Below are 57671 nucleotides of genomic sequence, written 5' to 3' on the forward strand. Positions count from 1 at the left end.
CGCCCGCGGTTCCAGCCACAATGCTGCCTTGCGCCAGCTGGCCAACCGGCTCGTGGGCATCCTGCATGGCTGCCTCAAAACCGGCACCGTCTACGCCGAGACGACCGCCTGGGCGCATCACATCAACTCGGCTGCGGCTTGACATTCAAGCTCCTGGGATGTCTTTCAGGACCAGAAGGCGACCTCCGGGTTCGCTGGAGTCGGTCCGTCGAGCAACGGTTCCGGACATCCCTTCAGGTGCAGGTCGAAGAACGCACCCACATACGCGCGCGTGAGCTCCATCGACCGGACCCCGCTGATCGTCCCAGGCGGGGAAATGCCGAGTTGATCAGTGAGGGCGAAGATGTCGGTGAAGCTGACGTGGCCGGCATCGGCGACGGTCAGCCACCGCTTCCAGCCGGTCAGGTGTGACCACGTCTCCGGCCAGGTCCAGTCCGGGCCGGTGGGTGTGTGCTGGGCTTCGCGCCCGACCATGAGGAAGGGGCGATTCAGCCCGGACGCCGGTGCCGGCGACCAAAAACCGCCGTCGAGGTTGACCCCGGCCCGGACCCGCTGGTCGGCGAGCAGGACCTGCAGGGCTGCGTTGCCTCCGGCCGAGTGCCCGGCCATGCCGATGTGCTCGGGATCGATCAGCCACGCGTTCGGCCAGGCCGGTGCCGGGCCGGTCAGCTGGTCGACCAGAAAAGAGACGTCGGCGACGCGCACCCGCGAGTTGACGACCGGGTCCGTGGTGCTGTCGCAGGCTACGACGCAGGTGGTGACGTGCCCGTCGGGGAACGCCGTTCCGTAGGCCTCGTAGTTGTGGCCGATGTCGGCGACCACGTACCCCCTGCTGGCCAGGTCCTCGGCGAGCCCGGTGAGCGTCGAGCGGGGCAGGCCGAGCCCCGGCGACAGGATGACCAACGGGAATCCGTGCAGGCTGGGGACCGGAGGTGCGCTCTCCCGGGAGGTGGTTCTCGTCGCGGCGAGCGCCTCGGGCGGGAAGCCGGTGATGCCCTTGGCGGTCAGCAGGATCGACGCTTCCGTGGTGGTGAGGTACTGCCGCGGGGTACCGAGGGGAAGCAGCGCCGGGTAGAACATCGACACCATCAGCTCTCGTGGCCCGGACGCCGGCACCCACGGGTCGAGGCGTGTCCTGTCGACCAGGTGGAGTTCGGCGGCGCCGACCGCGTAGTGACCGGTCGGCACGGGCAATGTCAGCCGTGGCGTCGGCGGCGAGGCTATGGCTGGGCCTGTCACCGTTACGGCGGCCACCGTGATCATGACGGCGGCGAGAACCGCCTTTCGCAGCTTTTTCACGCTGATTCCTTCCCGGACGTGATGATGAATCCCGCCGTCCAGCGGGTCGTGCACGGCTCACAGCGTCGGTCACCACATCGTCGTCGGGCATCGGCCGCCGGGCACGGTCCGCCGCCGGGATTCTCTGCCCCGGGTCGGACATCGGTCTCTGCCTTGCGGCAGATCCGCGGGCATCCGAGTCGGACTACGCTCGGCCGGCTATGAGGATGCCGTCACGATTGACCGCGCTGCTGGCGAACGCCTGGCGTGTCCGGCACTCGGCGGTCGCTCTCGACGTCGGGCTGGGGTTCGCCGTGGCGACGTCGACCGCGATCGTCGCGCTCAAGAGCGCCGGCCATCCCGAAGGGGCGTTGTGGTGGATCGCGACTGTGGCAGCGGTGGCGGTGCTGTTCGTCCGGCATCGCCTACCCGTGTTGACCTTCACCGTCGGGACACTGGCCGCGCTGGGTCATCTGGCGTCCGGTTCCGGTCCGATGCCGGTGGACGTCGTCGCCCTGGCCGGCCTGTTCTCCGTCGCGGCCGTGCGGTCACGGCGGCTGTCGCTCGCCTTGCTGGCCGCGGGTTTGGTGGCGGCCGGTGGCTGGGCGGTCTACGCGTCCGACGTGAACGCTACCGTGCAGGTCCCCGCCCACGTGCGCGCGTCCGACGGCGAGGTCGAGATCGTCCCGCCGCGCGGTTACCCCGAACCTCCGGTCCCGCCGGAACCGCCCCCAGCCGACGACGTGGTCGCCGGCACCGCGACGCTCACCTTCGGGGCACAGGTGCCGACCTGGGGCGGGTTCCCGCTCATCGCGCTGGCCTTGGTACTCGCCTGGCTGGCCGGGCGCAGCGCGCACGAGCGCCAGGGCCGCCTGGCCGGGTTGGTTCGGCGCGCAGAAGAACTGGAACGCGAGCGCGACACCCAGGCCGCACTCGCCGTGGCGGCCGAACGCGGCAGGATCAGCCGGGAACTGCACGACGTGGTTGCCCATGCACTTTCGGTCGTAGTGCTGCAGGCGCAGGGCGGGGAAGCTGAGCTGACCCACCGGCCCGAACGCACCCGCGAAGCGCTGGGCGCGATCGTGGAGACCGGGCGTACCGCGTTGCGGGAGACCCGGCGGTTGCTCGGCGCCCTCGGGCACGAGGCGCCGGATTGGGCGCCCCGGCCCGGCGCGGAACAGCTCCCGGGTCTCGTGGCCCAGGTCCGGGCCGCGGGCACCCGGGTCCGGCTGCACGTCGAAGGCCGACCGCGCCCTCTTCCGCCCACGGTGGATCTCGCGGCGTACCGCATCGCCCAGGAAGCGCTGACCAATGTCATGAAACACGCCGGCCAGGACGCGTCCGCCGCTATCGTGGTGCGCTACACGCCCGACGCCCTGCAGATCGAGGTGACCGATGACGGCTCCACGACCGATCGGCCCGACAACGACCAGTTCCACACCGGACACGGGCTGCGCGGCATGCGGGAACGGGTGACCGTGCTGGACGGGACGTTCGAAGCAGGCCCGCGCCCGGAGGGCGGGTTCGCGGTCGAGGCGAGCCTGCCCCTGCTTGAAGCGCGTACATGACCATCCGGGTCGTCCTCGCCGACGATCAGGCCCTCGTCCGCACCGGTTTGCGCATGATCCTCGAGAACACTCCGGACATCGAGGTGATCGGTGAGGCCGCTACCGGGTCGGCCGCGGTGGACCTGGTGAACCGCACTGGCCCGGACGTCGTGCTGATGGACATCCGGATGCCCGAAATGGACGGTGTCGAGGCGACCTCGGCGATCATCTCCGGACACGGCACCGAGGGCCCGCGCATCCTCATGCTCACCACGTTCGACCTCGACGAATACGTCTACGCCGCCCTGCGTGCCGGGGCCAGCGGATTCCTCCTCAAGGACTCCCTGGCCACTGACCTCATCTCGGCCGTGCGCGCCGTCGCCGCGGGCGAAGCCACCCTCGCACCGACCGTCACACGCAGGCTCATCGAACGGGTCGTCGGCGGACAGCCCGGCGTCCCCACACCACAACACCCGAAGCTCGAACTGCTCACCAACCGCGAACGAGAAGTGCTGCACCACCTCGGTCGTGGGCTGTCCAACGCCGAGATCGCCGGGCTGCTGTACCTCTCCCCCGGCACCGTGAAAACGCACGTCGGTCACATCCTGACCAAGCTCGACCTGCGCGACCGGATCCAAGCGGTCGTCTTCGCCCACGAAGCCGGGATTGCCGCCGACTGACAGCCTCCTTATCGCCGGATCATCCCCATGGCGCGGGGAGCAGGGCTTGACCTGGGACTATACGGGCGTAAGTGTTGATTTTGCTTTAGTTTCTCCACGCCGAGAGGTGCGCATCCAATGTCAGGTCGGCGATCAACCGGGCGTAGCCAGGCGTGATCGCGTCCCGCGAATTCGCGGTTACCCACGCCACCATCGATCTTTCCGCGGTTCCGCAGGCGAGCCTCTGGCGAGCACCGAGCAGAGCCCCATCACCGTGCCGACAATCCGCGTCAGTGAGGTGGTCGAGAATTACGCCCGACGGCTGATACGACAGCCAGCGCCTGCAGTAGGACCGGTCCCACCTCCGCCCAGCCGATCCGCAACAACGGACCGACCGCATCGAACAACGCCCTCCCCACATCACCGGCGATCAACGGCTCCGCGACGTTCAACGCCCTCTTAACCAGCGGGTTCGGGGTTCGAGTCCCTGATGGCGCACAGTCGGAAAGCAAAGCCCACCAACAGTTTCCCTGCATTTTCAGGGTCGCTGTCGGTGGGCTTTGGTGATCTGTGGGTCCGCGCTGGGGCCGTTGTGCGTCCGGCCCAAAGTCCCGCCGGCGCGAATGAGGCGCGGACCGTGGCCGACGGCTCGACGTCGCCTTTGCCGAGTGGACATAGCGCCTGACCTGCAGTCCTTCCACGGTTCAATTGATCATGAATTACATCAACGCACTCCTGGTGGACGAGTGACCCAAGAGTGATCTGCGGCGAACAGCGTCGTAGCGCTGGTCCAAGGTGTTTCCACCGGTGGCGAGTACGGCAACGCCATGACGTTCATCGCGGAGTACGCTCCGGATCGTCGACGAGGATTCTTCGGCAGCTGGCTGGAGTTCGGCACGCTGACCGGTTACGCGTTCGGCGCCACGATCGCGACGGTGCTCTCTGCTGTACTGCCCGAGAGCGAGCTGCTGAGCTGGGGCTGGCGGATCCCGTTCATGGTCGCGCTGCCACTTGGCGCCGTCGGGCTCTACCTGCGGATGCGCCTGGAGGAGTCGCCCGCGTTCTCCCAGTTGGCAGCGAAGGACAAGCAGCGCCAGCCTGCCTCGCTCGCCGGGGAATTGCGAGTCGTCTTCATGCGGTACTGGCCGGTCATGCTGCTGTGCGGCGGTTTCGTCCTCACTTGGAACGTGACCAACTACATGCTGACCAGTTACGTTCCGACGTACCTGACCGAGACTCTGCCGGGTCAGGGCAAGGGCGTGAGTGAAACCGCCTCGCAAGTGCTGCAGATCGCCGTGCTGGTGCTGTTGATGGTGGTCATCACGTTCATCGGGCGTCTTTCGGACAGGGTCGGCCGGCGTCCGGTCGTCATGGTGGGCTGCGGCGCGCTGGTCGTCTTGTCGCTTCCAGAAGTGCTGCTGATGCGAGCAGGGAACGATGTCGCGACGTTCGCCGGTCTGTTGCTGATGGGGCTGACGCTGGTCTTGTTCTCGGCTGTCCTGCCCTCGACGCTGCCCGCTTTGTTTCCCACAGCGATCCGGGCTGGTGGCCTGTCGATCGCGTTCAACATCTCGGTGTCGCTCTTCGGCGGCACCACCGCGACCGTGATGAGCGCCTTGGTGGCCGCAACCGGCGACCTGAACTGGCCGGCCTACTACCTGATGATCGCCGGCGTGATCGGCGCTGTCTGCATCTACCTGGTTCGCGAGCCTGCGGGGCGGCCGTTGCCTGGTTCCGCGCCGACGGTGTCGGCCCGGCGCGAGGCTGGTGAGCCGACCGAAACTCGCGGTCGCGGTCGAGACCGGTAGCGGCCCTCTGGGTCGGCGTTTGCCGGCTCGCCGCTACCGACGACACCGCCAGTCCAGCGCTGCATCTTCCGGCCTACCGGTCGAGCCGGACCTCGACGGAGAGGCTCCTGGTCCAGCCCTACGGTGAATGAAGGCGCAAGTCTCACCCGCGTGCGGTGTTTATGCCGCCCGCGGCGGGGTACGCGAGCCCTCGTCCTCGCATTAAGGAGGCGAGCATGTCATCGCGCCCGCAGAGTAGGACTGGAACGAAGGCCAGCTCGGAAAAGACCGGGCAGGCCGCACAACCGAATGATTCCGCAGCGCAGCCGAAGGACGGAGCGGACCATCCGTCCCAGAGGACGGTAACGCTGGGCGGGCTGAAGTTGCCCGTGCCGGCCGTGGGGCCGAAGCGCGCCCTGTGGTGGGGCGGCCTGGCAGCGCTGGCCGTGGTCGGGGCCCTTGAGTGGCCCGTTGCGGTGGTGGTGGGCGCCGGCACTTACGTCGCGGAGCAGTTCGCTCGCGAGGACGCCCGCAACGACCTCGCGGGCCAGGGTTAGCCGGGAGAGACAGGCTATGTCGCCAACGACGCACAAACCGGCGACCGGACAACCCTGGGCGACCAGTCACCGCAACGGAACGCTACGTGACTTCGGGGAAGCACTCGAGGAAGCGTGACCGGCCCGCCGCATGATTGAGGTAGCGACCAGCAGTAACACCTGGTCGAGGCTTCCCGCGCCACAGGCATTGGCTGCTGCCACCAGCACTGGCTCGGCGTGGCGGAGCACGGGGGCCAGCACATCCAGCACGGGCGCGAGGCGCACGTGGTATTCGCGGCACGCGGAACGGGCACGGTCCTGGCGGACGCCGAGTTCGGACATGGTCGCGCTCCCGGTGTCGACAGGGTCCATTTCACAGACAGTGACAAGCGATGTGGGATGCCGTTGCTCGGGGGACCTCATCCGTCCGCTGCGCCGGCCGACGGTGGTCGTGTACTCCAGCGTCGTGCCGACTTCCGCAGTGGTCAAGGAAACCGTGAGTGAACTATGGGCGTGCTGCCGGGGGCGCACTGTGCCTGTCGGGGAGGACGAGAGATGAGCGAAGACCGACCGTCCTTGGTGGTGCTCGCGGCTCGGCTGCCCTTCATCGGACTCGGTCTGGCATTGACGGCACCGGCCCGAGTGGCGCGCAGCGCCGGCGCAGCCGCCAGTGTGGCTGCCGAGGCGGCCACCCTCGGAGCCGATACGGTGGCTACCGGGGCGCGGGCGGGTGTCGGCGCGGCGACGTGTGCCGCGCGCGTGCTGCGGAAGGCCTTCCTCGGCGGCGCAGCGGGAACCGAGTCGGTGTGGCGTGACGGGCAGACGATCCACCTGCCCCTGCATTTTGAGCAGTCGCCGACTTCGGCCGACGATGCGGACCGGTTCGATCGGCTGGTGCGCAAGGTGGTCGGCATGGTGCTCGCTCATCCCGAGGTCATCGCCGCGTACTGGGATGGCGGTTTGTCCCGGATGGTGGTGACGATGGTGGAAGGTGCGGTCACCGATCGCGTCGCGGCGGCTGTGACGGCTTACGCGCAGCGTCACGGGCTTTCCACCGGCTCCCAGGACGAAGCGATCGCTCACCCCGGCGATCTTCGGGAGGTTCGGACCCAAGCCGCCGCGCTCGCGATCAGCGGCGCCGGGCTGGCGACGGTGGCGGTCACCACGCCCCTGCGGCTACGCCCGCCACAAGTGGTGGCGGCCGCGATGACGGTGCTGCGGGAGGATCCGCGCGCTCGGGAGTTCCTGCGAGCTCGTCTCGGCCGGTCTACCGCCGATCTGGTGATCACTGCTGCCCACGCCGTGATGCACGGCTTGGGGCAGTCGCCCACGGACCTCGCCCTCGAGGTGCTGTTGCGCACGGGGCAACTGGCGGACGCGGTGGCGCAGGTGGCTGCGTTCGGACACTCCCACACGCGGCTGTGTGTGCTCGACCGGGAAAGTCCGGCGGCACTGCCGGCTCGCCGGGCGGTTCTGTCGGATCCGGTCACCGGCTACGCCATGACCGCCTCGACAGGCGGCCTCGTCAGCGCGGCGGCCACTCTGCTCTTCAGCCGCAATGTCGGGCAGGCCAGCTCAGCGGTACTGGCGAGCTCTCCCAAACCTGCGCGCTACGGCTGGACTGCCTACGCCTCAGTTCTCGGTCTCACCCTCGCCCGGGAGGGGGTGCTCGTACGCGCTCCCGACCGGCTCCGGCTGCTGCAGGTCGCCGACACTCTGGTTGTGCACGCCAGCGCGCTGTGCAGCGACCAGCACGCAGTGCTCGAGGCCAATCCCACTCACGACGACTGGGCGGAAGGGCGGCTGTGGCAGGCCGCTATACGGGCGGTGGCCGGCGAGGACAGTCCCATCCGGCTGAGGCCGGTGCCCGACGATCCCACTGCCGGGACCGGCTTGATGATTGCCTCGGCCGACGGAGCCGACGTGGGAACGGTGCTCGTCGGCTACGCGCCCGACCCGCTGGCGGAGAGCGTACTGGACGCCGCCAGGCAAGCCGGCCTGCGAATCGTGCTCGTCCAGGGTGACGTCCCCGGCGTCGACGCCACCCTGGCCGACGAGGTGATTACCGATCACGCGATGGTCGAAACCGTCACCGGCTGCCAGGAGGACGGCCACGTCGTCCTGACGGTGGCCCGCATCCCGGCGAGGTCGGGTTCGCTCCCCGCGAAGGAGGTGCTGGATGGTTTGTTGCGAGGCGATCTCGCGATCGCGGTGGCGGGAGGGCGCGACCCCGTGGTCTGGGCTGCCGACCTCCTGTCGGTCAGCGGCCTGGCCGGCGCGTGGCGTGTGGTGCAGGCCATCCGCGGCGCACGTGCTGCCGGTGAACGGGCGACGACCTGCGCCGAGGCTGCCGCGGCCCTGTCCGGTCTGGTGGTGGCCACGGATGGGCAGCAGCAATGGCGGCGCCTGCTGTCGCCGCTGGCACGCTTGAGCCCGCTCGACCTCGCCACGGGAGTCGCGCTGGCTGCAGGATGGCACGCCGCGGCCACAATGGCGGCGGCGCCGGCGCCGGCGCCACATCCGCGAGTGCCCTGGCATGCGTTGGCTCCGGAGGAAGTAATGCGCCGGCTGGGCGCACAACCGCGACGTGACCGAACGAACCGGATCGGTCTGCCGGAGCGTGCCCGGCACCTGGCCGCGGCGGCCGCCCAGCTGCCCGGAACCGCGCCGGTGACTGTCACGCTGCGACTGGTCAGCGCGGTGCAGGGCGAGTTGACCGATCCGCTGACCCCGATTCTCGCCGTCGGCGCCGCCGCGTCGGCGATCCTCGGTTCCACCGCCGACGCCCTGCTGGTGCTGGGCGCGATGGGGGTGAACGCCGTTGTCGGCGGGGTGCAAGGCCTTCGGGCCGAGCAAGCGTTGGCCGGGCTGGCGGCCACCCAGACGCAACGGGCCCGTCGGCTGGTCACCGAGGACGCGCAGCCGGAAGTAGTGGACGCAGCCGACCTGCAACCCGGTGACCTGGTGGACCTCCAGGTGGGTGACGTCGTGCCGGCCGACGCCCGGCTGGTGCAGCTGGACGACCTCGAAGTCGACGAGTCCGTGCTCACCGGGGAATCCCTGCCGGTGACGAAACAGGTAGCGGCGACGCCGGCGACGGACATCGCGGACCGACGTTGCATGGTTTTCGAAGGAACCACCGTGGTCGCCGGCTCGGCCCGGGCGGTCGTCGTGGACACCGGTGAGCGCACCGAAGCCGGCCGCGCCGTGGCATTGGCTGCCCGCACGGCGCCGGCGACCGGGGTCCAGGCGCGTTTGCGGCAGTTGACCAGCATGGCGTTGCCACTGACCTTGGTCGGCGGCGCCGCCGTCACCGGGCTGTCGTTGCTGCGCGGCCGGACGGTGCGGGAGGCGATCAGCGGGGGTGTCGCGGTGGCCGTCGCCGCCGTGCCCGAAGGACTGCCGCTGGTCGCTACCGTCGCGCAGATGGCCGCGGCACGCCGGCTCAGCCGCCGAGGGGTGCTGGTCCGCTCCGCCCGCACGCTCGAAGCGCTCGGCCGGATCGACACCGTGTGTTTCGACAAAACCGGCACGCTGACCACGAACGAACTGCACGTGGTGAAGGTCGCCACCGCAACCGGTGAGATCCACCCGCTACGGCCGGCGACCCCATCCGCCGCCGCGCTCGAGGTGTTGCGTGCCGGTGCGCGGGCCTGCCCAGCTGAAGACGGCAGCGCCCGAAGCAACCACGCGCACGCGACCGACGCCGCGGTACTCGCAGCGGCACCGCCCGACCAGCACTGGCAGCAGATCGCCGGTCTGCCGTTCGAGGCCAGCCGCGGCTACGCGGCGGCGGCCGGCCTGGCCGGCGAGGTCGGTCTGCTGGAGGTCAAGGGGGCGCCAGAAGTCGTGCTGCCCTTCTGCAAGAACGCCTCTGCCGAGGTCCGCTCGCTCGCCGAATCGCTGGCTGCCTCCGGTCTCAGGGTGCTCGCGGTCACTCGCCGCGGCGTGCATCCGGACCGGCTGCGGGAGGCCATCGGCGAGCCTCTGGCCGACCTGGAGTTCGTCGGCTGGCTCGCATTGGCGGACACCCCACGCCCCAGCGCCGCCGCGATGGTGGCAGGGCTTCGTGAGGCGGGCGTGGCACCGGTGGTGCTGACCGGCGATCATCCCCGCACCGCCCTGGCCATCGCCGCCGAACTGGGCTGGCCCGTGGACACCAAGGTTGTCACCGGGCAGGAGCTGGCCGCGCTGGACCGGGCCGGCCGGGCGAGTCTGCTGCGCGAGGCCGGTGTGGTGGCACGCGTCGCCCCCGAACAGAAGCTGCAAGTGGTCGAAGCGTTGCGGGCCGCAGGCCGGGTCGTGGCGATGGTCGGCGACGGCGCAAACGACGCTGCGGCCATCCGGGCCGCCGACGCGGGCATCGCTCTGGCCGCGCGGGGGTCGGCGGCGGCGCGTAATGCAGCGGACATCGTGTTGATCGATGGCGACCTGCGCGTGCTGGTCGACACAGTCGAGGAAGGACGGGCCCTGTGGCGCAGCGTCGCGGACGCCATCAGCATCCTGATCGGCGGCAATGCCGGCGAGGTCGGTTTCTCCGTGCTGGGCACGCTGCTGTCCGGGACGTCCCCGTTGTCCACACGACAGCTGCTACTGGTCAATTTGCTGACCGACATGTTTCCGGCGATGGCCATCGCAGTCACTCCCAGCACCACATACGAGGCGGACGGGGACGCCGTCGGCACCGGTACGCTCGGCGCGCCACTGACCCGGCAGATCCGCAACCGCGGCATAGTCACAGGTCTGGGGGCGACCACTGCCTGGCTGGTCGGCAGGCTCACGCCGGGCTCCGCGCGCCGCACGAGCACCATGTCGTTGTGTGGACTGGTCGGGGCGCAACTGGTGCAGACACTGGTCGGCCGCTCACACAGCCCGCTCGTCCTCGCCACCGGCCTCGGATCAGCTGCGGCGTTGTTCGCCGTCGTGCAGACCCCAGGGGTGAGCCACTTCTTCGGATGTACCCCCCTGGGGCCACTGGCTTGGGCGGGAGTGGGAGGTGCCATCGTGATGGCCGCGGTGGCACCTCCGGTGCTGCCCTCGTTGGAGTCGATCGCGTCCCGGATCGGGGCCGGACTACCGAAGGTCCGCGTCACTCGATGAGCGCGAGCATCGGCCCATCCCCGGCCTGTTAGCGACCGACCAACCTCACCCGAGGGCGGCCGGCAAGGTGCTCGGGTGCCGGACAACAGCCGCCGCCCACGGTGTCGCCCGGTCAGGTCGCACGCTTGCGCCGAGCACACCCCTGGGTTCGAGGTCGGCCATGCAGCATGATCGTCGGCGCGGCCAGCCGGGTTCCACGGCAGCGGCTGCCCCCGTCACAGGTGAACGCCGTGCGTCCGAGGACTTCGACGCCGCGCTCGGTGTGCGTCGACTCCATCGAAAGCCTCCTTCGGCGAATGCCCCGGTCGTGACCGCGCGCACGAGCACGGCGCGCCTGCAAACCGAACGGTATCGGCTACCGCGAGCGGCGGTGGAGCGGGCGCGGTCCGGACCGAGCAGTACCCGGGCGTGTTGCGGTGGCCGGGGACCGACCGGCATCGGGTTCGCAGCACCTGCCCGGCACCTGACCGAGGTGCCTCGATCCCCCGCTGGCCGAATGGTGACGCCGCCGCTGAACCCACCTGGCAGACGGCGGCACGGCAGGGGCCCGGGCACGAGGTCGGTGGCGTGACGGTGTGCACGCAGCCTCGCGGTATCCAGTCACCCCGTTCGCGGCAGCTGGTCAAAACCTGGACATCAGCCAGTGGCCGCCGACGAGCCGGCGGGCGATCTCACCTCCACCCGGCGCCCGGAGACGGCTTCGATACCACCCGTCCACCTCCGCGGCGCAGCGCACCCGAACCTGAGACGAGCCAGCGGCGCGCAGCACCGTCCAGCCGTGGAAGGTTGGTTCGGCCGGGTTTCTCTCAGCCGATGCCGAGCACGGACTTCGCGGTGGTCCAGTTGCGCAGCATCGCCGTCTGCGCGGCGGACAAGGTGACCTGGTGGGCGCACACGGCCTTCTTCACCGCGTTCTCCACCGAGTCCTTGCTGGAGGAGTTCGGGCTGCCCGAGTGCGGCTCCGGCCACAGGTTGCGCGGATCCTTCGGAGCGCCGCCGAGCTCCAGCGGGAGGAAGTGGTCTTCCTCGTAGTCGGACATGTTCGTGTCGGTGTAGCCGTAGTCGTTCAGCGCCCTGCTTGCCCTCGTCCCGTATCGGCGCAGGGAGCGGTGGGCGTGGTTCGCACTCTGGTTCTATCCGGCATTCTGGCTCGCGCACCTGCTCGGCGGGCTTCCGCCCGGAAAGGACCACGTCCACCGGATCGTTCTCATCGCACTCTCGCTGGCTCTCGTTGTTCCGAGCCGCCAGTTCTTCCCAGGCGAGACGCCAGACTGAACGACACGAACGCTCAGCATGCCGAAGACCTCGGTCCAGGCCGGCCGGTCGTCTGAACTCCCTGTGCACGCACGAGTTCAGCGGGTGTGACGCACCGCCGGAGGCGTTACAGCGCCGGTACCCGTATTACGACCCGATCTCGACGCTGCCCGACGCCGGCCATGCCCGGTGGAGTGACGCCGCTCCCGATCTAAGGGGCTCTGAAGGCGCTAGCGAGCGGGAGCCAAGCTCGTACCGCCGCCACTGCCTCCGCGATGTGCTCCTCCACGATCGTGAAGTGGTTGCCCGGGACGTCCGTCACCGTGTCCGCGTGGGCCCAGGCCGAGCGCCAGTCCACCGCTTCCTGGGCCGCCACGATCGGCTCCGAGGCCCGGACCAGCAGCGTCGGGCACGGGAGGGGGCCCAGCTCCCAGCCCTCCATCAGGTCGAAGCACCAGGCCATCGCCGACAGGCCCGCGCTCGTCACCTCCGTGTACTGCTGGTTGCGCTTGTACAGCCCCCGCATGAGCCCGCCGCCGGCACTCGAGACGAACTCGCTGTCCACCGCGTACGGGTCCAGCAGCGCGACGCCCGCCGGGGGTGTGCCGCGGCGGCACAGCTCCGTCGCGATCGCGTGCACCAGCAGGCCGCCCGTCGACACGCCCAGCACCACCGCCGGTTCGCCGCCGGTGTACGCCGAGATCGCGTCGGCCTCCGCCGCCACCAGCGCCTCGCGGTCGGCCGGGAGCGCCTCACCGTCGGTGAAGCCCGGGATCGGCACCGCCGAGACGTCGTGCCGGCCGCGGCAGGACGCGGCGAACAGGGAGTACTGCTGGACTCCCGCCATCGCCACCAGCGCCGGGACGCAGATCAGGTGCGGACCCGGCTCGGCCACCGCGTCGCGACGGGCCAGGCGCAGCGGGCGGATCGGGCGGGTCAGCTCCTCCGACGTGCGGAACTTCGGGCGCAATGTCGCCGCCGCGCGCAGGAACGCGATCGCGTCCGCCTGCTGACCGGCCTTCAGCGCCTCGGTGAACAGGCCCGCGATCGTCTCCGGCGCCTGCACCGACACGGTCGTCGCGACCTCGTCCGGTGACGCCGGTCCCGCCGCCAGCTCCGCGGCGAGGTGCGCGGCCAGCTCCTCCGGCGTCGGGTGGTCGAACACCACGCCGACCTGCAGGATCAGGTCCGTCGCCGTCTGCAGGCGGTTGCGCAGGTCCATCGCCGTCAATGAGTCGAAGCCCAGTTCCGGGAAGCTGCCGTCGGCCGGGACTGCAGAGGCGCCGGTGTGGCCGAGCACCGCGGCGGCCAGACCGCGGACCAGGTCCAGCACCGCCGCCGGCCGGTCGTCGGCCGGCAGCTGCGCCCACGTCCGCGCGAACGAGCCCGCGTCCGGCTCCGCCGATGCCGCCGAACGCCGGGACGGCGGCGGGATCAGCGCGTGCATCATGCGCGGGACCTCGCCGGCCGCGCGCATCGCGGCCAGGTCGAGGCGGATGGCCGCCAGCACCGGTTCGGCCGGGCGGGCCAGGGCGGCGTCGAACAGGGCCACGCCCTGCTCGGCCGTCAGGGCCAGCGCTCCCCCGCGTTCTTGACGGCGGCGGCCGGCCTCGTCCAGCCGCGCCGCCATCACGCTGCCGTCGCCGGCCCAGGTGCCCCAGGCGATCGACGTCGCGGGCAGCCCGAGGTTCCGGCGGTGCCGGGCGAGCGCGTCGAGGAACGCGTTCGCGGCCGCGTAGTTGCCCTGCCCCGCGTTGCCCGCCAGCCCGGCGAACGACGAGAACAGCACGAACGCCTCGAGCGGCCGGTCGCGGGTCAGCTCGTGCAGGTGCCAGGCCGCGTCGAGCTTCGGCGCGAACACCGTGTCGAGCTTCTTCGGCGTCAGCGAGCCGAGTACGCCGTCCTCCAGCGCACCCGCGGTGTGCACGACCGCCCGCACCGACGGCTCGCTTTCCAGCAGCCGGGCCAGTGCGTCCCGATCGGAGACGTCGCAGGCCCGGACGTCCACGGTGGCGTCCAGTTCGGCGGCGAACTCCGCCGCTCCCGGCGCGTCCGGACCGCTGCGGCTGACCAGCAGCAGGTCACGGACGCCGTGCTCGGTGACCAGGTGCCGGGTGACCGTCCGGGCCAGTGCGCCGGTGCCGCCGGTGACGAGCACCTTGCCCGCCGCCGTCCAGTCCACAGTGGACTCCTCGCCGCGCACCCGGGTCAGGCGCCCGACGTGCGGGACGCCGTCGCGCAGCACGACCTGCGGCTCGCCCGAGGCGAGCAGGCCGGGCAACAGCGGCAGCAGGTCGCGGATGGACTGGTCGCCTTCGCGTTCGAGGTCGGCCAGCACGATCCGGCCCGGGTTCTCCGTCTGCGCCGAGCGCAGCAGGCCCCACGCGGTCGCGCCGGCCAGCGCGTCCTCGGTGGCGCCGCGGGTGACGAACACCAGCCGCGTGGTGCGCAGCCGGTCTTCCTCCAGGAACGCGTGGACCTCCCCCAGCACCCACTTCGTCAGGTCGCGCGCGGCGTCGCGGTCGTTCTCCGGCCGCACCGGCACCAGCGGCATCAGGATCACCTGGGGTGCGGCCAGGCCGTCGTCGAGGGCAGCGGACAGCGCGCCGATGCCGAGGAACGTCTCGACCGCGCGCCCGAGGGTGTAGACCGCGCCGGTCAGGCCGAACTCGTCGGCGCCGGCGACGACCCACGTGCCGTCGACGAGCCGGCCGGGCTCCGGCGCCGGCACCGGCTGCCACTCCCAGCGGAAGAGGCTGTCGCCGTGCGCCGGGGCCGTCTCGACGGCGCCGGCCGCGCGCAGCAGCAGGGAGCCGACCGAGACGATCGGCGTGCCGGTGGTGTCGGCGAGGTCGACGCGGAAGCTGTCGGCGCCGGTCGGGCTGATCCGCACCCGGGCCCGCGACGCGCAGATCGCGTACAGCTCGACGTCGGTCCACGAGAACGGCAGCCGGCTGCGGCCCTCGCCGGCGAACGACGCCGCGTGCAGCGCCGCGTCCAGCAGCGCGGGATGGAGGGCACACGCCGCGGCTTCGGGGCGGTTCGCTTCCGGCAGCGCCACTTCGGCGTAGACGTCTTCGCCGTGCCGCCACGCCTTTTCGAGGCCGCGGAAGAGCGGGCCGTAGCCGAAGCCGTTCTCGGCGGCCGTCTCGTAGAAGCCGGTCAGGTCGATCGGCTCGGCCCCGGACGGCGGCCACTCGGCCGGGAACTCACCCGGCTCGGGCGCGTCCCCGGTACGCAGGACGCCGGTGGCGTGGCAGGTCCACGGCTCGTCGCCGGTGTCGGGCCGGGCGTAGACCGACAGGGTGCGCCGCCCGGCCGGGGTGAGCGGACCGAGCACGACCTGCGTCCGCACGGCCTGCCCGGGCGGGACGACCAGCGGCACGGCCAGGGTGAGCTCGTCGACGAACGGGCAGCCCGCCTCGTCGCCGGCCCGGACGGCCAGCTCCAGGAACGCGGTGCCGGGCAGCAGGACCGAGCCGCCGAACGTGTGCTCCGCGAGCCACGGGTGAGTCGGCACCGACAGCCGCGACGTGAACAGGAAGCCTTCGGTGTCGGGCAACGCCGTCACGGCGCCCAGCAGCGGGTGATCCGCGGCGGCGAGGCCGAGCGCGGTGATGTCCCCGGTCGTCTGCATCGTGCCGCGCGGCCAGAAGTCCGTGCGCTGGAACGGGTACGTCGGCAGCGCGACGCGCTCACCGGCGGGGAGCTGCCAGTCGACGTCGGCGCCGCGGGCGAACGCGGCGCCGAGCGCGGCCAGGAACCGGTCGGGGCCGCCGTGGCCGAGCAGCAGCGTCGCCGACGCCGACGCGCCGGTGCCCGACTTTTCCAGCAGCGCCTGGAGCCCGAGGCTGAGCACCGGCTGCGGGCTGATCTCGACGAAGTGCCGGGCGCCGCGATCGAGCGCGGCCCGGACCCCGGCGTCGAAGCGCACGGTGCGTTCCAGGTTGCGGTACCAGTACTCGCCGTCCAGCTCGGGGCCGTCGAGCCAGCGCTGGTCGGCGGTCGAGAAGAACGGGATCGCGGACTCGCCGGGGTGCAGCTCGCCCAGGACGTCGAGCAGCTCGTCGTGCAGCACGCGCACCTGCGGGCTGTGCGCGGCGAAGTCGACACCCTCGACGCGCCAGCGCATCAGGCCGGCCGCCGACAGGCGCTTTTCAAGCGTGGTCAGCGCTTCCGGCTCGCCGGCGACCGTGACCGTGCGCGGCCCGTTGACCGCGGCGATCGACAGGGTGCCCTCGAAGTCGTCGAGCAGCTCGCCGACTTCGGCCTCGGACGCCATCACCGACAGCAGGCCGCCGTGCCCGGCCAGCCGCTCGCCGATCAGGCGGCTGCGCAGGGTCACGATCCTTGCGGCCTCGGGCAGCGACAGCACGCCGGCGAAGCACGCCGCGGCGATCTCGCCCTGGGAATGCCCGAGCACCGCGGCCGGCTCGACGCCGTAGGAACGCCACAGGTGCGCGAGCGACACCATCACCGAGAACAGCACCGGCTGCACGACGTCGACCCGGTCGACCGACGGGGCGCCCGCGACCCCGGTGAGGACGTCCAGCAGCGACCAATCCACGAACGGCCCGAGGGCTTCGGCGCACTCCTCGATCCGGGCGCGGAAGACGGGTTGGGTTTCCAGCAAGGCCATCGCCATCTCGGGCCACTGCGAACCCTGACCGGGGAACACGAACACCGGACCGGGCGCGGCCGTCACCGTGCCGGTGGCCACGTTCGGGGCCGGCACGCCGGCCGCGAGCGCGGACAGGCCTTCGCGCAGGGTGGCGTGGTCGGCGCCGGCCACGACGGCGCGGTGGTCGAACCGGCTGCGGGCCAGCAGCGTGCGGGCGATCCCGGACAGCGACTGCGCCGGGTGCTCGTCGAGGTGAGCCAGCAGCCGCGCGGCCTGAGCGGCCAGCACGTCCGGCGACTTGGCCGACAGCACCCAGGGCACGGCCACGGGTTCCGGCGCGGTCGCGGCGGGCTCGGCGGCTGGGGCTTGTTCCAGGATGACGTGCGCGTTCGTCCCGCTGACGCCGAACGACGACACGGCCGCGCGGCGCGGTGCACCGGTCCGCGGCCACGGGCGCGGTTCGGTGAGCAGCTCGACGGCGCCCGCGGTCCAGTCGATCTTGGTCGAGGGCCGCTCGGCGTGCAGGGTGCGCGGCAGGACGCCGTTGCGCATGGCGAGGATCATCTTCAGCACGCCGCCGACGCCCGCGGCGGCTTGGGTGTGCCCGATGTTCGACTTCAGCGAGCCGAGCCACAGCGGCCGGCCCTCGGGGCGGTCCTGGCCGTAGACACCGATCAGCGCCTGCGCCTCGATCGGGTCGCCGAGCGCCGTGCCGGTGCCGTGCGCCTCGACGACGTCCACATCGGACGGCGACAGCTTCGCGTCGGCCAGCGCGGCCCGGATCACCCGTTGCTGCGAAGGACCGTTCGGTGCGGTGAGGCCGTTGGACGCGCCGTCGGAGTTGACCGCGGATCCGCGCAGCACGGCCAGGACCTCGTGGTTGTTGCGCCGCGCGTCCGACAGTTTTTCCAGCGCCAGCATGCCGACGCCTTCGGACCAGCCGGTGCCGTCGGCGCCCTCGGCGAACGCCCGCGAGCGGCCGGTCGGCGAAAGCGCGCCCTGGCGGCTGTACTCGATGAACACCATCGGCGTCGACATGATCGCGACCCCGCCGGCCAGCGCCAGCGAACACTCGCCGCGGCGCAGGGCCTGGGCGGCCAGGTGCAGGGTGACCAGTGACGACGAGCACGCGGTATCGACGCTGATCGTCGGGCCTTCGAAGCCGAACGTGTAGGAGATGCGGCCCGAGGCGACGCTGCCGGCACTGCCGTTGCTCTGGTAGCCCTCGAGGTCCTCGGTGACGCCCTGCAGCGCGATAGCGTAGTCGTTGTACATCACGCCGACGAACACGCCGGTGTCGCTGCCGCGCAGGGCAAGTGGGTCGATGCCCGCGCTTTCGCACGCCTCCCAGGCGGTTTCGAGCAGCAGGCGCTGTTGCGGGTCGGTGGCCAGGGCCTCGCGCGGGCTCATCCCGAAGAACGCCGCGTCGAACCCGCCCGCGCCGTGCAGGAAACCGCCCTCGGCGGTCGCCGACGTGCCGGGGCCTACGTCACCGAGCAGGTCGGCCAGTGGCCAGCCGCGGTCCTCGGGGAAGCCGGAGATCGCGTCGGTGCCGTCGTCGACCAGCCGCCACAGCCCCTCGGGGGTGTCGACGTCCCCGGGGTAGCGGCAGCTCATGCCGACCACGGCGATCGGCTCGTCGCCCGCGGACTCCGCTGCCACCAGGCGCTCGCGGGTGCGCTGCAGGTCGGCGGTCACCCGGCGGAGGTAGTCGAGGAGCTCGGCTTCGGTCGCCACGGGTCACTTCACCCCCAGATCGTTGTCGATGAACGCGAGGAGCTCGTCGGCGCCCAGCCCGTCGGCGGACGGCGCCGCGCCCTCGTCGCCGGGTCCGGTCCACTTGACGAGCAGGGCCTGCAGCCGCACGGTGATCGCCGCGCGGACGTCGTCGTCGGAGGCGACGGCCGACAGCAGGTTTTCCAGCTTTTCGATCTCGGCCAGCGCCGGGCGGGCCGCGGCGCCGTCGCCGAGCGCGGACGCGACGAGGAACTCGGCGACCCGGGTGATCGTCGGGTGGTCGAAGACCAGCGTCGCGGGCAGCCGCAGTCCGGTGCGGGCTTCCAGGCGGTTGCGCAGTTCCACCGACGTCAACGAGTCGAAGCCGAGGTCGGTGAAGCTCACGGCCGGGCCGACCGCGCCGTCGTGGCCCAGCACGGCCTCGACCTGCTTGCCGACCAGGCCGATCGTGACCGGCAGCCGCTCCTCTGCCGACAGCGGCGCCAGCCGGGCGGCCAGGTCACCGCCGGGCTCGGCCGCGGTGGCCGTGGCCCGCCGCGGCGTCGCGGTGACCAGGCCGCGCAGGGCGGGCAGGAGCGCGTCCTGGCCGCGCAGCACGCCGAGGTCGAGGCGGAGCGCTGCGACCGCCGGGGCGGTGCTGCCCAGTGCCGCGTCGAACAGCGCGACGCCGTCCTCCGTGGACAGTGGCGGCAGGCCGGAACGCTGCATCCGGGCCAGTTCGGTTTCGGTGAGGGTGCCGGCCATGCCGGTGCTCCACGCACCCCAGGCGATCGAAAGCGCGGCCTTGCCGTCGGCGGCCCGCTGGTGGGCGAGCGCGTCGAGGAAAGCGTTGGCGGCGGCGTAGTTGGCCTGCCCGGCCGCACCGAGGGTGCCCGCGATCGAGGAGAAGAAGACGAGCCGGGTGCCTGGGGCGGTCAGCTCGTGCAGGTGCCAGCCCGCGTCGACCTTGGGGGCGAAGACGGTGTCCAGGCGATCCGGGGTGAGGGCCCCGAAGACGCCGTCGTCGAGCACGCCTGCCGCGTGGACGACCGCCGTCGGCTTCTCGGAGTCCAGCACCGCCGCGAGCGCGTCCCGGTCACTGACGTCGCAGGCGACGACCCGCGCTTCCGCGCCGAGTTCCGCCAGCTCGGCGACGAGCTCCGGCACGTCCGCGGTCGCCGGGCCGCGGCGGCCGAGCAGCAGCAGGTTCCGCACCCCGCGGCCGGCGAGGTGCCGGGCGAAGGTCGCGCCCAGCCCACCGGTGCCGCCGGTGATGAGCACGGTCCCGTCCGCATCCCAGGACGCGGACCTTTCACGTGAAAGCTCGGGGGTGAGCCGGGCGGTGTGCAGTTTGCCCGCCCGCAGGGCGACCTGGGGTTCACCGGCCGCGATGGCGCCCGCGATGGCCGTCTCCGGGACCTCTCCGTCGGAGTCGACGAGGACGATCCGGCCCGGGTTCTCCAGCTGGGCCGCGCGGACCAGGCCCCAGACGGCAGCGTGGGCGAGGTCGACGTGTTCGGCCGGCTCGACGGCGACGCCACCGCGGGTGACGACCACCAGCGTCGGTTCGTCCGCGAGGGCGCGCTGGACGTCGGCCAGCACCTGCGCCGTCACCGTGCGGACGGCGGCCGGGACCGGTCCGTCCGCGGACGGCACCGGGAGCAGCGTCACCGGCGGTGTGCCGGGTGGAAGCGGCGCTTCGGGCAATGCGGGCCAGGTGAGCCGGTAGCCGGTCGGCGCCGGGGCGGACAGGGTGGGTACGGCCCGCAGGGCCAGGGAACGGACCACGACGACCGGGGTCCCGTCCGGCGTGGTCGCCGTGACCGCGAGGGAACCGTCGACCGGCGTGAGCCGGACCCGCAGCGCGGTCGCGCCGGAGGCCAGGAACGCCGCGCCGGCCCAGCTGAACGGCAGGCCGCCGCCCACGTCCAGCAGCGACGCCGCGTGCAGCGCGGAGTCCAGCAGCGCCGGGTGCACGACGAACCGCCCGGCGGCCTCGTGGTCGTCCTCGGCCAGCGCGACCTCGGCGTAGACGTCGTCGCCGAGCCGCCACGCCCGGGTCAGGCCCTGGAACATCGGGCCGTACCCGAGGCCGCGGTCGGCCATCGTGTCGTAGAAACCGTCCAGCGCGACGGCTTCCGCGCCGGTGGGCGGCCACTCGGGCCACGCGGTGACCGGTTCGTCCACAGCGGACACCAGCGTGCCACTCGCGTGCCGGGTCCAGGCCGCGCCCGGCTCACCGTCGTCGCGGGAGTAGATCCGCAGGGTGCGGACGCCGTCCTCGGCGCCGCTGACGGCGACCTGGACAACGACCCGGCCGCCATCGGGAACGACCAGCGGCGCTTCCAGCGTGAGCTCGTCGATGCGCGGGCAGCCGGCCTGGTCGCCGGCCCGCACGGCCAGCTCCAGCAGCGCCGTGCCGGGGACCACGACCGCCCCGCCGACGGTGTGCCCGGCCAGCCACGGCTGCGCGGCCAGCGAAAGCCGCCCGGTGAACAGCAGGCCGCCGGAGTCCGGCAGCTCGACCGCCGCGCCGACCAGCGGGTGCCCGGCCGCCCAGAGCCCGGCTGCCGAGACGTCGCCGGCCTGGGAAAGCCCGCCGCCCGGCCAGATCCACTGGTGCTGGAAGGCGTAAGTGGGCAGCGGCACGGCCCGCGCGCCCGGCCCGGCCACCGCCGGCCAGTCGAGCACGACGCCCGCGACGTGCAGCCGGCCGAGCGCCTCGACGACCGCGTCGGCCTCGGACCGGTCGCGCCGCAGGAACGGGACGGCGACATGTGAAGCGTCGAGGGACGCCGCGGCCATCGCGGACACCGTCGCGTCCGGGCCGAGCTCGGCGAACGCGGTGACGCCCAGCTCGGTCAGCCGCCGCACGGCCGGCCCGAACAGCACCGGCCGCCAAACCTGCTCGACCCAGTGCTCGGCCGAGGCCAGCGTCGCGGCGGTGACCACGTCGCCGGTGACCGTCGAGACGATCGGCACCGCCGGTTCGGCCGCGGTCAGCCCGGCGACGACCTTGCGGAAGTCATCGAGCATCGGCGTCATCAGCGGCGAGTGGAAGGCGTGGCTGACGCGCAGGCGGCGGGTCTTGCGGCCGTCGGCTGCGAAGTGCGCGGCGATCTCGCCGACGCGGTTCTCCGCGCCGGACACGACGACCGACGCCGGGCCGTTGACCGCGGCGAGGGCGACCTCGTCCTCGTGCCCGGCCAGCAGCGGCCGGACCTCGGCTTCGGTGGCCTGCACGGCGACCATCGCGCCGCCCTCGGGCAGCTGCTGCATGAGCCGGCCACGCGCGGCGACCAGCGTGCACGCGTCGTCGAGGCCGAACACCCCGGCGACGTGCGCGGCGGCGATCTCGCCGATCGAGTGACCGGCCAGGTACTCCGGCGCGAGCCCCCACGAGCGGACCAGGTGGTACAGCGCGACTTCGAAGGCGAACAGCGCGGGCTGCGCGTACTGCGTCTCGTCGAGCTCGGCCGCCTCGTCGGCGAACAGCAGCTCTCGCAGCGGACGGTCCAGCTCCCGGTCCAGCCGCGCGAGGACGGTGTCGAGTGCCTCGGCGAACACCGGGAACCGCGCGTACAGATCGCGGCCCATCCCGGCGCGCTGGCTGCCCTGCCCGGCGAAGAGGAACGCGGGCACCTGCTCCCCCGCCGTCCCGGTGACCAGCCCGGCGACGCTGCCGCCGCGGGCCAGCACGTCCAGGCGGCGCTCGAGGTCGGCGCGGGTCCCGCCGGTGACGACCGCGCGTTCGGCGAACGGCGTCCGGGTGGTGGCCAGCGCGAACCCGATGTCCGCCGGGTTCCCGTCACGGTGCTCGGCCAGGTGCGTGAGCAGGCGGGAAGCCTGGTCCCGCACCGCTTCCGGCGTCCGGCCGGCCAGCGGCCAGGCCACCACCGCCGGCGCCGGCTCGGTACGCGGCGGCATCACCCGGGCGGGCGGCGCTTCGAGCACGGTGTGGGCATTGGTGCCACTGATCCCGAACGACGACACCGCGGCGCGCCGCGGGCGGCCGCGCTCGGGCCAGGCGCGGGCCTCGGTGAGCAGCTCGATCGCGCCGCTCGCCCAGTCGACGTGCGACGACGGCTCGGTGACGTGCAGCGTGCGGGGCAGCGAACCCGCGCGCATGGCCTGCACCATCTTGATGATCCCGGCGACGCCGGACGCGGCCTGGGTGTGCCCGAGGTTCGACTTGATCGACCCGAGCAGCAGCGGCGCGTCCTCGGCGCGGTCGCGGCCGTAGGTGGCCAGCAGTGCCTGCGCCTCGATCGGGTCGCCGAGCGTGGTGCCGGTGCCGTGGGCCTCGACGACGTCGATGTCCGAAGTGGACAGTCCGGACGCGGCGAGCGCCTGGCGGATCACGCGTTGCTGCGCGGGGCCGTTCGGGGCGGTGAGACCGTTCGACGCGCCATCGGAGTTGACCGCGGATCCGCGGACCACCGCGAGGATCTCGTGGCCGTTGCGCTTCGCGTCCGACATCCGTTCCAGCACCAGCACACCGGCGCCCTCGGACCAGCCGACGCCGTCGGCGGTGTCCGAAAAGGACTTGCAGCGGCCGTCGGCGGCCAGGCCGCGCTGGCGGCTGAAGCCGATGAACGTGCTCGGCGTCGACATCACCGTGACGCCGCCGGCGAGCGCGAGTGAGCACTCCCCGTTCTGCAGGGCACGGGCCGCAAGGTGCAGCGCGACCAGCGACGACGAGCACGCCGTGTCGACGGTCAGCGTGGGGCCCTCCAAGCCGAACGCGTAGGCGACACGGCCCGAGGCGACGCTCGGCGCGCTGCCGTTGCCCTGGTAGCCCTCGGTGTCCGGGCTGCCCTGCAGCAGCAGGCCGTAGTCGGAGTACATGACACCGACGAACACGCCGGTGCGCGAGCCGCGCAGCGAACGCGGGTCGACGCCGGTCCGTTCGACGGCTTCCCACGAAACCTCGAGCAGCAGGCGCTGCTGCGAGTCGGTCGCGAGGGCTTCGCGCGGGCTCATCCCGAAGAACGCCGGGTCGAACTCGCCCGCCTCGTGCAGGAACCCGCCGCTGCGGGTGTAGGACGTGCCCGGGTGGTCGGGGTCCGGGTGGTAGAGCCCCTCGACGTCCCAGCCGCGGTTGACCGGGAAGCCGGACACCGCGTCCACGCCGTCGTTGACGAGGGTCCAGAGGTCTTCCGGCGAGCCGACGCCACCGGGATAGCGGCAGCCCATGCCGACGATGACGACCGGGTCGCCGGTCACCGCGACCGTGGTGGTGACCGGCTCGGGGACGTCGACCTCGCCGAGCAGGAACGCGGCCAGCTCGGCCGGGGTCGGGTAGTCGAAGGTGAGGGTGGCGGGCAGCCGCAGGCCGGTGGCCGCGTCGAGGCGGTTGCGCAGCTCGACCGCGGTCAGCGAGTCGAACCCGAGTTCGCGGAACGGCCGGTCGGCCGCCACCCCCGCGGTGCCGGAGTGCCCGAGCACCGCGGCGATCTGCGCGCGGACCAGGTCGAGCACGGCGCGGGAGCGCTCGGCTTCGGTGAGGCCCAGAAGCGGGCCGTCGAGCCGCGGCAGGTTGGCCGCCGCCTGCCGGGCGGGAGTGCGGACCAGGCCGCGCAGCAGGTGCGCGACCTCCGGTTGCGTGCCGAGCACGGCGAAGTCGAGGCGCACCGGCAGCACGGTGTCGAGCCCGGATGCGCACGCCGCGTCGAACAACGCGAGCGCGTGCTCCGGCTCGAGCGCGGGCATGCCGGTGGCGGCCATCCGGCGCAGGTCGGCGTCGGTGAGCGTGGCGGTCATGCCGCCCGCCCGCGACCACGCGCCCCAGCCGAGCGAGAGCGCGGCCTGCCCGCGGGCGCGGCGGCGCCGGACGAGGGCGTCGAGGGCCGCGTTGGCCGCGGTGTAGTTCGCCTGCCCGGCCGCGCCGAACGTGCCGGCGACCGAGGAGTAGACGACGAACGCGGTCAGGTCGAGGTCGCGGGTCAGCTCGTCGAGATGCCAGGCGGCGTCGAACTTCGGCGCCAGCACGGTGTCGAGCCGCTCGGGGGTGAGCGAGCCGAGGATGCCGTCGTCGAGGACACCGGCGGTGTGCACGACCGCGGACAGCGCGACACCGTCGAGCACGTGGGCCAGCTCGGCGCGGTCGGCGACGTCCGCCGCCGCGACGTCGACCTCGGCGCCGGCCGCGGTCAGCTCGGCGACCAGGTCGGCCGCGCCGGGTGCGTCCGGGCCGCGGCGGCTGACCAGCAGCAGCCGCCGGGCGCCGTGCGTGGTGACCAGGTGGCGGGCCAGCGTCGCGCCGAGCCCGCCGGTGCCGCCGGTGATCAGCACGGTGCCCTCGTCCCACTTCGGCGGGACGACGTCGTCGGCGTGCGGCACGCGGGTGATCCGCGCGATGCTGATCTCGCCTCCGCGCACGATCGTCTGCGGTTCACCGGACGCCACCACGGCGGGCAGCGCGGCGAGGGACTCGGGGTGGCCGTCCACATCGGACAGGAAGAACCGGCCCGGGCTCTCGCGCTGGGCCGAACGCACGAGGCCCCAGACGGCCGCGGTGGCGGGATCGTCCATGCCGGACGTGACGAACACCAGCCGGGAGTCCTCGGCGGACTGCAGCACGGCAAGCGCTTCGGCGGTGGCGGCACGCACCCCCGCGGGACCGGGGTCGCCGGTCGTGACGCGGTGGACGGCGAACTCGGCGTCCTCTGCCGGCCGCGGGACCGGCACCCAGTCGAGGCGGTAGAGCGAGTCGACGGGCTGGGTCCGGGCCGGAGCCGCGGGCCGCAGGACGAGCGAGCCGACCGAGGCGACCGGGTCTCCGGCCGCGTCGCGCAACTCGATCGCGACGGAGTCTTCGCCGCGCCGGGTCAGCTTGGCCCGCACAACCGCCGCGCCACCGGCGTGCAGGGTGACGTCGCTCCAGGCGAACGGGAGCCGGCCACCGTCGACGTCGGTCAGCCCCGCGTGCTCGGCGGCGTGCAAGACGGCGTCCAGCAGCGCCGGGTGCAGCCCGAACGCCGCCGCGTCGCGCTCGGCCTCCTCGGGCAGCACGACGTCGGCGAACACCGCCTCCGACGTGCGCCAGACGGCCTTGAGACCGCGGAACAGCGGTCCGTAGGCGAACCCACCCGAGGCGAGCCGCTCGTAGAACCCCTCCAGGGCAACGGGTTCGGCGTCCGGCGGCGGCCACGCGGCGGTGGCGTCCGGAGTCGCGGCGCCCGTGCCGAGGCGGCCGCTCGCGTGCCGCGTCCAGGGCTGCTCACCGCCGCCGGCCGGGCTGGAGTACACCGCCAAGGCGCGCTCGCCCGCCGAGCCGGCTGGGCCGACGACGACCTGCAACCGGACCGCCCCGTCGGCGGGCAGGACCAGCGGGACTTCGAGGGTGAGCTCGTCGACGCGGTCGCACCCCGCCCGATCGGCGGCGCGGATCGCGAGGTCGAGGTAGGCGGTGCCGGGCAGCAGCGCCGCGCCGAGCACGAAGTGGTCGGCCAGCCACGGCTGCGTGCGCAGCGAAAGCCGCGCGGTGAACAGGAACCCGCCGGAGTCGGGCAGTTCGACGCCCGCGCCGAGCAGCGGGTGCGCCGCGGTGTCGAGGCCGACCGAACCGAGGTCGCCGGGCACCGCGGCGGACGTGCGCGGCCAGTGGCGTTCGCGCTGGAACGGATACGTCGGCAGGTCGGGACCGGGGCCGCCGGCCGGGCCGAAGAACGCGGGCCAGGCGACGCGGACGCCGGCGACGTGCAGGCGGCCCAGCGCCGTCACGAACGCGGTCTCCTCGCCCTGGTCGCGGCGCAGCAGCGGGACGCAGGCGACGTCGGAGCCGAGGATCTCGCTCGCGGCGGCCGACAGCGAGCCGTCCGGGCCCAGCTCGACGACGGCCGCGGCGCCCTGTTCGCCGAGCACGCGCACGGCGTCGGCGAACCGAACCGGCCGCCGGACGTGCTCGACCCAGTACCCGGGCGTGCGCGGATCGGCGACCTCGCCGGTCACGGTCGAGACGATCGGCAGCCGCGGTTCGCCGAACTCCAGGCCCGCCAGTACTTCGGCGAACTCGTCGAGCATCGGGTCCATCAGCGGTGAGTGGAACGCGTGGCTGACCGCGAGGCGCCGGACGTGGTGCCCGGACCCGGCCAGCGCGTCGGTGGTGCGGGTGACGGCGGCTTCCGCGCCCGCCACGACCACGGCTGCGGGGCCGTTGACCGCGGCGATCGTGACACCGTCGGTCAGGAACACGCGGACGACCGCTTCAGGTGCGCGGACCGCGGCCATCGCGCCGCCGGCCGGGAGCGCGGCCATCAGGCGGCCGCGGGCGGCGACGAGCGTACAGGCATCCTTCAGCGACAGCACCCCGGCGACGTGCGCGGCGGCGATCTCGCCGACCGAGTGCCCGGCGAGCCAGGACGGCTTGACGCCGAAGGATTCCAGCAGCCGGAACTGCGCGACCCCGAGGGCGAAGGTCGCGGGCTGGGTCCAGTCGGTGCGGTCCAGCAGCGCGGCGTCGTCGCCGAAGACGACGTCGCGCAACGGCTGGTCGAACTGCGCGCACACGGCGTCGAAGGCTTCGGCGAACACCGGGAAGCGCCGGTAGAGCTCGGCACCCATGCCCGGCCGCTGAGCACCTTGGCCGGCGAAGACGAACGCGCTCTTGGCGCGCGTCCGCGCCGGCGTTCCGGCGGGCGTTTCGGCGAGCGCGGCGAGCCGGTCCAAGGGGTCGCCGATGATCGCTGCGCGGTACGGGAACGCGGTGCGGGTGGTCGCGAGCGCCCGGGCGACGCCGGCGGGGGCGCGGTCGGACAGCAGCGCGTGCAGCTGCCCCGCCTGCTCGGACAGGGCCTGTGGCGTGCGCGCGGACAGCAGCAGCGGCACAGTCGCGGGCTCCGCGGCGACGACGTCGTCGAAGACGGGGGCCTGCTCGAGGATCGCGTGCGAGTTGGTGCCGCTCAGCCCGAACGACGACACGCCGGCGCGGCGCGGCCGCCCGGCTTCGGGCCAGGCGCGGTGCTCGGTGAGCACGCGGACGTCGCCGGCGGCCCAGTCGACGCGGCTCGAGGGCTCGTCGACGTGCAGGGTTTTCGGCAGTTCGCCGTGGCGCAGCGCGAGGACCATCTTGATGATCCCGGCGACGCCGGCCGCGGCCTGGGTGTGGCCGAGGTTGGACTTGACGGCGCCGAGCCACAGCGGCTCTTCGCGGTCGCGGCCGTAGGTGGCCAGCAGGGCCTGGGCCTCGATCGGGTCGCCGAGCACCGTGCCGGTGCCGTGCGCTTCGACCGCGTCGACGTCCGCAGTGGACAGTCCGGCGTCGGCGAGCGCTTGGCGGATCACGCGTTGCTGGGCGGGGCCGTTGGGGGCGGTGAGGCCGTTGGACGCACCGTCGGAGTTGACGGCGGTGCCGCGGACCACGGCGAGCACCGGGTGGCCCTGCTCCCGAGCGGTCGACAAGCGCTCGACGACCAGGACGCCGGCGCCTTCGGACCAGCCGGTGCCGTCGGCGCCGTCGGCGAACGGCTTGCAGCGGCCGTCGGCGGCGAGGCCGCCCTGGCGGGCGAACTCGGCGAAGGAGTTCGGGGTGGCCATGATCGTGACCCCGCCCGCGAGCGCGGTCGTGCACTCGCCGCGGCGCACCGCCTGCACGGCCCAGTGCAAAGCGACCATCGACGACGAGCACGCGGTGTCGACGGTGACCGACGGGCCTTCCAGCCCGAGCGTGTACGACAGCCGGCCGGACAGGACGCTCGCGGTGGTGCCGGTGGCCAGATGCCCTTGGACGTCTTCGCCGGAGGTCGCCAGGAGGTTGACGTAGTCCTGGCCGTTGGTGCCCACGAACACGCCGGTGTCGCCGCCGTGCAGCGTCGCCGGGTCGATCCCGGCGCGTTCCAAAGCTTCCCAGGAGACTTCGAGCAGCAGCCGCTGCTGCGGGTCCATGGCCATCGCCTCGCGCGGCGAGATGCCGAAGAAGTCGGCGTCGAAGTCGGTGACGCCGTCCAGGAACCCGCCGGTCAGCGCGTACTCGTAGCCCGAGGCGAGGTTCGCGAGGTCCCAGCCGCGGTCGTCGGGGAAGCTCGTGATGCCGTCGCCGCCGTCAGCCAGCAGGCGCCAGAAGTCCTCCGGGCCGCGGACGCCGCCGGGGAAGCGGCAGCCGATGCCGACGATGACGATCGGGTCGTCGTCGGCAGCCGTCCGCACCGGCGCGGCCGTCTCGGCGAGAGTGCCGGCCAACTCGCCCAGCAGGTGGCGGGTCAGGATTTCCGGGGTCGGGTGGTCGAACACCAGCGACGGGGGCAGGTCGAGGCCGGTGGCGAGGGCGACGACGTTGCGCAGCTCGACCGCGGTGAGCGAGTCGAAGCCGAGGTCGCGGAACGCGCGGTCCGGGGCCACGCCGCCGGCGCCGCTGTGGCCGAGGACGAGGGCGACCTGTTCCAGGAGCAGCCCGAGCAGGAAGTCGAACCGGTCGTCCTCGGGGACGGCGGCGAGCCGCGCCCGCAGCTCGTGGTCACCGCGCGGGGCGTCGGGCAGCGCGGCCGCCGGGACGCCGCTGAGCAGCGGGCCCCGGCGCAGCACGTGCGTGTAGCGGGTCCAGTCGATGTCGGCGACGACGACGGTGGTGTCGGCTAGGGCGCGGTCCAGCGCGGCGGCCGCGCGCTCCGGGTCGAGCGGGCTGAGCCCGCCCCGCCGGGCGCGGTCGGCGACCCCCGGGTCGGCGGCGAGCATGCCGCCGCCGGCCCACGGGCCCCACGCGATCGACGTCGCGGGCTGCCCGAGGCCGCGGCGGTGCTCGGCGAGGGCGTCGAGGGTCGCGTTCGCCGCCGCGTAGGCGGCCTGTCCGGCCGAGCCGAAGGTGCCCGCGACGGAGGAGAACAGCACGAAGCTCCGCAGGTCTGCGGTCAGTTCGTGCAGGTTCCACGCGGCCTCGGCCTTGGCGCGGTACCCGGCCTCGAAGCGGTCCGGGGTGAGGCCGTCGAGGACGCCGTCGTCGAGGACCCCGGCGGTGTGCACGACGTCGGTCAGGCCGGGCATCCCGGCCAGCACGGCGGCGAGGGCGGCCCGGTCGGTGACGTCGCAGGGGGTGATGGTGACGTCGGCGCCGAGGGCGGTCAGCTCCTCGTGCAGTTCGTACGCGCCCGGCGCGTCCGGGCCACGGCGGCTGAGCAGCACCAGGGTGCGGCCGGCCTTGGCCAGGTGGCGCGCGACCGCCGCGCCGAGGGCGCCGGTGCCGCCGGTGATGAGCGTGGTGCCCTCGCCGGATCCGGGGTGGCGGGTCGACGGTGGCGGCGCGGCGATGATGCGACGGCCGAACAGCCCGGCCGCGCGAACGGCCAGCTGGTCCTCGCCGTCGGCGCCGGTCAGCGCGGCGGCGAGCCGGCGCGGGACTTCGGTGTCGAGCTCGCCGGGCAGGTCGACGAGACCACCCCAGCGCTGCGGGAGTTCGAGCGCGGCGGCGCGGCCGAGCCCCCAGACGGCCGCCTGCGCGGGGCTGCTCACCGGGTCGCCCGGGGCCACCGCGACGGCCTCGCGGGTCACCGACCACAGCGGGGTGTCACCGAGGGCCTGCAACAGCGTCGTGGTGGCGGTGAGGCCGGCCGGGACGCCCGGGAAGCCGGATTCGTCCAGCGCCAGCAAGGAAAGCACGTGGTCGAAGTCGCGCTCGCGCAGACGGTCGGCGATGGCGTCGTCGAAGACCAGGGGCTCGCCGTCGAAGTACCCGGCGACGGTGGTGACCCACGGGTCGCCGGCGAGCGCGGCCGGGACGACCACGAGCCACGCTCCGGTGCCGGGACGGGCCGCGGTGACCGGGACCCACGTCGCCTTGTAGCGCCATCTGTCCACCACGGACTCTTCGTGGCGCGAACGACGGTAGGAGGACAGCGCGGGCAAGACGGCGCTGAGGGACGCGTCGTCGACGTCGAGGCGGGCGGCCAAACCCGCGGCGTCGCCCCGATCGACCGCGGCCCAGAACTCCGCGTCGGCCGTCTCGGTGCTGGGCGCGGCGGCCGAGGGCCAGTACCACTCGTGCTGGAACGCGTAGGTGGGCAGCGGGACCCGGCGGGCGCCGGTACCGGCGAAGAAGGCCGGCCAGTCGATCCGCACGCCACCGACGTGCAGCCGGCCGAGGGCGCCGACCAGGGTTTCCACGTCGTCGCGGCCGCGGCGGGCCACCGGGATGCCGTCGGTCATCGCGGACAGGACCGCGTCCGGGCCGATCTCGACGATCAGAGCGGCCCCCGGCAACCGCGCGGCGGTGTCGGCGAACCGGACCGGCTCGCGGACGTGCGCGACCCACCGTTCCGGGTCGGTGACGTCACCCTCGCCGAGGAACGGCACGGCGGGCGCGGTGAAGGTCAGGTCCGCGATGGCGTCTCGGAACGCGGGCAGCATCGGGTCCATCAGCGGCGAGTGGAACGCGTGCGACACCGCGAGCCGCTTGATGTCCTCGAAGTTCTCGGCCGCGGCGAGCACCGCGGCTTCGACGCCGGACAGGACGATCGACGTCGGGCCGTTGACCGCCGCGATCGCGACCTCGTCGCCCAGGTACGGCGCGACTTCGTCCTCGGTCGCGCGGACGGCGACCATCGCGCCGCCCGGCTCGAGGTCCTGCATCAACGACGCGCGGGCCGTGACCAGCTCACAAGCGTCGTCCACCGTGAGCACCCCGGCGACGTGCGCGGCGGCGATCTCACCGACCGAGTGGCCGCCGACGAAGTCCGGCCGGACGCCCCACGAACCCAGCAGGCGCACGAGCGCGACCTCGACCGCGAACAACGCCGGCTGCGCGAACCCGGTCTGTGACAGCGCTTCGGCGTCCTCGCTCCACAGGACTTCGCGGACCCGCGGGTCGAGGCGATCGAGCACGGCGTCGAGCGCGGTGGCGAACGCCGGGAAGGCGTCGTAGAGGCCGCGGGTCATGCCGGGCCGCTGGGCGCCCTGGCCGGTGAAGACGAACGCGACCTTGGGCGCGCCCTTCGCCTCGCCGACGGTGACCAGCGGCGACGGCCGCCCTTCGGCGAGCGCCGCGAGCCCGTCGGCCGTGAAGACGACGGCGCGGTGGTCGAACGTCGAGCGCGTCGTGGCCAGGGAGTAGCCGAAGTCGAGAGGGGCGGCGGTGACGTCTCGCAGTCGCGCGGCCTGGTCCCGCAGGGCTTCCGGGGTGCGGCCGCTGAGGATCAGCGGGACGCACGGCAGCTCGCGTTCGGCTTCGTCGCGGGCCGGGATGACGACCGGCGGTTCTTCGATGATCGCGTGCGCGTTGGTGCCGCTGATGCCGAACGACGAGACACCCGCGCGGCGCGGACGGCCGGCCTCGGCGGGCCACGGGCGCGCGTCGGTGAGCAGCTCGACGTTCCCCGCGGCCCACTCGACGTGCGTGGACGGCTCGGTGACGTGCAGCGTGCGCGGCAGCGTCTCGTTCCGCATCGCCTGGACGACCTTGATGATCCCGGCGACCCCGGCCGCCGCCTGGGCGTGCCCGATGTTGGACTTGATCGAGCCCAGCAGCAGCGGGATTTCCCGGTCCTGGCCGTAGGTGGCGAGCAGCGCCTGCGCCTCGATCGGGTCGCCGAGGGTCGTGCCGGTGCCGTGCGCCTCGACGACGTCGACGTCCTTCGTGGACAGTCCGGACGCGGCAAGCGCTTGGCGGATGACGCGTTGCTGCGACGGGCCGTTCGGTGCGGTCAGGCCGTTCGAGGCGCCGTCGGAGTTGACCGCCGACCCGCGCAGGACGGCGAGGATCTCGTGGCCGTGGCGGCGCGCGTCCGACATGCGCTCCAGTACCAGGATGCCGGCCCCCTCGGACCAGCCCACGCCGTCGGCGGTGTCCGAAAAGGACTTGCAGCGGCCGTCGGCGGCGATGCCGCGCTGGCGGCTGGAGGCGACGAACGACCCGGGTGTCGACATGACCGTGACGCCGCCGGCCAACGCCAGCGAGCACTCCCCCTGTCGCAGTGCCTGTGCCGCCCAGTGCAGGGCGACCAGCGAAGACGAGCACGCCGTGTCGACGGTGACCGTCGGGCCTTCGAGCCCCATCGTGTAGGCGATCCGGCCCGAGGCGACACTCGGCGCGCTGCCGTTGCCCTGGTACGCCTCGGCTTCCGGGCTGCCCTGCAGCAGCAGGCCGTAGTCGGAGTACATCACGCCGACGAACACGCCGGTCCGGGAGCCGCGCAGCGAACGCGGGTCGAGGCCCGCGCGTTCGACGGCTTCCCACGAGACTTCGAGCAGCAGGCGCTGTTGCGAGTCCGTGGCCAGGGCTTCGCGCGGGCTCATCCCGAAGAACGCCGGGTCGAACTCGCCCGCCTCGTGCAGGAACCCGCCGCTGCGGGTGTAGGACGTGCCCGGGTGGTCGGGGTCCGGGTGGTAGAGGCCCTCGACGTCCCAGCCGCGGTTGACCGGGAAACCGGATACCGCGTCCACGCCGTTCTCGACCAGATTCCACAGGTCCTCGGGCGAACCGACGCCACCCGGGTAGCGGCAGCCCATGCCGACGATGACGATCGGGTCATCGGACACCGGGCGCACGGTCACCGGGGTGTGGTGGTCGGCGTCGGCGCCGGTCAGCTGCCGGTCGAGGAACGCGGCGAGCGCTTCCGGCGTCGGGTAGTCGAACACGAGCGTGGCGGGCAGCCGCAGCCCGGTGGCCGCGTCGAGGCGGTTGCGCAGCTCGACCGCGGTCAGCGAGTCGAAGCCGAGGTCCTTGAACGCACTTCGGCCGTCGACGCTGTCGGTGGCCGCGTAGCCGAGCACGAGGCCGGCTTCGGCGCACACCAGATCGGCCAGCGCGCGGGCACGGTCGGCTTCGGTGAGCCCGCCGAAGCTTTCGGCCAGTGCGGTCGCCGGGCCGCGCGCCGCGCTCGGCGCGGCACCGCCGGGGACCAGCGCGCGCAGCAGTGCCGGGACACCCGGGCGGCCACGCAGGGCGCCGACGTCCAAGCGCATGGGCAGGACGCTGGGTTCGGCTTCGGCCAGGGCCGCGTCGAACAGCGCGAGCCCCTCCGCCGGGTCGAGCGGCGGCAGACCGGCCGCGGCGAGCCGGCGGTGGTCCACGGCGGACAGCCGGGCCGCCATGCCCGCGTCCCCGGCCCACGCGCCCCAAGCCAGGGACTGGCCGGGCCGTCCGTCGGTGCGACGGCGCTGGGCGAGCGCGTCGAGGAAGGCGTTGGCGGCGGCGTAGTTGGCCTGCCCGGGGCTGCCGAGCACACCGGCGGCCGAGGAGAACAGCACGAACGCGCCGAGGTCGCCGGTCAGCTCGTGCAGGTTCCAGGCCGCGTCGACCTTCGCGCGGAAGACCGTCGCCAGGCGTTCGGGCGTCAGGGTTTCGACGACGCCGTCGTCGAGGACACCGGCGGCGTGCACGACCGCGCCGATCGGGTGCTCGGCCAGCAGCGCGGCCAGGGCGTCGCGGTCGGCGGCGTCGCAGGCGGCGATCGTGACGTCGGCGCCGAGCGCGGTCAGCTCCTCGCGGAGTCCGGCCGCACCCGGGGCGTCGGGACCGCGCCGGCCGGCGAGCAGCAGGCTGCGGACGCCGTGGGTCGTGACCAGGTGCTTCGCGATCAGGCCACCGAGTCCGCCGGTGCCACCGGTGACCAGGACGGTGGCGCCTTCGGGGAAGTGTGCGGTCGGGCTGTCGCCGACCGGGAGCCGGGCCAGGCGCGGCAGGAGGATCCCGCCGTCGCGCAGCGCGGCCTGGGCTTCGCTGGAGTCGAGGACGTGCTGCAGCGGCGTGGTGAGGTTCTCGGGTTCGTCGACATCGATGAGCACGAACCGGCCGGGGTGCTCGGCCTGTGCGGAGCGGACCAGGCCCCACACCGCGGCGGCGGCCGGGTCGACCTCGTCGCCCTCGGCGGCCGGGACGGCGCCCGAGGTGACGAAGACCAGGCGCGACCGGGCGAAGTCCGGTTCGGCGATCCAGGTCTGCAGGAGTTCGAGGGCCCACGACGCGGCGGCGTGCGCGGCTTCCGCGTCGCCCGTGCCGCCGGGGAGCGGGGCGAGCACGACGGCCGGGACCGGGTCCGCGCTGATCCGGACCGTCGCGAGGTCGGGGAACACGGCTGGGGTGGCGAAGCCGAGCCCGGTGCCGAGGACGACCCAGTCGGCGTCGTCGGCCGGCTGCGTCACGGCGACGGCGGGCGCGGGTGTCCACACGGGACGGAACAGGGATTCGTGCCGGGTCGCGCGCAGTTCGCCGGCGGCGACGGAGCGGAACGTCAGCGCGTCGGCGGCGAGCACCGGCGTGCCCGCGGGGTCGGTGACGGCGAGCGCGACGGCGTTCTCCCCCACCGGGCTCAGCCTGGCCCGCAAGGTCGTCGCCTGGGTCGGCTGGACGCCGACACCGGCCCAGGAGAACGGAAGGCCGTCGCGGTCGAGGTGGGCGGAGGCGTGCAGGACCGCGTCCAGCAGCGCCGGGTGCAGGCCGAACGCCGCGGCTTCGGTCTCGTGCTCCGGCGGCAGCGCGACCTCGGCGAACACCTCGTCCCCGAGCTGCCACGCCGCACGCAGTCCCCGGAACGCCGTGCCGTACCTCAGGCCCTGCTCGGCGAGGTTCTCGTAGAAGCCGTCCAGCCCGATCGGCTCGGCGCCGGCCGGGGGCCACTCCGCGGGGAGCGCCGCGGCGGGCGCGCCGCCCACGCCGAGTCGGCCGAAGGCGTGCCGCACCCAGCCGTCGTCCTGCTGGGAGTAGACGCTGACCGAGCGGCTGCCGTCCTCGCCGGCCGGACCGGCGACGACCTGCACCCGCACGCCGCCGGACGCGGGCAGCACGAGCGGCGCCGCGAACGTCAGCTCCTCGACGCGCGCGCAGCCGACCTGCGCGCCGGCCCGGCCCGCGAGCTCGACGAACGCCGTGCCCGGCAGCAGCTTCGTGCCCAGGATTTCGTGCTGGCCGAGCCAGGCCTGGCGGCGCACGGACAGCTCGCCGGCGAACAGGAAACCGCCGGACTCGGGCAGCTCGACGGCGGCGCCGAGCAGCGGGTGCCCAGCCGGGTCGAGCCCGACCTGGCCGAGGTCGCCGCCGGTGCCGCCCTCGAGCCAGTAGGTACGGCGCTGGAAGGCGTAGGTGGGCAGGTCGACGACGCGGGCGCCGGTGCCCTCGTGCCAGGCCGTCCAGTCGAAGGCGCCGCCGCGGACCTGCCAGCGGGCGAGCGCCGAAAGCAGTGTCGTGATCTCGTCGCGGCCACGGCGGGTGGTCGGGACGCAGTCGGTGTCCGGGCCGGTCAGCTCGGTGGTCATCGCCGAGAGCGTCGCGTCCGGGCCGACTTCGAGGAACGTGGTGACGCCACGGGACACCAGGTCGGCGACGGTGTCGGCGTAGCGGACGGCGTCGCGCACGTGGCGGACCCAGTAGTCCACTGTAGACACATCGCCGGCCGCGACGACCGGGATCGCGGGCCCGGCGAAGGTCAGCGTCGCCAGTACCGCGCGGAAGTCGTCGAGCATCGGGTCCATCAGCGGCGAGTGGAACGCGTGGCTCACCGTGAGCCGCTTGGTCTTCTCGAACCGCACCGCGATGGCCAGGACGGCGCCTTCCGCCCCGGAGACGACGACCGCCTCCGGGCCGTTGACCGCCGCGATGGAGACCTCGTCGTTCAGCAGCGGCAGGATCTCGGCCTCGGTCGCCTGGATCGCGACCATCGCGCCCCCGGCGGGCAGGGCCTGCATGAGCCGGCCGCGGGCGCCGACGAGCGTGCAGGCGTCCGCCAGCGACAGCACGCCGGCGACGTGCGCCGCGGCGATCTCGCCGACCGAGTGCCCGGCGACGAAGTCCGGGCGCACACCGAGGGATTCGAGGAGGCGGAAAAGCGCGACCTCGAAGGCGAACAGCGCGGGCTGCGCCACCCCCGTCTCGTCCACCGAGGACTGTTCGGGCCGGTCGAGCAGCGCGAAGATCTCGTCGCGGGTGCGCGCGAACACCGGGAAGGCCGCGGCGAGCGCGTCGCCCATCCCGGCGCGCTGGGCACCCTGGCCGGTGAACAGGAACGCCGAGGATCCGGGGTGCAGGGCCGAGCCGGTGTGCACCCCGGGCGCGGCGGCGGACGTGGCCAGCGCGTGCAGGGCGGTCAGCAGTTCGTCACGGCCGGTGCCGGTGAGCACGGCGCGGTGCGGGAACGCGACCCGCGTGGTGGCCAGCGAATGCGCGACGTCGAGCGGCGTGTGCTCCGGACGGGCGTCGAGATGGGTCAGCAGGCGGGCAGCCTGGGCACGCAGCGCGTCCGGCGTGCGGCCGGACACCGGCCACAGGTAGCCGGCGGGCTCGTGGACCGGAGCCGCTTCGACGATCTCGGGGACCGGCTGTTCGAGGATCAGGTGCGCGTTGGTGCCGCTGATGCCGAACGACGACACGGCCGCGCGCCGCGGTTTCCCGGTCTCCGGCCACGGCCGTGCGCCGGTCAGCAGCGAGACCCGGCCCGCCGCCCAGTCCACGTGGGACGTCGGCGCGTCGACGTGCAGGGTTCGCGGGAGCACACCGTGGCGCATGGCCTGGATGGTCTTGATGACCCCGCCGACGCCGGCGGCGGACTGCGTGTGGCCGACGTTCGACTTGAACGAGCCGAGCCACAGCGGGTCGCCCGCGCGCTCGTGGCCGTAGGTGGCCAGCAGGGCCTGGGCTTCGATGGGGTCGCCGAGGATCGTGCCGGTGCCGTGCGCCTCGACGGTGTCGATGTCGTCGGGGGTGAGACCGGCGTTCTCCAGCGCCTGGCGGATGACGCGCTGCTGTGAGGGGCCGTTGGGGGCGGTGAGGCCGTTGGACGCGCCGTCGGAGTTGACGGCGGAGCCGCGGATGACGGCGAGGACTTCGTGGCCGTTGCGGCGGGCGTCGGACAGCCGTTCCAGCAGCACGAGCCCGGCGCCTTCGGAGAACCCGGCGCCGTCGGCGGCCTCGGCGAAGGACTTGCAGCGGCCGTCGGACGCCAGGCCGCCCTGGCGGTCGAACTCGCCGTAGAGGCCGGGGGTGGCCATCACGGCGACGCCGCCGGCGAGGGCGAACGAGCACTCGCGCGCCCGCAGGGACCGGGCCGCCCAGTGCAGCGCGACCAGCGAAGACGAGCACGCCGTGTCGACGGTGACGGCGGGACCTTCGAGACCGTAGAAGTAGGCGATGCGACCGGAGATCACCGAAGACTCGGTGCCGGTGACCAGGTAACCCTCGACTCCGTCGGGCAGGGCGGCGAGACCGCGGCCGTAGCCCATGGAGCCGGCGCCGACGAACACGCCGCCGGTGCTGCCCTCGATCTCGCGCGGGTCGATGCCGGCGCGTTCGAAGGCTTCCCAGGCCAGCTCGAGGACGATCCGCTGCTGCGGATCCATGGCCAGCGCCTCGCGCGGCGAGATACCGAAGAAGGCGGGGTCGAAGTCCCCGGCCTGGTGCAGGAAACCGCCCTGGTGCGGGGAATCCGGCCAGCCCCGGCCGTCCGGGAAGTCCGTGACCGCGTCGACGCCGTCGTCGACTAGCCGCCACAGGTCCTCGGGCGACTGCACGCCGCCCGGGTACCGGCAGCTCATCGCGACGACCGCGACGGGCTCCGCCGCCGCAGCGAGCAGCGTGGTGTTCTGCCGCCGCAGCTGTTTGTTCTCCTGCACGGCGACGCGCAGTGCTTCGACGACTCGATCCGACCCGGCCGGCATAGACATCTCCAGGGTGAGCGTGTTCTTACCCGGGTGACGCCACCGCGACGGCGTTCCTCTCCGGACCGGCGCCGAGCGAACGTCCACTTGCCGGGGAGTCAACCGCACGCCCCGCCTGGAAAACCCGAGACTTGCCCTGGACCTGGGGACGGCCCCGAGCGCCCCCAGGTGGCCTTGGTTGCGTCTCACACACCCAAGGCGGCCTTCGGTGCGTCTGACGCACCGAAGGCCGCCCTTGGGGCGCTTGCCGGGGGTCAGTCCTGGTCGCCGCCCAGGACGAAGCGGACCAGGTCGTCCGCGTCCATGTCGCCGACGTCGCCGTCCTCGGACTCGGGGGCGGCCTCCTGCGGGCGGTCCGCCCGCTCCGCCGCCTCCGACAGCAGGTCCATCAGGCCCAGCGAGCGCAGCTGGTCGAACGAGACCGATGCCAGGAACTTCCGGACGCGGGCCTCCGCCGCCGACGCCGGGGCGTCGGCCTCGTCGCCGAACAGCTCGCGGTGCAGGTGGTTCGCCACCGCCTGGGCCGTCGGGTGGTCGAACACCAGTGTCGACGGCAGCCGCAGGCCGGTGCGCTCGCCCAGGAGGTTGCGAACCTCCACCGCGGCCAGCGAGTCGACGCCCATCTCCCGGAACGCCAGCGACGGCTCGATGTCGCCCGCTTCGCCGTAGCCGAGCAGCTCGGCCGCGACCGCGCGGACCAGTGCCAGCAACGCGTCGCGCCGCTCCGCCGGGTCCAGGCCCGCCAGCTCCTCGTGCAACGTCGCCTCGGCGACCACCGCGTCCCGCTCCGAGCCCGCCGCCGACAGGGCCTCGCGGACCTCGGGCAGCTCGCTCAGCAGCGCGCTCTCGCGGGGCAGCGTGAACGTCTGCGCGAAGCGGTTCCAGTCGAAGTCGGCCGCCAGCACCGACCCGCGGACGCCGAGGGCGCGGCCGAACGCGACCATCGCCTCCGCCGGCACCAGCGGCACCAGGCCGTGACGCTGCATGTGCTCCAACATGTCGCCCTGCAGGGCCATGCCGGCCTCGCCCCACACGCCCCAGCCGATCGACACGCCCGCCAGCCCGCGCCGCTCGCGGTCTTCGGCCAGCGCGTTGAGGTAGGCGTTCGCGGCGGCGTACGCGCTGAGCTTGCCGCTGCCGAGCATGCCCGACACCGACGAGTACAGCACGAAGAAGTCCAGCTCCCGCTCGCCCACGAGCTCGTCCAGGTGCCGCGCACCCTCTACTTTGGACTTCAGGACGCCTTCGACCTCTTCCAGGGTCAGCGCGACGACGTCGGCGCCGTCCTGGGCGACGCCCGCGGCGTGCACAACACCGCGCAGCGGGTCCGACTCGGGGATCGCCGCCAGCACCGCGGCCACCTGGGCGCGGTCGGCAACGTCGCACGCCACCACCGACACCTCGGCGCCGCGCGCGGTCAGCTCCTCGACCAGCTCGGCCGCGCCCGGCGCGTCGGGGCCGCGGCGGCTGGTCAGCACCAGGCGCCGGACGCCGGCCCCGGCCAGCCAGCGCGCCGTCTCGACGCCGAGGGCGCCCGTGCCGCCAGTGATCAGCACTGTGCCCGGCCCAGCCAGCGCCGGGGTGACCGTCGGGGTCTCGGCCGCCGTCGTGCGGCGCAGCCGCCGGCCGAGCAGCCGGCCGTCGCGCAGCGCGACCTGGTCTTCGCCGTCGATCCCGGCCAGCACGTGCGGCAGGTGCCGCAGGTCGGCCTCGCCGGGTTCGGTGGGCAGCTCCACGAGCCCGCCCCACGCGGCCGCCCGTTCCAGCGCGACGGTGCGGCCGAAGCCCCAGACCGCCGCCTGCCCGACGGTGTCCGCCGCCGCGTGCTGCCCCGCGATCGGGAGGGCTTCGCGGGTCAGGCACCACAGCTTGGCTTCGATTCCGGCCCGGGCGAGCGCTTGGACCAGGACCGCGGTGAGCACGATGCCCGGCGGGGTGGTCGGCGCCGCCTCGATCGGCCGGGTGCTCAGCGCGAGCAGCGAAACGACGCCGTCGAACGGCCTTGGCAGCTCGCCGATGCGGCTGGCCAGCGCACCCGGGTCGGGATCGGTCACCGTCAGCACGGTGACGTCGCCGGGCAGCGCGCCGAGCACCTTCGCGCTCCAGTCGTCACCGTCCTCGGGGACGACTGCCAGCCAGCGGCCCGGCTCGGCGGTGCCCGCCGGCGGCCTCAACGGCGTCCAGTCGATGCGGTACCACCAGCGGTCGATCGCGGCCTCGGTGCGCAGCTTCTCCCGCCACGACTTGAGCGCGGGCAGCACCGCGTCCAGCGCGGCCCGGTCGACCTCCAGCGCCGAGGCCAGCACCTCGCCGTCGGTCGCCGCGACCATGCCCCACAGGCGCGCGTCGGCGGCGCTTTCCCCGCCTGCGGGCGCGGCCTGCGGCGCCGGCTCGGGCCAGTAGTTCTTGCGCTGGAAGGCATACGTCGGCAGCGGCACGCGCGCGGTGACACCGGCGCGGGTGTAGAAGGCCGTCCAGTCGATCGTGACGCCCTGGGCGTGCGCCCCGGCGACCGCGGTGACCATCCGGCGCCAGTCGCCTTCGCCGGTGTGCAGGGTTTCCTGGAACACCAGCGGCTCGCCGGTGCGGTCCATGGTCTGCTCGAGCGCCATCTTCAGGACCGGGTTCGGGCTGGGCTCGACGAACGCGCTCGCCCCGCCGGCCACCATCGCGTCGGCCGCTTCCCCGAACAGCACGGTCTGGCGCAGGTTCCGGTACCAGTACCGGGCGTCCAGCTCCGCGGTGTCGAGCAGCCCGCCGGTCACCGACGAGTAGAACGGCACCGCCGAGCCGCGCGGGCGCACCGGCTCGAGCAGCTCCAGCAGGTCGGCTTCGAGCAGCTCGACCTGAGGCGAGTGCGCGGCGAAGTTCACCCCGGCCAGGCGCCAGCGCATCATGCCGGCGGCCGAGAGCTTCCTCTCCAGCTTCGCCATCGCCGCCTCGTCACCGGAGACCGTGACCAGCTTGGGGCCGTTCACCGCGGCGATCGAGATGTCGTCGCCGGCGAGCGCGCGGACGTCGTCGGCCGGGGCGACCACCGAGAGCATCACGCCGGTGCGCGCCAGCTTCTGCCGGATCAAGCGGCTGCGCAGCGCGACGATGCGCGCACCATCCTGAAGGGAAAGCCCGCCCGCGACGCAGGCGGCGGCGATCTCGCCCTGCGAGTGCCCGGCGACCGCAGCCGGTTCGACGCCGAACTCGCGCCACAGCGCGGCGAGCGACACCATCACCGCCCACAGCGCCGGCTGGACGATGTCGACCTCTTCCAGGGCTTCGGCGTCGTCGAGCACGTCGAACAGGGACCAGTCGACGAACTCCGCCAGCGCGGCGGCGCACTCGGCCATCGTCGCGACGAACACCGGTGACGCGGCCAGCAGGTCCTTGGCCATCCCCGCCCACTGCGAGCCCTGCCCGGGGAAGACGAACGCCGGGGTGCGCGTGCCGAACGCCCGGCCGGTCACGACGTCCGGCGCCGCCTCGCCCGCCGCCACCGCGGTGAGCGCGGCGGTGAGCCCGGCCCGGTCTTCGCCGACGAGCACGGCCCGGTGCGCGAACGCCGTCCGGCCCGCCAGTGCCCGCCCGACCGCGGCGACGTCCTGGTCGGTGAGGTGCGCGAGCAGCCGTTCGGCCTGGCCGCGCAGGGCGCCGGCGGTGCGGCCGGACAGCACCCACGGCACGGTCGAGGGCCGGTGCGCCGGTTCCGGCGCGGGCACCGGCGCCGGGCCGGCTTCGAGCACGGCGTGGGCGTTGGTGCCGCTGATGCCGAACGACGACACCGCCGCGCGGCGCACGCGGCCGGTCTCCGGCCACGGCCGGGCCGCCGACAGCACCTCGACGCCGCTGTCGTCCCAGTCCACGTGGGCCGAGCGGGTGGCCGTGTGCAGCGACCGCGGCAGCACGCCGTGGCGCATCGCGAGGACCATCTTGATGATCCCGGCGACACCTGCGGCGGCCTGGGTGTGCCCGATGTTGGACTTCACCGAGCCGATCGGCAGCGGCGTCTCCCGGTCGCGGCCGTAGGTGGCGATGAGCGCCTGGGCTTCGATCGGGTCGCCGAGAGCGGTGCCGGTGCCGTGCGCCTCAACCGTGTCGATGTCCGAAGTGGACAGACCGGACGCTGCGAGCGCTTGGCGGATCACGCGTTGCTGCGACGGCCCGTTCGGCGCGGTGAGGCCGTTCGACGCGCCGTCGGAGTTGACCGCGGACCCGCGGACGACGGCGAGGATCTCGTGACCGTTGCGCAGCGCGTCGGACTGCCGTTCCAGCACCAGCATGCCGACGCCTTCGGCGAAGCCCAGGCCGTCGGCGTCGTCGGAGAACGCCTTGCAGCGCCCGTCCGGCGCGAGCCCGCGCTGGCGGCTGAAGCCGACGAACGTGCCCGGCGTCGCCATCACCGTCACGCCGCCGGCCAGGGCCAGCTCGCATTCCCCGTTGCGCAGCGCCTGTGCGGCCAGGTGCAGCGTGACCAGCGACGACGAGCAGGCCGTGTCGACGGTCAGCGTCGGGCCTTCGAAGCCGAACGTGTAGGCGACGCGGCCCGAGGCGACGCTCGGGGAGCTGCCGTTGCTCTCGTAGCCGTCGGTGTCGGCCAGGTGGTCGAGCGTCAGGCCGTAGTCGTTGTACATGACACCGACGAACACGCCGGTGCGGCTGCCGCGCAACCCGGCCGGGTCCATGCCCGCGCGTTCGACGGCCTCCCAGCCGGTTTCCAGCAGCAGCCGCTGCTGCGCGTCGGTGGCCAGCGCCTCGCGCGGGTTCATCCCGAAGAACTCGGGGTCGAACTCCCCCGCGGCGTGCAGGAACCCGCCCTCGCGGGTGTAGGTCGTGCCCGGGTGGTCGGGGTCCGGGTGGTAGAGCGACGCGACGTCCCAGCCGCGGTTGGCCGGGAACGCCGTGATGGCGTCGCGTTCCTCGGTGAGCAGCCGCCAGAGGTCCTCGGGCGACTCGACGCCGCCCGGGAACCGGCAGCTCATCCCGACGATGACGATCGGGTCGCCCGCCACCGCGGCGGTCACCGGAGTCTCGTCGGTGACCGCGCCGGAGCCGAGCAGCGCCTCCAGGAGGTGCTCGCCCAGCGCGGCGACGGTCGGGTAGTCGAACACCGCGGTCGCGCCGAGCCGGACGCCGGCGGCGCCGTCGAGCCGGTTGCGCAGTTCGAGGGCGGTCAGGGAGTCGAAGCCGAGCTGCTGGAACGTCTGGCCCGCGTCGATCGCGCCACCGTCGGCGTGCCCGAGGACCTGCGCGACCTGGGTGGTCACGAGGTCGCGGACGGCCCGGGTGCGCCCGGCCGCATCGAGGGCGCCGAGGCGCTGGACCAGCCCGACGGCCGCTTCGCCGCCCGTCGCGGACCGCTTGAGCGGGACGCGGATCAGGCCGCGCAGCACCGGCGGCACGTCGCCCAGCGCACGCAGCACCGGCAGGTCGAGCCGGACCGGCGCGACGTCCGGGACGCCCGCGGTGAGCGCGGCGTCGAAGAGCGCCGTGCCCAGTTCGGCCGGGATGGCCGGCGTGCCGGCCCGCGCCATGCGGGCGAGGTCGGCTTCGGACAACGTGCTGGTCATGCCGCTGCCGGTCGCCCACGGGCCCCACGCGAGCGAGGTGGCGGGCAGTCCTTCGCTGTGACGATGCCGCGCGAGGGCGTCGAGGAAGGCGTTGGCGGCGGCATAGTTCGCCTGGCCCGCGGTGCCGACGGTGCCGGCGACCGAGGAGAACACCACGAACGACCGGAGGTCGCGCGTCAGGTCGTGGAGGTTCCAGGCGCCGGCGACCTTGGGCCGCAGGACGCGCTCGAAGCTCTCCGGGGTCTGCGAGTCCAGCACGCCGTCGTCGACGACACCGGCGCTGTGCACGACGGCGGTCACCGGGTGCTCGAGGCCGTCCAGGAGGGCCCGGAGGGCGTCCCGGTCGGCGATGTCGCAAGCGGCGGCGGTGGCTTCGGTTCCGTGCGCGGCGAGCTCCGCGACGAGCGTCGCGACCTCGGCCGGGTCTCCCCCGCTGCGGCTGACCAGCAGCAGCCGGCGCATCCCGTGCTCGGCGGCGAGGTGCCGGGCGAAGACCGCGCCCAAGCCGCCGGTGCCGCCGGTGATGAGCACAGTCCCGTCCGGATCCCAGCCCGGGCTTTCACGTGAAAGCTCGTGCCCGTGGTGGGAGGTTGCACGTGAAAGCTCCGCCACGACGCGGGCGAGGCGGCCGCCGTGCACCCGGCCGTTCTTGACCGCGACCTGCGGTTCGTCGGCTGCGAGGGCGGCGGCCAGGTGCTCGCCGGTGCCGTCGAGGTCGACCAGCGTGACCCGGCCCGGGTGTTCGGCCTGGGCGGAACGCACCATGCCCCACACCGCGGCGGCGACCGGGTTGCCTTCGGTGGCGTCACGGGTGACGACGGCCAAGCGGGTATCCCGGAGGCGGTCGTCGGCGAGCCAGCGCTGGAGCAGGTCCAGAACCCGAGTGGTGACCTCGAGCGCTGCTGCCGCGGGGTCGGCACCGAGCGGGTCGAGCACCGGAAGGACGACCAGGCCGGGTGCGGTGGTGGCCGCGGCTTCCAGGTCGGCGAAGGACTCCGCGCCGGGAAGCAGTGCGGTCGAGCCGAGCACTCCGACGCCCGCGAGCCCCTGAGGTTCCGCGACCAGGGGGGTCCACGTGAGCCGGTACAGGTGCTCCTGGCTCACCTGGCGGATCTCCGTCGGCTGCCGCAGACGCAGCGTCGCCACCTCGGCCACCGGCGCGCCGGACGGGTCCGCGATCGCGAGGGAAACCCCCGACCCGCCGCGGGAAATGCGCACCCGGACCGACGCCGCCCCGGTGGCGTGCAGCTGCACGCCTTCCCACGCGAACGGCAGTCCGGCTTCGCCGCCGAGCAGGCCGATCGCGTGCAGGCAGGCGTCGAACAGCGCCGGGTGCAGGCCGAACGCACGCGCTTCGCCCGCGTCGTCCGCGGGCAGCGCGACCTCGGCGAACACCGCGTCGTCCGACTGCCACGCCGCCCGCAAGCCGCGGAACGTGCCGTCGTAGGACAGTCCGCCCTCGGCCAGCCGCTCGTAGTGGTCCGACAGGTCCAGCGGGGTGCCGGCGGGCGGCCAAGCCGCGTCGAACGCGACTGCCGGGCGCTGCGGGCCGAGCACGCCGGTCGCGTGCTGGACCCACGTGTGGTCGTCGCCGTCTTCCGGTCGCGAGTGGACAGTCAGCGTCCGGCGCCCGTCCTCACGCGGCGCCGACGCGCGCAGCTGCAGCTGGACGCCGCCCCGCTCGGGCAGCACCAGCGGCGCTTCCAAGGTCAGGTCGTCCAGGCACGGCGTCCCGGCTTCGTCCCCGGCCCGCAGCGCCAGCTCCGCGAACACCGTGCCGGGCAGCACGACCGCGCCACCGACGACGTGCCCGCGCAGCCACGGGTGGACCGAGACCGACAATCGGCTCGTCAGCAGCACCTCGCCCGATCCGGCCGGGCGCACCACGGCGCCGACCATCGGGTGCCCGCCGACGCCCAGGCCCGCGGCCGTCGCGTCGCCGCGCGGGGTCGCGCCGCCCCGCGGCCAGAACCGCTCGCGCTGGAACGCGTACGTCGGCAGCTCCACGTGCCGCCCGCCCGGCAGCACCGCGGGCCAGTCGACCCGGACGCCCGTGACGTGCAGCCCCGCCAGCCCCGACAGCGCGGCGCGCGGCTCGGGCGTTTCCTTGCGCAGCAACGGAACCGTGGTCGCGTCGTCGAGGGTGCCTGCGGTCATGGCGGAGAGGACGCCGTCCGGGCCGAACTCGGCGAACACGCGGACGCCGTGCTCGTGCAGCGCGGTCACGCCGTCGGTGAACCGGACCGTGTTCCGCACGTTGTCGACCCAGTGCTCGGCGGAGAAGTCCGTGACGAGCGCGCCGGTGACCGTCGAGACCACCGGGATCCGCGGCGCCTCGTACGTCAGCCCGGCCGCCACGGCGCGGAACTCGTCGAGCATCGGGTCCATCAGCGGCGAGTGGAACGCATGCGACACGGTCAGCTGCTTGGTCTTCTCGAACCGGGCCGCGACCGCGAGCACGGCCTCTTCGGCGCCGGCGAGCACGATCGCGTCCGGGCCGTTGATCGCGGCGAGGGCGACGTCGTCGTCCAGCAGCGGCCGGACTTCCTCCTCGGTCGCCCGGACGGACACCATCGCGCCCCCGGCCGGCAGCGCGCCCATCAGCTCGGCGCGCGCCCGCACCAGCGTGCAGGCGCCGGCCAGCGACAGCACGCCCGCGACGTGCGCGGCCGCGATCTCGCCGACCGAGTGCCCGAGCACGTAATCGGGCCGCACGCCCCAGGACCCGAACAGCCGGAAGAGCGCGACTTCCAGCGCGAACAGCGCCGGCTGCGCGGAGGCCGTGTCGGCCAGCCGGCGGGAGTCCTCGCCCCAGACGATCCCGGCCCACTCGCCGGGAAGCTGCTCGGCTGTCGCGTCCCAGGCCTGCGCGAACACCGGGTAGCGCGCGTAAAGGTGGCGGCCCATCCCGAGCCGCTGAGCGCCCTGCCCGGCGAACAACGCGGCGAGCTTCGCCGACTCGGCGACGCGCCCGGTGACGACGGCCGGGTGGGCTTCACCGGCGGCCAGCGCGTCGAGCGCCGCCGCCAGCTCGGCGCGGTGCTCCGACAGGACCACCGCGCGGTGGTCGAACGCGGTCCGGCCGGTGGCCAGGGTGTGGCCGGCGTCCACTCGGTTGACGTCGAGACCGGTCAGCCGCGCGGCCTGTTCGCGCAGCGCGCGTTCGGTGGTGGCCGAGAGCGGCCACGGCACGACCCCGGCGTCCGGCGGCGCCTCACCGAGCGTCGCCGCGGGAGCCTGTTCGATGATCGTGTGGGCGTTGGTGCCGCTGATGCCGAACGACGAGACCGCCGCGCGCCGCACGCGCCCCGACTCCGGCCACGGCCGGTTCTCGGTGACGACCTCGACGTCCCCGGACGCCCAGTCGACGTGCGAAGACACTTCGCCGGCGTGCAGGGACGGCGGGACCACGCCGTGCTGCAGCGCGGCGACCATCTTGATGATCCCGGCGACGCCGGCGGCGGCCTGCGTGTGGCCGATGTTCGACTTCACCGAGCCGAGCAGCAATGGTGTCTCGCGTTCCTGACCGTAGGTGGCCAGCAGGGCTTGGGCCTCGATCGGGTCGCCCAGCGTGGTGCCGGTGCCGTGCCCTTCGACGACGTCGACGTCCGAAGTGGACAGTCCGGCCACCGAAAGTGCCTGCCGGATCACGCGTTGCTGCGACGGCCCGTTCGGGGCGGTCAGGCCGTTGGACGCGCCGTCGGAGTTCACCGCGGACCCGCGGACCACGGCGAGGACAGGGTGGCCGTTGCGCTGGGCGTCGGACAACCGTTCCAGCAGAAGCATGCCGGCGCCTTCGGACCAGCCGACCCCGTCGGCGCTGTCGCCGAAGGACTTGCAGCGGCCGTCCGGGGACAGCCCGCGCTGGCGCGAGAACCCGACGAACGTGCCCGGCGTCGACATCACCGTGACACCGCCGGCGAGCGCCAGCGAACACTCCCCCGACCGCAGTGCCTGCGCCGCCCAGTGCAGCGCCACCAGCGACGACGAGCACGCCGTGTCGACCGTGACGGCCGGGCCTTCCAGCCCGAGCACGTACGCGACGCGGCCGGAGGCGACGCTGCCCGCGCTGCCGTTGCCCTGGTAGGCCTCCAGGTCCGCGCCCGCGACCAGGCTGTTGTAGTCGTTGTACATCACGCCGGCGAACACACCGGTGCGGCTGCCGCGCAGGGAGCGCGGGTCGAGGCCGGCCCGCTCGAACGCCTCCCACGAGACTTCGAGCAGTAGCCGCTGCTGTGTGTCGGTGGCGACCGCTTCGCGCGGGCTCATCCCGAAGAACGCGGCGTCGAACTCGGCCGCGTCGTGCAGGAAGCCGCCGTGCCGGGTGTAGGACGTGCCCGGGTGGTCCGGGTCGGGGTCGTAGAGGGCGTCGACGTCCCAGCCGCGGTCGTCCGGGAACTCGGTGATGGCGTCGGCGCCGCCGCTGACCAGCTCCCAGAGCTGCTCGGGCGTGGTGACGCCGCCCGGGTAGCGGCAGCTCATCGCGACGATGGCGATCGGCTCGTCGGCGACCACGGCGGTCACCGGCGCGACGTCCACGCGGGCGCCGTCGCCGTCGCCCAGCTGCTCGAGCAGGTGGCGCCCCAGTGCGGTGGCGGTCGGGTAGTCGAACACCGTCGTGGCCGGCAGCGCGACGCCGGACGCGGCGGTCAGCTTGTTGCGCAGGTCGACCGCGGTCAGCGAGTCGAAACCCAGGTCCTGGAACGTCTTCGTGGCCGAAACGGCCGTCGCGTCGGTGTGCCCGAGGACCAGCGCGACCTGTTCGCGCACCAGCGTCAGTACCGCTTCGGCGCGCTCGTCCGGCGTCGATCCGGCCAGGCGGCGGAGCAGTCCGGCGGACCCGCGGCCGGCCTGCTTGCGACCGGTCACGCGGACCAGGCCGCGCAGCAGCGGCGGGATTTCCGGCTGCGTCCGGATCACCGGGAGGTCGAGGCGGACCGGCAGCAGCACCGCGCGGTCGGTGGTGAGCGCGCGGTCGAAGAGCCGGATGCTCTGCTCGGGCTGCAGCACGGGCATGCCGAGCCGGGCCATTCGCTCGAAGTCGGCTTCGCCGAGCGTCCGGGTCATGCCGGTGGCCGCGGCCCACGGACCCCAGCCGAGCGACTGCGCCGGGAGCCCGAGTCCGCGGCGGTGCAGGGCGAGCGCGTCGAGGAACGCGTTGGCCGCGGCGTAGTTCGCCTGCCCGGCGCCCCCGAAGGTGCCGGCGACCGAGGAGAACGAGACGAACGCCTTGAGGGCGAGGTCGCGGGTCAGCTCGTGCAGGTTCCAGGCCGCGTCGACCTTGGGGCGCAGCACGGTGGCGAGCCGTTCGGGCGTCAGCGAGCCGAGGACGCCGTCGTCGAGGACGCCCGCGGTCTGCACGACCGCGGTGAGCGGGTGCTCGGGCGAGACGTCGTCGAGCAGGGCCCGCAGGGCGTCGCGGTCGGCGATGTCGCACGCCTTGACCTCGACGTGCGCGCCGGCCTCGGTGAGGTCGGCCGCCAGCTCGGTCGCGCCGTCGGCGGCCGGGCCGCGCCGGCTGACCAGCAGCAGGTTCCGCGCTCCGTGCGCGATGACCAGGTGCCGGGCCAGCAGCCCCCCGAGCCCGCCGGTGCCACCGGTGATGAGGACGGTCCCGTCCGGGTTCCAGCTTTCACGTGAAAGCTCCGGGTCGGCGCGGGTGAGGCGGGCGGCGCGGGGTTCGCCGTTGACCAGCGTGAGCTGGGGTTCGCCGGCGGCGAGTGCGACCGGCAGCGCGGCCAGGGACGCCTCGGTGCCGTCGAGGTCGATGAGCGCGACGCGGCCCGGGTGCTCGACCTGCGCGGTGCGGACCAGGCCCCAGACAGCGGCCGCGGGCAGGTCGGCGCCGGTCGTGGCGCCGCGGGTGACGAGCACGAGCCGCGCGGCCGCGTACCGCTCGTCGGCCAGCCAGTCCTGCAGCAGGCCCAGCACGTGCGTGGTGAGTTCGTGGGTTTCCCGGACGGCTTCGGCCATCTCGTCGGAGGCGATCGGCCAGAGGACGACCCCCGCTTCGGCTTCCGTCGGTCCGGAAAGGCGCTGGGCGGCCGGGAAGACACCGGCCACGCCGAGCGGGTCGACGCCGACGACGGTCACCGCGCCGGTTTCGGGCGCGCCGACGGCGATCGGGGTCCAGTCGAGCTGGAACAGCGAGTCGCGGTCCACCGCGGGGGCCGCGGACTGGGGACGCAACACCAGCGATCGCACGGTCGCGACGGGCTCGCCGTCGAGGTCGGTGACGTGCAGCGTGACGGCGTCGTCCCCGGCAGGCGAAACGCGCAGCAGCACCGCGGTCGCGCCCGAAGCGTGGACCGTGACGCCCTCCCACGAGAACGGCAGCGCGCCCGGCCGCACGGCGGGGCTGAACGACGTGGCGTGCAGGCACGCGTCGAGCAGCGCCGGGTGCAGGCCGAACGCATCGGCGGGTTCGTCCTCGGGCAGCTCGACCTCGGCGTAGACGTCCTCACCGCGCTGCCAGGCGGCGGTCAGGCCACGGAAGGCCGGGCCGTACTCGAAACCCTGGTCGGCGAACCGGTCGTAGAGGCCGTCGAGGTCGATTTCCGTGGCTTCGGCGGGCCGGGTGACCGGCGCCGCGGGTTCGCCGGTGGTGACCAGCGCGCCGCCGGCGTGCCGGGTCCACAGCTCGTCGGGGGCGTCCTCGCGGCGCGAGTAGATCGAGATCGGGCGTTCGCCGTCCTCGCCCGGGGCGCCGACGGCGATCTGGACGTGCGTGCCGGTCTTGTCGCCCAGGACCAGCGGGGCTTCGAGGGTCAGCTCACCGACCACCGGGCAACCGGCCTGCTCGCCGGCCGCGGCGGCCAGCTCCAGGAGCGCGGTGCCGGGCAGCAACAGGGAGCCGGCGATCCGGTGGCCGGCCAGCCACGGGTGCGACGCGAGCGAAAGCCGTGCGGTGTAGAGGAAACCACCGGACTCGGGCAGCTCGATACCGCCGCTGAGCAGCGGGTGGGCGACGGCGTCGAGACCGGCGCCGCCGGTCAGCAGCGCGACGCGAGGCCAGAACCGTTCGTGCTGGAACGCGTACGTCGGCAGTTCGACCGCCCGGCCACCGTCCAGGTAGGACGCCCAGTCGAGCTCGACGCCGTGCAGGTGCAGGGCGGTCAGGGCGTCGAGGACCGAGCCGTCCTCGTCGCGGTCGCGGCGCAGGCACGGCACGGCGAGCGCCTCGGGCGGCAGGGTTTCCGCGGCGAGCGCGCTGAGCACCCCCGCCGGGCCCAGCTCGAGGAACGCCGTGACGCCGTCCGCGACCAGCGTCGAGAGACCGTCGGCGAACCGGACGGCGCCGCGGACGTGCCGGACCCAGTAGTCCGCCGTGGACAGTTCGTCACCCGCGACGGCACCGGTCAGGTTCGACACCACCGGCAGGTCCGCGGGCGCGTACTCGATGGTCTCCGCGACGGCGCGGAAGTCGTCGAGCATCGGGTCCATCAGCGGCGAGTGGAAGGCGTGGCTGACGTCGAGGCGGCGGGTGCGGTGCCCGTCGGCGGCGAACGCGGCGGCGATCTCCGTGACGGCGTCCGCGTCTCCGGAGATGACCACGGACTCCGGACCGTTGACCGCGGCGATCGACACCCGGTCGGTCAGGGCCTCGGCGACGACGGCTTCCGGCGCGTTGACGGCGACCATCGCGCCGCCGGCGGGCAGCGCGGCCATCAGCCGGCCGCGCGCGGCGACCAGCCGGCACGCGTCCTCGAGGGAAAAGGCCCCGGCGACGTGCGCCGCGGCCAGCTCGCCGATCGAGTGGCCGAGCAGCAGATCCGGCGTGACGCCCCACGCGCGCACGAGCCGGAACAGCGCGACCTCGATCGCGAACAACGCCGGCTGCGCGATGTCGGTCGACTCCAGCGACGCGTCGGCGTCGAACATCCGCTCCCGCAGCGAGGGGTCGAAGTGCGCGCAGACCTCGTCGAGCGCGGTGGCGAACACCGGGAACCGCTCGTACAGCTCGCGGCCCGCCCCGGCGCGCTGGGCACCCTGGCCGGTGAACACGAAGGCCGTCCGGACGCCGGAAGCCGCTTCGCCGACGGCCAGTCCGGGCGCGTCGGTGCCCGCGGCGAGGGCGGCGAGCGCGGTGAGCGGGTCGCCGGTCAGGACGGCACGGTGCTCGAACGTGGTGCGCGTCGTGGCCAGGGACCAGGCGACGTCGCCCGGGTCCAGGGCCAGCAGCCGGCTCGCCTGCGCCCGCAGGGCTTCCGGCGTGCGCGCGGACAGCAGCCACGGCGTCGTCCGGCCGGCCGGCGCGGCGGCGGGCTCGGCGGCCGGGGCCTGTTCCAGCACGACGTGGGCGTTGGTGCCGCTGATGCCGAACGACGACACGGCCGCGCGGCGCGGCTTGCCGGTCTCCGGCCACGGCCGGGTCGCCGTGACCAGCTCGATGTCACCCGCGGTCCAGTCCACATGGGACGACGGTGTGTCGACGTGCAGGGTCTTCGGCACGACGCCGGCACGCAGCGCGTAGACCGACTTGATCACACCCGCGACGCCCGCGGCGGCCTGCGTGTGGCCGAGGTTCGACTTGATCGAGCCGAGCAGGAGCGGCCGGAACTCTTCGCGGTCCTGCCCGTAGGTGGCGAGCAAGGCCTGGGCTTCGATCGGGTCCCCCAGTGTGGTGCCGGTGCCGTGCCCTTCGACGACGTCGACGTCCGCGGTGGACAGACCCGAGGCCGCGAGGGCCTGGCGGATCACGCGCTGCTGCGACGGGCCGTTCGGGGCGGTCAGGCCGTTGGACGCGCCGTCGGAATTGACCGCGGACCCGCGGACCACGGCCAGGACCGGGTGGTTGTTGCGGCGAGCGTCGGACAGCCGTTCCAGGACCAGGACGCCGACACCTTCGGACCAGCCGACCCCGTCGGCGGCGTCGGCGTAGGACTTGCAGCGGCCGTCGGCGGCGAGGCCGCGCTGGCGGCTGAAGTCGATGAACGTGCCGGGCGTGGCCATGACGGTGACGCCGCCGGCCAGGGCCAGCTCGCACTCGCCGCGTTGCAGCGCGGTCGCGGCCATGTGCAGCGCGACCAGCGACGACGAGCACGCCGTGTCGACGGTGACCGACGGCCCTTCCAGGCCGAACACGTACGACAGGCGCCCGGACAGCACGCTGCCGGCGTTGCCGGTGCCGAGGTAGCCGAGCGAGTCGGCCGGGAACTCGACGTTCGCGCCGAGGTAGTCGTGGTACATGATGCCCGCGTAGACGCCGGTGCGGCTGCCGCGCAGGGTCTCGGGCCGGATTCCCGCTCGCTCCAAGGCTTCCCACGACGTCTCGAGCAGCTGACGCTGCTGCGGGTCCATCGCCAGGGCCTCACGCGGGGAGATGCCGAAGAAGCCGGGGTCGAACCCGGCGACGTCGTCGAGGAAGCCGCCTTCGCGGGTGTAGCTGGTGCCCGCGTGCTCGGGGTCCGGGTGGTAGAGCGCGTCGACCGGCCAGCCGCGGTCGCCCGGGAAGCGGGAGACGCCGTCACCGTCGCCGAGCACGAAGTCCCACAGCTCGTCGGGCGAGGTGATGCCGCCCGGGTAGCGGCAGCCCATGGACACGATGACGACCGGGTCGTCCTCGACCGGGGTCGTGCGCGCCGGGGCGTGGACCGTTTCGAGGGTGCCGACCAGCTCGTCGTGCAGGTGGCGGGCCAGGGCCAGCACCGTCGGGTAGTCGAAGACGAGCGTCGCGGGCAGGCGCAGGCCGGTGTCGGCCTGGACGGCGTTGCGCAGCTCGACCGCCGACAGCGAGTCGAAGCCGAGGTCCGAAAAGGACTGCCCGGGCTCGACCTGGCCGATCGAGCTGTAGCCGAGCAGGGCCACGACGTGCGTGCGCACGAGGTCGACGAGCGCGCGCTGCCGGTCGGCCGGGGCCAGCCCGGCGAGGCGGGCGGTGAGGCCGGAGTCGGCGCGGGCACGGCGGCGGGTGGTACCGCGGACCAAGCGGCGCAGCAGCGGAGGTACCTCGGGGGCGGCCGACAGCGTGTCGAGGTCGAGCCGGACCGGTGCGAGCAGGGCGTCGTCGGCGCCGAGCGCGGCGTCGAACAGGCTCAGCCCCTGGTCGAGGGCCAGCGGCGGGGTGCCGGCCCGGGTCATCCGGTCGAGGTCGGCGTCGGTGAGGGTGCCGGCCATGCCGGTCTCCCACGCGCCCCAGGCGAGGCTGGCGGCGGGCAGGCCGTGCGCTCGCCGGTGGGCGGCGAGCGCGTCGAGGAAGGCGTTGCCGGCGGCGTAGTTGCTCTGCCCGGCCGCGCCGAAGACCCCGGCGACGGAGGAGAACAGCACGAAGGTCTCGGCGTTCTCGGCCAGTTCGTGGAGGTGCCAGGCGGCGTCGACCTTAGGCCGCAGGACGGCGTCGAGCTGGTCGTCGGTCAGCGACCCGAAGGTGGCGTCGCCGAGGACACCGGCGGTGTGCACGACGGCGGTGACCTCGTGCTCGGCGAAGACCGCGGCCAGCGCTTCGCGGTCGGTGACGTCGCAGGCGATGGCGGTGGCGTCGATGCCCAGCTCGGCGATCAGCTCGGCCGCGCCCGGGGTGTCCGGGCCGCGGCGGCCCAGCAGCAGGAGCCGGCGGGCGCCGTGCTCGGTGACGAGGTGGCGGGCCAGGTGCGAACCCAGGCCGCCGAGGCCGCCGGTGATCAGGACGGTGCCGTCGAAGCGGCCTTCGGCGGCGGGCGCGACGGCGGCCCGGCCGAGCCGCGGGACGTGCAGTTTTCCGTCGCGGACGACGACCTTGGGTTCGCCGAGCGCAACGGCGGCACCGAGCAGGTCGGCATCGTCTTCGAGATCGACGAGCGTGAGGCGGCCGGGTTGTTCCGCCTGTGCGGAGCCGAGGAGGCCCCAGATCGGGGCGGTGGCGAGGGCGGTGGAACTGGCGACGACGACCAGGTGGGAGTCGGCGAACCGGTCGTCTTCGAGCCAGGTCTGAACGGTGTGGAGGACTACTCGCAGCGTCTCGCGGACGGCTTCGGGGGTGTCGCCGCCGGTCGGCCGGTAGACGACGTGGGACGGCGTGCCGGTGGCCTCGCCGAGTTCGGGCCAGTCCACCGGCCCGGTCGCCGCGCTCGCCGGGACCGGGACCCAGTCCACCGTGAACAGTGATTCGTGACGTGCCTTACGGCCCGCGCCGGTGCCCGCGGCGACCGGGCGCAACGCCAGAGCTTCCACCGACGCCACCGGGTTGCCCGCCGTGTCGGCGACCTCGATCGCCACCGATACCGGGTCCGTCGCGTCGATCCGCACGCGCAGCGCCGACGCGCCCGGGGCGTGCAGGGTGACGCCCGACCACGCGAACGGCAGCAGCCGGTCCGCGTCCTCGCCGCGGTCCGCCGCGCCCAACGCGTGCAGTGCCGCGTCGAGGACGGCCGGGTGCAGGCCGTACGCGTCGGTCGCGCCGGCCTTCTCCGGCCGCGTCACCTCGGCGAACACCTCGGTGCCGCGGCGCCAGACGCGCTCCAGGCCCTGGAACGCCGGGCCGTAGCCGAACCCGGCCGACGCGAGGCCGTCGTAGAAGCCGGTGAGGTCGACCTCCTCGGTGTCCGTGGGCGGCCACGTCAGCGGCGCCGGTTCCGCGGTCCCGGGGGCGAGCACCCCGCCGGCGTGGCGCTCCCAGGCGGTGTCCTCGGGTTCGTCTTCGAGTCGCGAGTGGACGGTGAACGAGCGCCGCCCGGCGTGGTCCGGCGCGCCGACGAGCAGCTGCAGCCGGACGCCGCCGCGTTCGGGGAGGACCAGCGGCGCTTCCAGGGTCAGCTCGGCGACGCGCGGACAGCCGACACTGTCGCCCGCCCGCATCGCCAGTTCCAGGAAGGCCGTGCCGGGCAACAGGATCGCGCCCATGATGACGTGGTCGGCCAGCCACGGCGTCGCCGCCGCGGACAGCCGGCCGGTGAACAGGTGACCCTCGCCGTCGGCCAGTCCGGTGGCCGCGCCGAGCAGCGGGTGGCCGGCCGCGGTCAGGCCGAGCCCGCCCGGGTCGGTCGCCGCCGCGCCCGGCGGTGTGGCCTCGGGCCAGTAGCGCTGGTGCTGGAAGGCGTACGTCGGAAGGTCGATCAGCCGGGCGCCGGTGCCGGCGTAGAACCCGGCCCAGTCCACGGGCACGCCCGCGACGTGCAGGGCGCCGACCGCCGCGGCGACGGAGTGCTCTTCCGGCCGCCCGGCTCGCAGCAGTGGCACGCACTTGACGTCGTCGCCCGCGCCGCTCGCCATCGCCGACAGCACCCCGTCGGGGCCCAGTTCGACGAAGCGGGCGACGTCCCGCTCGGCCAGCCAGCGCACGCCGTCGCCGAACCGGACGGTGTCGCGCACGTGGGACACCCAGTACGCCGGGTCCTGCAGCTCCCCGGCGGTCGCGACGCGGCCGGTGCGGTTCGACACGACGGGCATCTTCGCCTCGCCGAGGGAGATGCGGCGGGCGACGGCCGCGAACTCGCCGAGCATCGGTTCCATCCGGGCCGAGTGGAAGGCGTGGCTGACCCGCAGCCGCTTGGTCCGCCGGTCGCCCAGCGCCGCTTCCAGCGCGTCGATCGCGGCGGCGTCCCCGGAGAACACCACGGAGTCGGGCCCGTTGACCGCGGCCAGTGAGACTTCCGGGCCGGTGATCAGGTCGAGGGCTTCGGCTTCGGTGATTTCGGCGGCGAGCATGGCGCCGCCGGCGGGCAGTTCCTGCATGAGCCGGCCGCGCGCGGTGACGAGCGCGCAGGCGTCCTCGAGGGAGAACACCCCGGCGACGTGCGCGGCGGCGATCTCGCCGACGGAGTGCCCGAGCAGGTAGTCCGGCCGCAGCCCCCACGACTCGGCGAGCCGGAAGAGCGCGACTTCCAGGGCGAACAGCGCGGCTTGCGCGTTCTTCGTGTCGTCGAGCCCGTCGCCCGAGCGGATGATCTCGGTGAGCGCCGGGTCGAGGTGGGCGCACGCGGCGTCCCACGCTTCGGCGAACACCGGGAAGGCGTCCCGCAGTTCGAGGCCCATTCCGGCGCGCTGCGAGCCCTGGCCGGTGAACAGGAACGCCATGGCCCCGGACGTCGCGACGCCCGACGCGCCGCTCCCCTCGGCCAGCGCGGTGAGCCCGGCGCTCAGCTCGTCCACAGTGGACCCGGTGACGACCGCGCGGTGCGGCAGCGCGGCCCGGGAGACACCCAGGGAGTAGGCGAGGTCCAACGGCGAAGCGTCCACAACGGACAGCAGCCGCGCGGCCTGGCCGCGCAGCCCGGCGGCGTTCTTGCCGGAGACCGGCCAGTTCAGCACCCCCGGCACCCGCGGCGCCGGCTCGACGACGGCCTCGACCGCGGGCGCCTGCTCGAGGATGACGTGCGCGTTGGTGCCGCTCAGCCCGAACGACGAGACACCCGCGCGCCGCAGGCGCCCGGTCTCCGGCCACGGCCGCGTGCCGGTGACCAGCGCGAGCCCGCTGTCCTCCCAATCGAGCGCCGAAGTCGGCGCGTCGACGCCCAACGTCTCCGGCAGGACGCCGTGCTGCAGCGCCAGGACCATCTTCAGCACACCGGCCACGCCGGCGGCGGCCTGGGTGTGCCCGAGGTTCGACTTGACCGAGCCGAGCCACAGCGGTCCGCCGTCGCGGTCGCGGCCGTAGGTGGCGGCCAGCGCGCGGGCCTCGATCGGGTCGCCGAGGGTGGTGCCGGTGCCGTGGGCTTCGACGGCGTCGACGTCGGCCGGGGTCAGCCCGGCGCCGGCGAGGGCCGCGCGGATGACGCGCTCCTGGGCCGGGCCACTCGGGGCGGTCAGGCCGTTGGACGCGCCGTCCTGGTTGACCGCGCTTCCCCGTAGCACGGCGAGGACGCGGTGGCCGTTGCGCTCGGCGTCGGACAGGCGTTCCAGCACGAGCACGCCCGCGCCTTCACCCCAGCCGGTGCCCGTGGCGCCTTCGGCGAACGAGCGGCAGCGGCCGTCGGGGGCGAGCCCGCGCTGGCGGCTGAAGGCGATGAACAACGTCGGGGTGGCCATCACGGTCGCACCGCCGGCCAGGGCCAGCGAACATTCGCCGCGGCGCAGCGCGTGCGCGGCGAGGTGCATCGCGACCAGCGACGCCGAGCACGCCGTGTC

At 73.8% G+C, this 57671-nt stretch carries 10 protein-coding genes and 2 pseudogenes (1 of these 12 running past the window's edge); 6 read left to right on the forward strand and 6 right to left on the reverse strand.

From position 1 onward, the window contains the following. Window positions 1-142 (forward strand): annotated as a pseudogene (locus ACZ7OH_RS41655) (IS110 family transposase); the annotation flags it as partial. Window positions 143-165: 23 nt separating this feature from the next. Here the strand turns inward: ACZ7OH_RS41655 and ACZ7OH_RS41660 are convergent. After that, the gene (locus ACZ7OH_RS41660; RefSeq protein ID WP_470285935.1) at window positions 166-1299 is read right to left on the reverse strand and encodes an alpha/beta hydrolase family protein; all 1134 of its coding nucleotides are present in this window, start codon (window positions 1297-1299) and stop codon (window positions 166-168) included. Window positions 1300-1505: 206 nt separating this feature from the next. Between ACZ7OH_RS41660 and ACZ7OH_RS41665 the strand changes: the two genes are divergently transcribed. The 4 genes from ACZ7OH_RS41665 to ACZ7OH_RS41680 all read left to right on the forward strand — a co-directional run bounded on the left by ACZ7OH_RS41665 (window position 1506) and on the right by ACZ7OH_RS41680 (window position 5828). Continuing rightward, window positions 1506-2846 (forward strand): sensor histidine kinase, encoded by a 1341-nt coding sequence (locus ACZ7OH_RS41665; protein ID WP_470285936.1) that lies wholly within the window; start codon window positions 1506-1508, stop codon window positions 2844-2846. Then, entirely contained in the window at window positions 2843-3505 is a 663-nt protein-coding gene (locus ACZ7OH_RS41670) for a response regulator (protein WP_470285937.1), read from the forward strand. Before ACZ7OH_RS41665 ends, ACZ7OH_RS41670 begins: the two co-directional genes overlap by 4 nt. Before the next feature lie 764 nt (window positions 3506-4269). After that, the gene (locus ACZ7OH_RS41675) at window positions 4270-5292 is read left to right on the forward strand and encodes an MFS transporter (RefSeq protein WP_470285975.1); all 1023 of its coding nucleotides are present in this window, start codon (window positions 4270-4272) and stop codon (window positions 5290-5292) included. Window positions 5293-5507: 215 nt separating this feature from the next. Beyond that, on the forward strand, window positions 5508-5828 hold the full coding sequence (locus tag ACZ7OH_RS41680; protein ID WP_470285938.1) for a hypothetical protein: 321 nt from the start codon (window positions 5508-5510) through the stop codon (window positions 5826-5828). 66 nt (window positions 5829-5894) lie between these two features. On the opposite strand, the gene ACZ7OH_RS41685 is transcribed toward ACZ7OH_RS41680, so the two are convergent. Further along, window positions 5895-6179, reverse strand: coding sequence for a hypothetical protein (locus ACZ7OH_RS41685; protein WP_470285939.1), 285 nt, complete (start codon window positions 6177-6179; stop codon window positions 5895-5897). A gap of 183 nt (window positions 6180-6362) precedes the next feature. On the opposite strand from ACZ7OH_RS41685, the gene ACZ7OH_RS41690 reads away from it, so the two are divergent. After that, the gene (locus tag ACZ7OH_RS41690) at window positions 6363-10907 is read left to right on the forward strand and encodes a cation-translocating P-type ATPase (RefSeq protein WP_470285940.1); all 4545 of its coding nucleotides are present in this window, start codon (window positions 6363-6365) and stop codon (window positions 10905-10907) included. Between the two features lie 806 nt (window positions 10908-11713). Here the strand turns inward: ACZ7OH_RS41690 and ACZ7OH_RS41695 are convergent. The 4 genes and pseudogenes from ACZ7OH_RS41695 to ACZ7OH_RS41710 form a co-directional block, all read right to left on the reverse strand. Then, the gene (locus ACZ7OH_RS41695; RefSeq protein ID WP_470285941.1) at window positions 11714-11947 is read right to left on the reverse strand and encodes a hypothetical protein; all 234 of its coding nucleotides are present in this window, start codon (window positions 11945-11947) and stop codon (window positions 11714-11716) included. 425 nt (window positions 11948-12372) lie between these two features. Continuing rightward, window positions 12373-18516: pseudogene (locus tag ACZ7OH_RS41700) on the reverse strand (type I polyketide synthase); the annotation flags it as partial. Window positions 18517-18522: 6 nt separating this feature from the next. Beyond that, window positions 18523-38070 carry a type I polyketide synthase gene (locus ACZ7OH_RS41705; RefSeq protein WP_470285942.1) on the reverse strand — a complete coding sequence of 6516 codons (19548 nt, stop codon included), beginning with the start codon at window positions 38068-38070 and terminating at the stop codon, window positions 18523-18525. A 254-nt stretch (window positions 38071-38324) separates the two neighbouring features. Beyond that, window positions 38325-57671: the 3' portion of a type I polyketide synthase gene (locus ACZ7OH_RS41710; protein WP_470285976.1), read on the reverse strand. 606 nt of this gene lie beyond the right edge of the window; only the last 19347 of its 19953 coding nucleotides appear in the window; its start codon lies off the right edge, out of view — the gene reads right to left on this strand; its stop codon occupies window positions 38325-38327.

It is taken from the genome of Amycolatopsis sp. NPDC114478 (assembly GCF_055633805.1).

Excerpts from the sequence above, each read along its gene's own strand:
- ACZ7OH_RS41670 (WP_470285937.1), top strand. The coding sequence starts at position 2,843 with ATGACCATCCGGGTCGTCCTCGCCGACGATCAGGCCCTCGTCCGCACC.
- ACZ7OH_RS41685 (WP_470285939.1), bottom strand. The coding sequence starts at position 6,179 with ATGGACCCTGTCGACACCGGGAGCGCGACCATGTCCGAACTCGGCGTC.
- ACZ7OH_RS41690 (WP_470285940.1), top strand. The coding sequence starts at position 6,363 with ATGAGCGAAGACCGACCGTCCTTGGTGGTGCTCGCGGCTCGGCTGCCC.
- ACZ7OH_RS41680 (WP_470285938.1), top strand. The coding sequence starts at position 5,508 with ATGTCATCGCGCCCGCAGAGTAGGACTGGAACGAAGGCCAGCTCGGAA.
- ACZ7OH_RS41695 (WP_470285941.1), bottom strand. The coding sequence starts at position 11,947 with ATGTCCGACTACGAGGAAGACCACTTCCTCCCGCTGGAGCTCGGCGGC.
- ACZ7OH_RS41705 (WP_470285942.1), bottom strand. The coding sequence starts at position 38,070 with ATGCCGGCCGGGTCGGATCGAGTCGTCGAAGCACTGCGCGTCGCCGTG.
- ACZ7OH_RS41665 (WP_470285936.1), top strand. The coding sequence starts at position 1,506 with ATGCCGTCACGATTGACCGCGCTGCTGGCGAACGCCTGGCGTGTCCGG.